General features: G+C 62.6%; 50 protein-coding genes and 1 tRNA gene (2 of these 51 cut by a window edge). 27 read left to right on the forward strand and 24 right to left on the reverse strand.

Annotated features, from left to right (window positions below):
* The 9 genes from glgC to AC1D0N_RS11140 all read left to right on the forward strand — a co-directional run.
* Nucleotides 1–22, forward strand: the 3' end of a protein-coding gene (gene glgC, locus AC1D0N_RS11100; RefSeq protein WP_477243684.1) for a glucose-1-phosphate adenylyltransferase. It extends 1,244 nt beyond the left edge of the window; 22 of the gene's 1,266 nt are visible here — the last part of the coding sequence; the start codon falls outside the window, past its left edge; its stop codon occupies nt 20–22.
* Between the two features lie 3 nt (nt 23–25).
* Entirely contained in the window at nt 26–1,471 is a 1,446-nt protein-coding gene (gene glgA / locus AC1D0N_RS11105) for a glycogen synthase GlgA (protein WP_477243686.1), read from the forward strand.
* 3 nt (nt 1,472–1,474) lie between these two features.
* Nucleotides 1,475–3,103: an alpha-D-glucose phosphate-specific phosphoglucomutase gene (locus AC1D0N_RS11110; RefSeq protein ID WP_477243688.1), complete on the forward strand. Its 1,629-nt coding sequence runs from the start codon at nt 1,475–1,477 to the stop codon at nt 3,101–3,103.
* A 367-nt stretch (nt 3,104–3,470) separates the two neighbouring features.
* Nucleotides 3,471–5,474: a glycogen debranching protein GlgX gene (gene glgX / locus AC1D0N_RS11115; protein WP_477243689.1), complete on the forward strand. Its 2,004-nt coding sequence runs from the start codon at nt 3,471–3,473 to the stop codon at nt 5,472–5,474.
* Complete coding sequence (gene bglA, locus AC1D0N_RS11120) at nt 5,474–7,102, forward strand: beta-galactosidase BglA (RefSeq protein ID WP_477243691.1); 1,629 nt, start codon at nt 5,474–5,476, stop codon at nt 7,100–7,102. Before glgX ends, bglA begins: the two co-directional genes overlap by 1 nt.
* Before the next feature lie 448 nt (nt 7,103–7,550).
* The gene (locus AC1D0N_RS11125) at nt 7,551–9,143 is read left to right on the forward strand and encodes a peptide ABC transporter substrate-binding protein (RefSeq protein ID WP_477243693.1); all 1,593 of its coding nucleotides are present in this window, start codon (nt 7,551–7,553) and stop codon (nt 9,141–9,143) included.
* Between the two features lie 163 nt (nt 9,144–9,306).
* Nucleotides 9,307–10,230, forward strand: a complete 924-nt coding sequence (locus tag AC1D0N_RS11130; protein ID WP_477243694.1) for an ABC transporter permease subunit — start codon at nt 9,307–9,309, stop codon at nt 10,228–10,230.
* Nucleotides 10,223–11,344, forward strand: coding sequence for an ABC transporter permease (locus AC1D0N_RS11135; RefSeq protein ID WP_477243696.1), 1,122 nt, complete (start codon nt 10,223–10,225; stop codon nt 11,342–11,344). Before AC1D0N_RS11130 ends, AC1D0N_RS11135 begins: the two co-directional genes overlap by 8 nt.
* A 17-nt stretch (nt 11,345–11,361) precedes the next feature.
* Nucleotides 11,362–12,981: an ABC transporter ATP-binding protein gene (locus AC1D0N_RS11140; protein WP_477243698.1), complete on the forward strand. Its 1,620-nt coding sequence runs from the start codon at nt 11,362–11,364 to the stop codon at nt 12,979–12,981.
* Nucleotides 12,982–13,019: 38 nt separating this feature from the next.
* On the opposite strand, the gene AC1D0N_RS11145 is transcribed toward AC1D0N_RS11140, so the two are convergent.
* Entirely contained in the window at nt 13,020–13,364 is a 345-nt protein-coding gene (locus tag AC1D0N_RS11145; protein WP_477243700.1) for a hypothetical protein, read from the reverse strand.
* Nucleotides 13,365–13,582: 218 nt separating this feature from the next.
* Nucleotides 13,583–13,659 (reverse strand) — tRNA-Pro (locus tag AC1D0N_RS11150).
* Nucleotides 13,660–13,860: 201 nt separating this feature from the next.
* Between AC1D0N_RS11150 and AC1D0N_RS11155 the strand changes: the two genes are divergently transcribed.
* The gene (locus tag AC1D0N_RS11155) at nt 13,861–15,381 is read left to right on the forward strand and encodes a phosphomannomutase/phosphoglucomutase (protein WP_477243702.1); all 1,521 of its coding nucleotides are present in this window, start codon (nt 13,861–13,863) and stop codon (nt 15,379–15,381) included.
* 11 nt (nt 15,382–15,392) lie between these two features.
* On the forward strand, nt 15,393–17,630 hold the full coding sequence (locus tag AC1D0N_RS11160; RefSeq protein ID WP_477243704.1) for a mannose-1-phosphate guanylyltransferase/mannose-6-phosphate isomerase: 2,238 nt from the start codon (nt 15,393–15,395) through the stop codon (nt 17,628–17,630).
* Nucleotides 17,631–17,820: 190 nt separating this feature from the next.
* On the opposite strand, the gene betB is transcribed toward AC1D0N_RS11160, so the two are convergent.
* From betB to betI, 5 genes are read right to left on the reverse strand one after another with little or no spacing between them, the layout of a single operon-like run.
* Nucleotides 17,821–19,284, reverse strand: a complete 1,464-nt coding sequence (betB, locus tag AC1D0N_RS11165; RefSeq protein ID WP_477243706.1) for a betaine-aldehyde dehydrogenase — start codon at nt 19,282–19,284, stop codon at nt 17,821–17,823.
* A gap of 52 nt (nt 19,285–19,336) precedes the next feature.
* Nucleotides 19,337–20,989 carry a choline dehydrogenase gene (betA, locus tag AC1D0N_RS11170; protein ID WP_477243707.1) on the reverse strand — a complete coding sequence of 551 codons (1,653 nt, stop codon included), beginning with the start codon at nt 20,987–20,989 and terminating at the stop codon, nt 19,337–19,339.
* On the reverse strand, nt 20,982–21,983 hold the full coding sequence (locus AC1D0N_RS11175; RefSeq protein WP_477243709.1) for a threonine/serine dehydratase: 1,002 nt from the start codon (nt 21,981–21,983) through the stop codon (nt 20,982–20,984). The genes betA and AC1D0N_RS11175 overlap by 8 nt, the downstream gene beginning before the upstream one ends.
* Nucleotides 21,980–23,509, reverse strand: coding sequence for a choline-sulfatase (gene betC / locus AC1D0N_RS11180; protein WP_477243711.1), 1,530 nt, complete (start codon nt 23,507–23,509; stop codon nt 21,980–21,982). Before betC ends, AC1D0N_RS11175 begins: the two co-directional genes overlap by 4 nt.
* A complete protein-coding gene (betI, locus tag AC1D0N_RS11185) occupies nt 23,506–24,096 on the reverse strand; it encodes a choline-binding transcriptional repressor BetI (protein WP_477243712.1) in 591 nt (196 codons plus the stop codon). The genes betC and betI overlap by 4 nt, the downstream gene beginning before the upstream one ends.
* A 209-nt stretch (nt 24,097–24,305) precedes the next feature.
* On the opposite strand from betI, the gene AC1D0N_RS11190 reads away from it, so the two are divergent.
* Together AC1D0N_RS11190 and AC1D0N_RS11195 are read left to right on the forward strand one after the other, a co-directional pair.
* On the forward strand, nt 24,306–25,472 hold the full coding sequence (locus AC1D0N_RS11190) for an acetyl-CoA acetyltransferase (protein WP_477243714.1): 1,167 nt from the start codon (nt 24,306–24,308) through the stop codon (nt 25,470–25,472).
* A 25-nt stretch (nt 25,473–25,497) separates the two neighbouring features.
* On the forward strand, nt 25,498–26,502 hold the full coding sequence (locus AC1D0N_RS11195; protein WP_477243716.1) for an asparaginase: 1,005 nt from the start codon (nt 25,498–25,500) through the stop codon (nt 26,500–26,502).
* Between the two features lie 140 nt (nt 26,503–26,642).
* Here AC1D0N_RS11195 and AC1D0N_RS11200 read toward each other — a convergent pair whose 3' ends face one another.
* Nucleotides 26,643–28,019, reverse strand: coding sequence for a TIGR03808 family TAT-translocated repetitive protein (locus AC1D0N_RS11200; protein WP_477243718.1), 1,377 nt, complete (start codon nt 28,017–28,019; stop codon nt 26,643–26,645).
* 121 nt (nt 28,020–28,140) lie between these two features.
* Here AC1D0N_RS11200 and greA point away from each other — a divergent pair, with 121 nt between their 5' ends.
* Nucleotides 28,141–28,614 (forward strand): transcription elongation factor GreA, encoded by a 474-nt coding sequence (gene greA / locus AC1D0N_RS11205; RefSeq protein ID WP_477243719.1) that lies wholly within the window; start codon nt 28,141–28,143, stop codon nt 28,612–28,614.
* A gap of 32 nt (nt 28,615–28,646) precedes the next feature.
* Here greA and scpA read toward each other — a convergent pair whose 3' ends face one another.
* Nucleotides 28,647–30,770: a methylmalonyl-CoA mutase gene (gene scpA, locus AC1D0N_RS11210; RefSeq protein ID WP_477243721.1), complete on the reverse strand. Its 2,124-nt coding sequence runs from the start codon at nt 30,768–30,770 to the stop codon at nt 28,647–28,649.
* Nucleotides 30,767–32,209 carry a methylmalonyl-CoA mutase subunit beta gene (locus tag AC1D0N_RS11215; protein WP_477243723.1) on the reverse strand — a complete coding sequence of 481 codons (1,443 nt, stop codon included), beginning with the start codon at nt 32,207–32,209 and terminating at the stop codon, nt 30,767–30,769. The genes scpA and AC1D0N_RS11215 overlap by 4 nt, the downstream gene beginning before the upstream one ends.
* 110 nt (nt 32,210–32,319) lie before the next feature.
* Between AC1D0N_RS11215 and AC1D0N_RS11220 the strand changes: the two genes are divergently transcribed.
* Nucleotides 32,320–32,583, forward strand: coding sequence for a hypothetical protein (locus AC1D0N_RS11220; protein ID WP_477243725.1), 264 nt, complete (start codon nt 32,320–32,322; stop codon nt 32,581–32,583).
* A complete protein-coding gene (locus tag AC1D0N_RS11225) occupies nt 32,478–34,025 on the forward strand; it encodes a helicase HerA-like C-terminal domain-containing protein (RefSeq protein WP_477243727.1) in 1,548 nt (515 codons plus the stop codon). Before AC1D0N_RS11220 ends, AC1D0N_RS11225 begins: the two co-directional genes overlap by 106 nt.
* Before the next feature lie 45 nt (nt 34,026–34,070).
* On the opposite strand, the gene AC1D0N_RS11230 is transcribed toward AC1D0N_RS11225, so the two are convergent.
* Nucleotides 34,071–34,892 carry a L,D-transpeptidase gene (locus AC1D0N_RS11230; RefSeq protein ID WP_477243729.1) on the reverse strand — a complete coding sequence of 274 codons (822 nt, stop codon included), beginning with the start codon at nt 34,890–34,892 and terminating at the stop codon, nt 34,071–34,073.
* A gap of 171 nt (nt 34,893–35,063) precedes the next feature.
* Nucleotides 35,064–35,726 (reverse strand): haloacid dehalogenase type II, encoded by a 663-nt coding sequence (locus tag AC1D0N_RS11235; protein ID WP_477244030.1) that lies wholly within the window; start codon nt 35,724–35,726, stop codon nt 35,064–35,066.
* Nucleotides 35,727–35,880: 154 nt separating this feature from the next.
* On the opposite strand from AC1D0N_RS11235, the gene AC1D0N_RS11240 reads away from it, so the two are divergent.
* From AC1D0N_RS11240 to AC1D0N_RS11255, 4 genes are all read left to right on the forward strand, one after another.
* Nucleotides 35,881–36,759, forward strand: a complete 879-nt coding sequence (locus AC1D0N_RS11240; protein ID WP_477243731.1) for a branched-chain amino acid aminotransferase — start codon at nt 35,881–35,883, stop codon at nt 36,757–36,759.
* Nucleotides 36,760–36,866: 107 nt separating this feature from the next.
* The gene (locus tag AC1D0N_RS11245; protein ID WP_477243733.1) at nt 36,867–37,469 is read left to right on the forward strand and encodes a superoxide dismutase; all 603 of its coding nucleotides are present in this window, start codon (nt 36,867–36,869) and stop codon (nt 37,467–37,469) included.
* Between the two features lie 181 nt (nt 37,470–37,650).
* The gene (locus AC1D0N_RS11250; RefSeq protein WP_477243735.1) at nt 37,651–38,088 is read left to right on the forward strand and encodes a c-type cytochrome; all 438 of its coding nucleotides are present in this window, start codon (nt 37,651–37,653) and stop codon (nt 38,086–38,088) included.
* A gap of 9 nt (nt 38,089–38,097) precedes the next feature.
* Entirely contained in the window at nt 38,098–39,048 is a 951-nt protein-coding gene (locus AC1D0N_RS11255) for a cytochrome c (protein WP_477243737.1), read from the forward strand.
* Here AC1D0N_RS11255 and gmd read toward each other — a convergent pair.
* The 4 genes from gmd to AC1D0N_RS11275 all read right to left on the reverse strand — a co-directional run bounded on the left by gmd (nt 39,045) and on the right by AC1D0N_RS11275 (nt 43,580).
* Entirely contained in the window at nt 39,045–40,085 is a 1,041-nt protein-coding gene (gmd, locus tag AC1D0N_RS11260) for a GDP-mannose 4,6-dehydratase (RefSeq protein WP_477243739.1), read from the reverse strand. The two genes, AC1D0N_RS11255 and gmd, sit on opposite strands and share 4 nt — an antisense overlap.
* Before the next feature lie 300 nt (nt 40,086–40,385).
* The gene (locus AC1D0N_RS11265) at nt 40,386–41,801 is read right to left on the reverse strand and encodes a glycosyltransferase family 4 protein (protein WP_477243741.1); all 1,416 of its coding nucleotides are present in this window, start codon (nt 41,799–41,801) and stop codon (nt 40,386–40,388) included.
* The gene (locus AC1D0N_RS11270) at nt 41,798–42,751 is read right to left on the reverse strand and encodes a glycosyltransferase family 2 protein (protein ID WP_477243742.1); all 954 of its coding nucleotides are present in this window, start codon (nt 42,749–42,751) and stop codon (nt 41,798–41,800) included. The genes AC1D0N_RS11265 and AC1D0N_RS11270 overlap by 4 nt, the downstream gene beginning before the upstream one ends.
* Nucleotides 42,752–42,758: 7 nt before the next feature.
* A complete protein-coding gene (locus tag AC1D0N_RS11275) occupies nt 42,759–43,580 on the reverse strand; it encodes a hypothetical protein (RefSeq protein ID WP_477243744.1) in 822 nt (273 codons plus the stop codon).
* Between the two features lie 194 nt (nt 43,581–43,774).
* Here AC1D0N_RS11275 and AC1D0N_RS11280 point away from each other — a divergent pair, with 194 nt between their 5' ends.
* Nucleotides 43,775–44,920 (forward strand): glycosyltransferase family 4 protein, encoded by a 1,146-nt coding sequence (locus AC1D0N_RS11280; RefSeq protein WP_477243746.1) that lies wholly within the window; start codon nt 43,775–43,777, stop codon nt 44,918–44,920.
* Nucleotides 44,921–45,154: 234 nt separating this feature from the next.
* Here the strand turns inward: AC1D0N_RS11280 and AC1D0N_RS11285 are convergent, their stop codons facing one another.
* Together AC1D0N_RS11285 and AC1D0N_RS11290 are read right to left on the reverse strand one after the other, a co-directional pair.
* Nucleotides 45,155–45,556, reverse strand: a complete 402-nt coding sequence (locus AC1D0N_RS11285; protein ID WP_378978788.1) for an SET domain-containing protein — start codon at nt 45,554–45,556, stop codon at nt 45,155–45,157.
* Between the two features lie 87 nt (nt 45,557–45,643).
* The gene (locus AC1D0N_RS11290; RefSeq protein ID WP_477243748.1) at nt 45,644–47,794 is read right to left on the reverse strand and encodes a S9 family peptidase; all 2,151 of its coding nucleotides are present in this window, start codon (nt 47,792–47,794) and stop codon (nt 45,644–45,646) included.
* Nucleotides 47,795–47,911: 117 nt separating this feature from the next.
* On the opposite strand from AC1D0N_RS11290, the gene AC1D0N_RS11295 reads away from it, so the two are divergent.
* Both AC1D0N_RS11295 and AC1D0N_RS11300 read left to right on the forward strand, forming a co-directional pair.
* Nucleotides 47,912–48,283: an SH3 domain-containing protein gene (locus AC1D0N_RS11295; RefSeq protein WP_477243750.1), complete on the forward strand. Its 372-nt coding sequence runs from the start codon at nt 47,912–47,914 to the stop codon at nt 48,281–48,283.
* A gap of 427 nt (nt 48,284–48,710) precedes the next feature.
* Nucleotides 48,711–49,136: a Ros/MucR family transcriptional regulator gene (locus AC1D0N_RS11300; protein ID WP_477243752.1), complete on the forward strand. Its 426-nt coding sequence runs from the start codon at nt 48,711–48,713 to the stop codon at nt 49,134–49,136.
* 143 nt (nt 49,137–49,279) lie between these two features.
* On the opposite strand, the gene AC1D0N_RS11305 is transcribed toward AC1D0N_RS11300, so the two are convergent.
* Nucleotides 49,280–49,708: a SufE family protein gene (locus AC1D0N_RS11305; RefSeq protein ID WP_477243753.1), complete on the reverse strand. Its 429-nt coding sequence runs from the start codon at nt 49,706–49,708 to the stop codon at nt 49,280–49,282.
* 114 nt (nt 49,709–49,822) lie between these two features.
* On the reverse strand, nt 49,823–50,176 hold the full coding sequence (locus AC1D0N_RS11310; protein ID WP_477243755.1) for a DUF5330 domain-containing protein: 354 nt from the start codon (nt 50,174–50,176) through the stop codon (nt 49,823–49,825).
* Between the two features lie 536 nt (nt 50,177–50,712).
* Between AC1D0N_RS11310 and AC1D0N_RS11315 the strand changes: the two genes are divergently transcribed.
* The 3 genes from AC1D0N_RS11315 to AC1D0N_RS11325 all read left to right on the forward strand — a co-directional run bounded on the left by AC1D0N_RS11315 (nt 50,713) and on the right by AC1D0N_RS11325 (nt 53,634).
* A complete protein-coding gene (locus AC1D0N_RS11315) occupies nt 50,713–52,458 on the forward strand; it encodes a PAS domain-containing sensor histidine kinase (RefSeq protein ID WP_477243757.1) in 1,746 nt (581 codons plus the stop codon).
* Nucleotides 52,433–53,215: a peptidoglycan-binding domain-containing protein gene (locus AC1D0N_RS11320; RefSeq protein ID WP_477243759.1), complete on the forward strand. Its 783-nt coding sequence runs from the start codon at nt 52,433–52,435 to the stop codon at nt 53,213–53,215. The genes AC1D0N_RS11315 and AC1D0N_RS11320 overlap by 26 nt, the downstream gene beginning before the upstream one ends.
* 71 nt (nt 53,216–53,286) lie before the next feature.
* Entirely contained in the window at nt 53,287–53,634 is a 348-nt protein-coding gene (locus AC1D0N_RS11325; RefSeq protein WP_477243760.1) for a DUF1491 family protein, read from the forward strand.
* Here AC1D0N_RS11325 and AC1D0N_RS11330 read toward each other — a convergent pair.
* Nucleotides 53,621–54,637, reverse strand: a complete 1,017-nt coding sequence (locus AC1D0N_RS11330; RefSeq protein WP_477243762.1) for a hypothetical protein — start codon at nt 54,635–54,637, stop codon at nt 53,621–53,623. The genes AC1D0N_RS11325 and AC1D0N_RS11330 overlap by 14 nt on opposite strands.
* A gap of 189 nt (nt 54,638–54,826) precedes the next feature.
* Between AC1D0N_RS11330 and AC1D0N_RS11335 the strand changes: the two genes are divergently transcribed.
* Nucleotides 54,827–55,033, forward strand: a complete 207-nt coding sequence (locus AC1D0N_RS11335; protein ID WP_477243764.1) for a hypothetical protein — start codon at nt 54,827–54,829, stop codon at nt 55,031–55,033.
* An 18-nt stretch (nt 55,034–55,051) separates the two neighbouring features.
* Here AC1D0N_RS11335 and AC1D0N_RS11340 read toward each other — a convergent pair whose 3' ends face one another.
* From AC1D0N_RS11340 to AC1D0N_RS11350, 3 genes are all read right to left on the reverse strand, one after another.
* Entirely contained in the window at nt 55,052–55,600 is a 549-nt protein-coding gene (locus AC1D0N_RS11340) for a DUF1254 domain-containing protein (RefSeq protein ID WP_477243766.1), read from the reverse strand.
* A complete protein-coding gene (locus tag AC1D0N_RS11345; protein WP_477243768.1) occupies nt 55,593–56,177 on the reverse strand; it encodes a DUF1214 domain-containing protein in 585 nt (194 codons plus the stop codon). The genes AC1D0N_RS11340 and AC1D0N_RS11345 overlap by 8 nt, the downstream gene beginning before the upstream one ends.
* A gap of 85 nt (nt 56,178–56,262) precedes the next feature.
* On the reverse strand, nt 56,263–57,671 hold the 3' portion of the coding sequence (locus AC1D0N_RS11350; RefSeq protein WP_477243770.1) for a transglycosylase domain-containing protein. It continues 751 nt past the right edge of the window; 1,409 of the gene's 2,160 nt are visible here — the last part of the coding sequence; its start codon lies beyond the right edge, outside the window; it ends in the stop codon at nt 56,263–56,265.

A 57,671-nucleotide genomic window follows, 5' to 3' on the forward strand; every position in this document is an offset into this window, starting at 1 on the left:
GATCGACAAATTGGGGCTCTAGCGCATGCAGGTTCTGTCGGTCACGCCCGAGATCTTTCCGCTGATCAAGACTGGCGGGCTGGCCGACGTAACCGGCGCCTTGCCCATCGCGCTGGCGGCCAAGGGCGTGACCATGCGAACGCTCATCCCGGGCTTCCCCGTGGTGATGGACGCTTTCAAGAAAAAGAAGGCCGTGCACCAGTATCCGCTGCTGCAGGGTGGCAAGGCTTCGGTGCATGCCGTCCAGGTTGCCGGGCTCGACCTGTTCGTGCTCGACGCGCCGCATCTGTTCGACCGTCCCGGCGGTCCCTATGGCAATGCGGCCGGCGCCGACTGGCCCGACAATTGGCGGCGTTTCGCGGCCTTGAGCCAGGTCGGCGGCGACATCGCCGGCGGTGCCATTTCGGGCTATCAGCCCGACCTCGTGCACGCCCATGACTGGCAGTCGGCAATGACGCTCGCCTATATGCGCTACGGCAAGGCGGTCGGCATCCCGTCGATGATCACCGTCCACAACCTCGCCTTCCAGGGCCAGTTCGGCGCCGGCATCTTTGGCGAGCTTGGCCTGCCGGCGGTCGCGATGGCGCTCGACGGCGTCGAATATTATGGCGGCGTCGGCTTCCTGAAAGCCGGTCTGCAGGCCGCCTGGGCGATCACCACCGTCAGCCCGACCTATGCGCAGGAGATCCGCGCGCCGGAATTCGGCATGGGTCTCGATGGCCTGATCAACATGCGCTCCACCGATCTCTACGGCATCGTCAACGGCATCGACACCGACATCTGGAACCCGGAGACCGACAAGCAGCTTGTGTCCACCTACACGGCCAAGACCTTGAAGGCGCGCGCACCCAACAGGGCCGCTGTCGAGGATCGCTTCAGCCTCGACCGCGACGACAGCCCGATCGTTTGCGTCATCAGCCGGCTGACCTGGCAAAAGGGCATGGACATACTGGCAGCTGTCGTCGACGGCATCGTCGCCCGCGGCGCGCGGTTGGCGATCCTGGGCTCCGGCGACGCCGGACTCGAAGGTGCGCTGCTTGCCGCCGCCGCCCGCCATCGCGGCCGCATCGGCGTCGTCGTCGGCTATGACGAGGTTTTGTCCCACACCATGCAGGGCGGCTGTGATGCCATCATCATCCCGTCGCGTTTCGAGCCGTGCGGACTGACCCAGCTCTACGGGTTACGCTACGGCTGCGTGCCGGTCGTCGCCCGCACCGGCGGTCTTGCCGACACGGTCATCGACGCCAATGAAGCCGCCGTCTCCGCCGGCGTTGCAACCGGCTTCCAGTTTGCGCCCGCCAATGCCGGCGCCTTCCTGCACGCCATCCGCCGGTTGGTGGAGGCGCACGCCAACCCGGCGGTCTGGACGTCGATCCAGCGGCAAGGCATGAAGGCCGATGTGTCGTGGGATCGAAGCGCTGAAAAATACGTTGAACTCTATCGCTTGCTGCTTTCGAAAAGGGCTGCCTGAGGCATGATAAGAACCGTCGCCACCAAACCTTATCTCGACCAGAAGCCCGGCACCTCCGGGCTGCGCAAGAAGGTGCCGGTGTTCCAGCAGGAGCACTATGCCGGGAATTTCATCCAGTCGATCTTCGATGCGCTGGAAGGCTTTGAGGGCAAGACCCTTGTGATCGGCGGCGACGGCCGCTTCTACAACCGCGAAGTCATCCAGAAGGCCATCGCCATGGCGGCGGCCAACGGCTTCGGCAAGGTGATGGTCGGGCAGGGCGGCATCTTGTCGACGCCGGCGGCCTCGCACGTCATCCGCAAATACAAGACCTTCGGCGGCATCATCCTGTCGGCCAGCCACAATCCGGGCGGCCCCCACGAGGATTTCGGCATCAAGTACAATGCCGGCAATGGCGGCCCGGCGCCGGAAAAGCTGACCGACGCGATCTTCGAAAAGACCAAGACGATTTCCAGCTTCAAGACCACCGACATCGAGACGATCGACCTCGACAAGATCGGCACGGTCAAGGCGGGCGGCATGACCGTCGAGGTGATCGATCCGGTCACCGACTATGCCGAGCTGATGGAAAGCCTGTTCGATTTCGACGCCATCCGTGCCAATTTCAAATACGGTTTCCGCATGCGCTTCGACGCCATGCATGCGGTCACCGGGCCCTATGCCAAGGAGATCCTCGAACGGCGGCTTGGCGCGCCCAACGGCACTTGCCGCAACTTCAAGCCATTGGAGGATTTCGGCGGCCACCACCCCGACCCGAACCTGGTCCACGCCAAGCACCTCTATGACGAGATGATGGGGCCGGACGCGCCGGATTTCGGTGCCGCCTCCGACGGCGACGGCGACCGCAATCTGATCATCGGCAAGGGCATTTTCGTCACCCCATCGGATTCGGTGGCCATGCTTGCCGCCAACGCCCATCTGGCGCCCGGCTACAAAGCCGGCTTGAAGGGCATCGCCCGCTCGATGCCGACCAGCGGTGCCGCCGACCGCGTCGCCGAAAAGCTCGGCATCGGCATCTACGAGACGCCGACCGGCTGGAAATTCTTCGGTAATCTGCTCGACGCCGACATGGCGACGATCTGCGGCGAGGAAAGCGCTGGCACCGGTTCCAACCATGTCCGCGAAAAGGATGGCCTGTGGGCCGTGCTGTTGTGGCTGAACATCCTGGCGGTGCGCGGCGAAAGCGCCAAGCAGATCGTCACCGAGCACTGGGCGAGCTATGGCCGCAACTACTATTCGCGCCACGACTACGAAGAGGTCGAGAGCGACCGCGCCAATGCACTGGTCGACGAACTGCGCGCCAAGCTCGCTTCGCTGCCGGGCACCAGCGTGCGCGGCATGAAGATCGCCAGCGCCGACGATTTCGCCTATCACGATCCGGTCGATGGCTCGATCAGCAAGAACCAGGGCATCAGGGTGCTGTTCGAAGGCGGCTCACGCGTCGTCTTCCGCCTTTCCGGCACCGGCACCTCCGGCGCCACGCTGCGCGTCTATATCGAGCGCTACGAGCCGGACACGTCGAAGCACGATCTCGACACGCAGGTCGCCCTTGCCGATCTGATTTCGGCGGCCGACGATATTGCCGGCATCAAGAGCCACACCGGCCGCAACAAGCCGAGCGTGATTACTTGAGGTTGGCGGTGCGCGCCTTTCCTTCTCCCCTTGTGGGAGAAGGTGGATCGGCGCGTAGTGCCGAGACGGATGACGGGTGTTGGACGGATCGCATACCTTGGAGTTTGTCCGAAACGCCCATCGCTTCGTCATCCACGGGCGAAGCAAGGAGCGCAGCGACGCGGCGCAGACCCGAGGATCCATGCCGTAACATCAAGGCGTTGCCCCAGTGCAGAATTCTGCTCCGCCGCGCTCTTCGTTTAAGGTCACGGCATGGATCCCAGGGTCTCCGCGACGGAGCTTCGCTCCTGCTTCGCCCTAGGATGACGAAGTCGGGAAAGCCTAGGCCAATCTCCAACGTTTTCAAAACCCGACAAGCCTCGCACCCGTGACCCAACTCGGCGCCACCATCACCCCGGAAGGCATTCGCTTTGCCGCCTGGTCATCGTCGGCGCGGCGTCTCTGGGTCTCGATCTTCGACGGTGCGGGAAGCCGCGAGATTGACCGGGTTGAACTTCAGCCGGAAGGCGAGGGCGTCTACGCGCTTTTCGTTGCCGGCCTTGCCGCGGGCACCAGATACGGGTTCCGCGCCGATGGCGACTATGCGCCGGGGCGCGGGCTGTGGTTCGATCCCGACAAGCTGCTGGTCGATCCCTATGCCGTCGAGATCGACAGGCCTTACGCCTATGACTGGCGGCTGACCCAGCGCCGTGGCGAGGGGGCCGACACCGCCCCGTTGCTGCCGAAGGCGATTGCCAGCGCTTTGCCGATGCCGCAGCCAGCCTTGCCGCCGCTGTTCCAACCGGGCGGCCTCGTCTACGAAGTGCCGGTACGCGCCTTCACCATGCTGCATCCTGATATCCCGGAGCAGCAGCGCGGCACGATTGCAGCGCTTGCCCACCCTGCCATCATCGAGCATCTGAAAAGGCTCGGCGTCAGTGCGGTGGAGCTGATGCCGGTGACGGCATCGATCGACGAGCGGCACCTGCCGCCGCTCGGCTTGAGCAACGCCTGGGGTTACAATCCCGTCACCTTCATGGCGCTCGATCCGCGCCTTGCGCCCGGCGGCCTGGCCGAATTGCGCGAGACGGTCGCCGCGCTGCGCGTCGCCGGCATCGGCACCATCCTCGATCTCGTCTTCAACCACACTGGTGAAAGCGACAGGCTTGGCCCGACGCTGTCGCTGCGCGGGCTCGACAACCGCGCCTACTATCGGCACGAGGCCGGCAACAGGCTGGTCAACGACACCGGCACCGGCAACACGGTTGCTTGCGATCATCCGGTCGCCCGGGAAATGGTCCTCGACACGCTTCGTCACTTTGTCAGTTATGCCGGCGTCGATGGGTTCCGCTTCGATCTCGCGCCCATTTTGGGCCGTGTCGAGGGGACCTTCGACGCCGACGCGCCGCTGCTGCAAGCCATGCACAACGACCCCGTCCTGGCCGATCGCATCCTCATCGCCGAGCCCTGGGACATCGGGCCGGACGGCTATCGGCTCGGCAATTTTCGTCCGCCTTTCCTCGAATGGAACGACAAATACCGCGACGACATCCGCCGCTTCTGGCGCGGCGATCGCGGCATGGTCGGCGCACTCGCGACAAGGCTGGCTGGCTCGTCGGACGTGTTCTCCAGGGATGGCCAGCAGACCAGCCGCTCGGTCAATTTCATCGCCGCCCATGACGGCATGACGCTGGCCGACCTGGTCGCCTATGAGCGCAAGCACAATCAGGCCAATGGCGAGCAGAACCGCGACGGCCACAACGACAATTTGTCGTGGAACAACGGCGTCGAAGGGGAGAGTGGCGACGCGGCTGTCGCAACAGCCCGGTTCGATGACCAGCGCGCCCTGCTGGCCACGCTGTTTGCCTCGCGCGGCACGATCATGCTGACGGCTGGCGACGAATTCGGCCGCACGCAGAAGGGCAACAACAACGCCTACGCGCAGGACAACGAGATCACCTGGCTCGACTGGGCTGGCCGCGATCAGGCGCTGGAACGCCATGCCTTTGCGCTTGCCGCGATGCGTCGTGCCGCCCCGGCGCTCTCGGACACGCGCTTTCTCAGCGGCCAGCCGGCTACGGGGACGGACATACCGGACGTTGCCTGGCTGATTGAAACCGGTGCGCCGCTCGATGAGGCAGGCTGGCACGACCCGGAGCGGCATCGTCTTGTCATGGTGCTTGGCGGCGCCAGCGACGGCGATGGCCGCCTTGCCGTCATCTTCAACGGTGATCGCCGGGCCTGTGTTTTCACCCTGCCGCCGCGCGACGGATTTTTGTGGACTGCGGCGCCAACCGACGCTGCCGACATCGCACGGCCGGTGCCGGGGCGAACGGTGATGTTCAGGATCGAACGCAAGGCCGGGCAGGCTGGCGCGAAGGAGAGACTTTAGTGACCGACAACAATGCGCAGTGGTGGCGCGGCTGCGTCATCTACCAGATCTACCCGCGCTCCTATCAGGACACGACAGGCGACGGCGGCGGCGATCTCAGCGGCATCACCTCGAGGCTGGCTCACGTCGCCTCGCTTGGCGTCGACGCGATCTGGCTGTCGCCCTTCTTCAAGTCGCCGATGGCCGACATGGGCTACGACGTCTCCGATTATTGTGATGTCGATCCGATGTTCGGCACAATTGACGATTTCGATGCGCTGGTCGCCGAGGCGCATCGGCTCGGCCTGAAAATCATCATCGACCAGGTGCTGTCGCATTCCTCGGACAAGCACGAATGGTTCGTCGAAAGCCGCGCCAGCCGCGATAACCCCAAGGCGGACTGGTATGTCTGGGCCGACACAAGGCCTGACGGCAACGCCCCCAACAACTGGCTGTCGGTGTTCGGCGGCCCGGCCTGGGAGTGGGATTCGACGCGCCGGCAGTTTTACATGCACAATTTCCTCGCCTCGCAGCCGGACCTCAATTTCCACAATCCCGAGGTTCAGGACGCGCTTCTGGAAACGGTGCGGTTCTGGCTGGAGCGGGGTGTCGACGGCTTTCGGCTGGATACGGTCAACTATTACGTCCATGACCGCTGGCTGCGCAGCAATCCGCCGCTGGCGGCGAGCGTTGCCGGCACCAACACCGAAACCAACACCTACCTCTATCAGGAACATCTGTTCGACAAGACGCAGCCGGAAAACCTCGGCTTCCTCAGGCGCTTCCGGGCGCTGCTCGACGAGTATGAGGGCCGTGCCGCCGTCGGCGAAATCGGCGACGAAGGCCGTTCGCTGCAGACGCTGGCCGCCTACACCTCCGGCGGCGACACGCTGCAAATGTGCTACACATTCGACCTGCTCGGTCAGCAATTCTCGGCGGCTCATGTGCGCGGATGCGTCGAGGCATTCGAGGCGGCTGTTGCTGATGGCTGGGTCTGCTGGGCGTTTTCCAATCATGATGTCGTTCGCCATGTCAGCCGCTGGACGCGGCCTGGTGGCGACCCGGACACCGTAGCGAAGTTCTCCATTGCGCTTTTGTCCTGCCTGCGCGGATCGATCTGCCTCTATCAGGGCGAGGAACTAGGGCTGGAGGAAGCGGAACTCGCCTTCGAGGATTTGCGTGATCCGTTCGGCATTCGCTTCTGGCCGGGAATCAAGGGCAGGGACGGTTGCCGCACGCCGATGGTCTGGGAGGCGGGCGCCGAAAATGCCGGCTTCTCCTCGGGCAAGCCGTGGCTCCCAGTGCCGGAAGCCCATCGCGCCCGTGCTGTCGATGTGGAGAATGGCGAGGAGGCGTCCGTGCTCGCCGCCTATCGGGCGACGCTTGGGCTGCGCAAAGCACATCCGGCACTGGTGGACGGCTCGATCAGCTTTCTCGATGCAGAGGGCGATGTCCTTGCCTTCATCCGCGAAGGCGGCGGCGAACGACTGCTCTGCGTCTTCAATTTTGCCGACGAGCCGGCCAACTGGCCATTGCCATCTGATCTGGCCGCCATAGATAGCATTGATCTTGGCGGTGCCGGTGCGGTGTTGCAGGAAGGCGGGCTCGCGCTGCTGCCGCTGGGCTGCTTCCTCGGACGGGCCAGCTAGCCAGTTCCGCGGCGATTTGGTGAACGTCGCTGCTTGCCTCGATCCGTATCGTAATGCAACCATGCCGGGCAGAAGAGTATCGAAAGACGGCACCTGCAGGGTAATCGATCGCCGGTGTCGCCGAGGCTGTTGGCCTGCAAACGTCAACTCGAAGCAGGGCTTTTGGCATTCGTGGGCGTGGTGCGGCGAATGCCAAAACAAGTGGATCAACCGGAAGATGCAGGCAGTTGAAAGATTGCGTTTAACTTTAGCCTTTGCTGTTTTAGCGCGCAGCTACTCACTTAACGTCAAGCAGGGGGCGGTTGAAATAAGATTTCCGTCTGTCTAGTCTCCTGCCACCAGCTGCCGGAAAGGGAACCGGCGGTGCGCTCAAAGGGGCCAGATATCGGTTTCGGGGCGTCAACACTCGAAAGGCGTGGCTGATGGCCGTGCCACAGGGAGAAACTTCATGCTGAAAAACATGCTGAAGGCGACAGTGTTCGCCACAACCATCACCTTGGCTGCCGGGACGTTCTATACGCCGGCCTTCGCCGAGACCGTCTACAACCGTGGCACCGCCGCTGAATCGGAGTCGGTCGACCCGCACAAGACCTCGACAGTTTACGAAGCCAATGTCTTGCGCGATCTGTTCCAGGGCCTGGTCATGCAGGACGAGAAGGCGAACCTCATTCCGGGCGCTGCCGAGAGCTGGACGGTTTCCGATGACGGCACCGTCTACACCTTCAAGCTGCGCAAGGACGGCGCCTGGTCGGACGGCAGCCCGGTGACCGCAGAAGACTTCGTCTACGCTTTCCATCGCCTGGAAGACCCGGCCACGGCCGCCGAATACGCCTCGATGCTTTATCCCGTGAAGGGAGCCGAGGACTTCAACACCAAGAAGGGCAAGCCAGAGGATATGGGCGTCAAGGCGATCGACGCGACCACCCTTGAGGTGACGCTGAAGGCGCCGACGCCTTACTTCCTCGAAATGCTGACCCACCAGGCGACCTATCCGGTCAACAAGGCCTCCATGGACAAGCTCGGCGCCGACTGGATCAAGCCGGGCAATCTGGTCTCCAACGGCGCCTATACGCTGGCCGAGTGGGTCCCCAACGACCACATGAAGCTGGTCAAGAATCCGAAATTCTGGGACGCGGCGACAGTCAAGTTCGACGTCGTCAACTACATCCCGACCGAGGACCGCTCGTCGGCGATGAAGCGTTTTGAGGCCGGCGAACTCGACAGCTATGACGATTTGCCGACCGAACAGCTGGCCGACTTGAAGACCAAGTTCGGCGATCAGATTCACGTCGGACCGTATCTCGGCACATACTATTATGCGATCAAGACCGACAAGGCGCCGTGGGACAATCCTGAACTGCGCACCGCCATTTCCATGGCCATCGACCGCGACTTCATCGCCGAGAAGGTCTGGCAGAACTCGATGCTGCCCGGCTATTCGATGGTGCCTCCAGGCATCGAGGGCTACACGCCGGCCATGGCCAAATACGCCGACATGTCGCAGATCGACCGCGAGGACGCTGCCAAGAAGATCCTCGAGAAACTCGGTTATACGCCCGAGAAGCCGTTGAAGATGGAGATCCGCTATAACACTTCGGAGAACCACAAGAACACGGCCGTCGCCATCCAGGAACAGTTGAAGCCGCTTGGCGTCGAAGTCACGCTGCTCAACACCGACACCAAGACCCACTACTCCTTCCTCGAGCAGAAGGGCGACTATGACGTGGCGCGTGCCGCCTGGATCGCCGACTACAAGGATCCGGAAACCTTCCTCGGCATCTCGCGCAAGGCGAGCGGCAACAACTATTCGGACTACAACAGCCCGGCATACGAGGCGGCCATGGACAAGGCAGCTGCCGCAGGCGGCAAGCCCGAAGAGCGCATGAAGGAACTCTCTGAGGCCGAGCGCATCCTCATCGACGACGTCGGCCAGATCCCGCTTCTCTACTACAGCTACCACGACATCGTTTCTTCGAAGCTGCATGGCTTCGTCGACAATGTGATGGACGTGCATCCGTCCCGCTTCGTCAGCAAGGACTGAGTTCCTTGGCCGAGCCGCCGCCCCCTTCGGGCGGCGGCTCCGGTTTGCCGTCGCTTCGGCCCGAACTTCGGAATCGACTTTCGGAAAGCACGAAGCGAAGATTTGAAGCGCTGGAGCTTGCTCGTCCAACTGGACGCGTCGCTCCACGTCAAGCGGGGCACCGATGCTGCGTTATGTATTCAGGCGGCTTCTGACCGCCATTCCGACGCTATTCGTCATTGTGACCATGGCGTTCTTCCTGATTCGCGTCGCGCCGGGCGGCCCCTTCAACCAGGAGCGGGGCCTGAGCCCCGAGATCAGGGCCAATCTTGAGGCGCAGTTCGGTCTCAGCGATCCGCTCTGGCTGCAATATGTCCACTATCTCGGCAATCTGCTGCGCGGCAATTTCGGCCCCAGCTACAACATGCCTGACTTCACCGTCGGCGAACTGTTTGCCAAAGGCCTGCCGATATCGATCCAGCTTGGCGCCTCGGCGCTGATCCTGGCGCTGCTGCTGGGCAGCGTGCTCGGCACCATCGCCGCGCTCAACCAGAACAAGCTGGGTGATTATGCGGTGATTGCGCTGGCGACCGCCGGCAGCACCATCCCGACCTTCGTCATCGCACCGGTGATCCAGCTCGTGTTCGGATTGACCTGGAAGCTGTTGCCGATCGGCGGCTGGGGCGACGGCGCCTTCCTCAACAAGATCGGCCCGATCCTGACGCTCGCTCTGCCGCAGATCGCCATCGTTGCCCGCCTGATGCGCGGCTCGATGATCGAATCGCTGCGCTCAAACCACATCCGCACCGCGCGCGCGCTCGGCCTGTCCGACTGGTCGGTGGTCGTTAAACATGCGCTGCGCGGCGCCGTCCTGCCGATCGTCTCCTTCACCGGCCCGGCGGCGGCGGCATTGCTGACCGGCTCGATCATCGTCGAGACGATTTTCTCCGTTCCCGGCGTCGGCCGCTATTTCGTCGATGCCGCGCTCAACCGCGACTACACGCTGGTGATGGGCACGGTGGTGGTCATTGCGCTGTTCACCATCCTCTTCAACCTGATCGTCGACGTCATGTATGCCGTCGTCGATCCGAGGGTGCGCTATGACTGAGATCGCAGCCACCGCTCCGGCCGTTATCGGGCGCTCTTTGTGGGGCGACGCCTGGGCGCGCCTCAAGGCCAATCGCGCCGCCATGTTCAGCCTCTACTATCTTGCGGTAATTGCGGTCGTCTGCGTGTTCGGCCCCCTGTTCGTGCCGCACCAATACACAACGATCTATGCCGACTATGTGCGCATGCCGCCGAGCTTCTCGGCCTATCCGAAAGCCGACATGATCGAGACCGCGCTCAATGAGGCGATCAAGCGCATGCGTGTCGACATCAAGGAGTGGAAGCAGGAGGGCAATCGCGTCTTCGTCACCGTCACCTCGTCCAAGCCGCTCGACGACCGCAACATCCGCTATCTCGATCGTTCCGACGCCTTTGACGACACCAAGATCGAAACCAAGTCGCCCGACGGTCTCGAAGTGACGATGAGCGCGGCGATCAAGCAGCAATACTTCCTGTTCGGCACCGACAACACCGGCCGGGACATGCTTTCGCGCACGCTGATGGCCGGGCGCATCTCGCTGGCCATCGGCCTGCTTGCCGGCGTCGTCGCCGTGGTCATCGGCGTCCTCTATGGCGCCGCGGCCGGATTTTCCGGCGGCAAGATCGACGAGGTGATGATGCGCATCGTCGACGTGCTCTATTCCTTACCGTTCATCTTCTTCGTCATCATGCTGGTGGTGTTTTTCGGCCGCAACTTCGTGCTGATGTTTTTGGCGGTGGGGGCGGTGCTGTGGCTCGATATGGCGCGCATCGTGCGCGGACAGGCGCTGTCGATCCGCCGCCAGGAATATGTCCAGGCGGCCGAGGCCATGGGCGTCGGCCAGCGCGGCATCCTGATCCGCCACGTCATTCCCAATCTGCTCGGCCCGGTGGTGATCTACATGACGCTGCTGGTGCCGCAGGTGATTATCCTGGAAAGCTTCCTGTCCTTCCTCGGCCTCGGCGTGCAGGAACCGATGACCAGCTGGGGCGTGCTGATATCGGTCGGCGCCAAGAACATCGGCACCGCCAACTGGCTGCTGTTGTTTCCGGCCTTCTTTCTCGTCTCGACTTTGTTTGCGCTGAACTTCGTCGGCGACGGCCTGCGCGATGCGCTCGACCCGAGAGATCGATAAAGATGGGGATCGCAGAGATGAAAACTCCCGAAACGATCCTCAGCGTCAAGGATCTGCGCGTCCGCTTCCGCACGCTTGATGGCGCGGTCGAAGCGGTCAAGGGCATCAACATCCACGTCAAAGCCGGCGAAACCGTTGCCGTGGTTGGCGAATCCGGCTCCGGCAAGAGCCAGACGATGATGGCGGCGATGAGCCTGCTGGCCTCGAATGGCGAGGCATCAGGCAGCGTCGACTATCGCGGCCGCAACCTTCTGACACTGAGCAAATCCGACCTCAACCAGGTGCGCGGCCGCAAGATCAGCATGATCTTCCAGGAGCCTATGACCTCGCTCGATCCTCTCTATTCGATCGGCAACCAGCTGATCGAACCAATCCGCCGGCATCGCGGTCTTGGTGCCGCCGAGGCGAGGGAAGAGGCGCTCAAGCTGTTGCGGCTGGTGCACATCCCCGATCCCGAGCGGCGGATGAAATCCTATCCGCACGAAATGTCGGGCGGCCAGCGCCAGCGCGTCATGATCGCTATGGCGCTCGCCAACGATCCCGATATCCTGATCGCCGACGAACCGACGACGGCGCTCGACGTCACCATCCAGGCGCAGATTCTGATGCTGCTCGCCGAACTGCAGCGCAAGCTCGGCATGGCAATCGTCTTCATCACCCACGATCTCGGCATCGTCCGCCGCTTTGCCGACCGCGTCTACGTCATGCGCTACGGCGAGGTGGTCGAGGAGGGCGAGGCGCAGGCACTATTCGCCAACCCGCAGCATGCCTACACCAAGATGCTGATTGCCGCCGAGCCGACCGGCACCAAGGCGCCACCGCCGGCCAACGCGCCTGTCCTGCTCGAAGGCCGGAATGTCGAGGTCACCTTCAGGATCGGCGGCGGTTTTCTCGCCGGAGAGCCGCTGATGCTGCGGGCGGTCGACCATATTTCGATCCGGCTGCAACGCAACCAGACCATCGGCATCGTCGGCGAATCCGGTTCGGGAAAATCGACGCTCGGTCGCGCTCTGCTCAGGCTTCTGCCTAGTGACGGCGTCATCCGTTTCGGCGACCGCGATATTTCCGGCGCCGACCGCCAGGCGATGCGGCCGCTGCGGCGCGAATTGCAGCTGGTCTTCCAGGATCCGTTCGGCTCGCTGTCGCCACGCATGACCATCGGTCAGGTCATCACCGAAGGGCTTCTGGTGCACGAGCCGAGCCTGTCCGGCAAGCAGCGCGATCTGCGCGCGGTCGAGGCGCTGCTCGAGGTCGGGCTCGATCCCAATTCGCGCAACCGCTATCCGCACGAATTCTCTGGCGGCCAGCGCCAGCGCATCGCCATTGCGCGCGCGATGATCCTCAAGCCCAAGGTGGTGGTGCTCGACGAGCCGACCTCGGCGCTCGACCGCTCCGTGCAGAAGCAGATCGTCGAACTGCTGCGCAAGCTGCAGGCCGACCACGAACTGTCCTACCTCTTCATCAGCCACGACCTAGCCGTCGTCCGCGCCATGGCCGACTACATCATCGTCATGAAGCAAGGCAAGATCGTCGAGGAGGGGCCGACCGAGGCGATCTTCAGCAATCCGCAGGATATCTACACGCAGACGCTGATGGCGGCAGCGATCGACGTTACGCGGTTTAGGTTGAGTGCCTGAGGCAAACGGCGACAGCCAGGCGTTCTGGCTGTGTCAGCTCATTCCGACGATGCCTGGCATTTGCGGGCTCTGACGGCCGAAATGGCCTCTTGCTGCTGCTTCAGCCGTTCGATCCTGGCCGTTTCGCGATCGGCGACGGCGGTCTTGACGCGTGTGCCGCCCCAGAGCCAGCCTGGCACGCTGGTGTTCGCGACCTTGCCGCGACTGATGGCCGTTTGTGAGATGTTGCGGGCGATGCTTCCCACTTCGTTGTTGAGCTCGACGCAGGTCATCGTGTCGTATTTCGCCGGATTGACCGCTCCGCCTATAGACGAGCAGCCGCCGACAGCCAGCAGGAGGAGCAAAAGAGGGAGCGGCAACCGTGCCGTCGGAATCAACTGCATGTCGGCAACCTCACTCCAGCACCGCTATTTCGATGCTGATCATAGTGTCGAGGTAGAGCAGGCTATCGTTTCGTCAAAAGCGACCCGCGCTGTCAAGTGCGAGCTGGAATGCGGCAGCAGCAGATGCTGCGCGGCTGACCTTGGCCTGCCAGTATCAACCAAAACATTTTCCAGGAGATCGCGGTTTTTCGGGAGAACAGCTAAGTCGCTGTTTTTTCTGGTCGGAGTGGCAGGATTTGAACCTGCGACCCCATCGTCCCGAACGATGTGCGCTACCAGGCTGCGCTACACTCCGTGACCAGACCGCGGGCTTATAGCCGCCGTACTTCGTTCCTGCAAGCGCCAATGGCAGCGCTTCTGTCGCATTTCGTCCGCTTTCGTCGGGCATTGCCGCAAAGGCCGGATTTCCTCCCCGGGATAAACCCGGCTTAAAGCCTTGTGTGCTAAGCCGCTGCCTCGATAGATCGTATTTCCGCCGCTCTGGAGCTCTGCAGTCTTGCCCCTGAAAATCGTTGGCGACGCCCGGCACAACACCTTCGAATTTGAAACCTCGGCGCTGATCAAGGCGTCCGGGTTTCGCGAATATGACGCCCGCTGGTGGTTCGGCCATCCGGGTTCGGAACTGCCGCCTCAGCTCAATCTGATCGGCGTCCAGGCGCTTGGGATGGGGCTCGGCACGCTGATTCGGCGCCTCGGTGCCGGGCCCGACATCGTCACCGGACATGATTTCCGCTCCTATTCGCTTGGTATCAAGCTGGCGCTGGTGTCCGGGCTGATGGCCGCCGGCGCGCGGGTCAGGGATATTGGCCTGGCGCTGTCGCCGATGGCCTATTTCGCCCAGTTCGCGCTCGATGCCCAGTCGGTCGCCATGGTCACCGCCTCCCACAACGAGAACGGCTGGACCGGCGTCAAGATGGGCGCGGCACGTCCGCTGACCTTCGGTCCGGAAGAGATGGGCGCGCTGAAAAAGATCGTGCTTGCCGGCGACTTCGACCTTGTCGGCGGCGGCTCCTATGATTTCGTGTCCGGGTTCCGCGAGAACTATCTCGACGACCTGACTGCGGGCAAGCGCATCTCGAGACCGCTGAAGGTGGTCGTCGCCTGTGGCAATGGCACCGCCGGCGCTTTTGCGCCGGAAGCGCTGGCGCGGATCGGCTGCGAGGTCATTCCACTCGATGTCGAACTCGATCACACCTTCCCGCGCTACAATCCCAATCCCGAAGACATGCGGATGCTGCATACCATTCGCGACAAGGTGCTGGAATCCGGGGCCGATGTCGGCCTCGGCTTCGACGGCGACGGCGACCGCTGTGGCGTCGTCGACAATGAAGGCGATGAGATCTTCGCCGACAAGGTCGGCGTCATGCTGGCGCGGGATATTTCGCGGCTCCACCCGGGCTCGACCTTCGTCGTCGACGTCAAGTCGACCGGATTGTTCAACACCGACAGCGTGCTGCGGGAAAATGGCGCCGTCACCGACTACTGGAAGACCGGCCACTCCTACATCAAGCGCCGTGTGGCCGAACTCGGTGCCATCGCCGGCTTCGAGAAATCCGGCCACTTCTTCTTCAATCCACCGGTCGGGCGCGGCTATGACGATGGCATCGTCACGGCGATCGCCATCTGCCAGATGCTGGATCGCAGCCCCGGCAGATCGATGGCCGATCTCTACCACGACCTGCCACTGACCTTCGGCACGCCGACCATGTCGCCGCACTGCCCGGACGAACTGAAATATGGCGTGGTCGAGCGGGTGGTCTCCGACTTTCAGGCCATGAAGAAGGACGGCGCCGTCTTCGCCGGCCAGAAGATCGCCGACCTCATCACCGTCAATGGCGTGCGTGTCGTGGCCGAGGACGGCACCTGGGGGCTGGTGCGAGCCTCATCGAACGAGCCGTCGCTTGTCGTGGTGGTGGAGAGCCCGGTATCGTCCGAGCGCCGCTGGCAGATGTTCGAAGCCGTCAATGCCGTGCTGCGCCGCAGCCCGGAAGTCGGCGCCTACAACCAGACCTTTTGAATGGGCACTTCATGACCGAGCGTATCGTCAGTTTTGTCATGAGTGGCGGCGTCGGCTCGCGGCTCTGGCCACTGTCGCGCGAAGACAACCCGAAGCAATTCCATGACCTGTCGGGTGACGGCTCGATGCTGGTCAAGACGTTGCGCCGGCTGACGGACAGGCCCAGCGGCGAAACGCCGATCTTCCTGATCGCCTCGGAGCGGCATGCCGAGCGCGTTCATGCCGACCTCGCCGGTATCGACCTGTCCGGAGGCGGCCCGCTGTTCGAGCCGACCGGTCGCAACACTGCCGCAGCGGTGGCGCTGGCGACGCTGCGCACATTGTCCGACTTTGGCGACAGCCTGGTGCTGGTGGTGCCGTCCGACCATGAGATATCAACGGCGCGGCAGTTTTGGCAGAGCGTCGAAGCCGGAAGCGCGGCGGCGCGCGCGGGCCGGCTGGTGGTGTTCGGCATCAAGCCGACCCAGCCGGAAACCGGTTACGGCTATATCGAGGTCGCTAGCGAGAGGGATGGCGTCTTCGACGTGTCGCGTTTCGTCGAAAAGCCCGATCGTGCAACGGCGCAGGATTATCTCAAGGCTGGAAATTTCTACTGGAACACCGGCATCTTCCTTTTTCGCGCCAGCGCCATGCGCGACGCTTTCGCCGCCTTTCAGCCGGATATCTGGAACACGACCGAGGCGGCCTACAAGGCTGCGACATCGGACCTGTCCGGCCTCTACATGCCGCTGGAACTCTATGCCGCCATCCCGTCGAACTCGATCGACTATGCGATCATGGAGCACGCCAAGGGCATCGCGATGGTGCCGGCCGGCTTCCGCTGGAACGATCTTGGCTCCTGGCAGTCGCTGCTCGATGTCGGTCCCTCCGACAGCGCGGGCAATGTCATCGTCGGCGACGTCGTCGCCATCGATTGCGAAAACTCCTACATCCGCAGCGACGGCCGGCTGTTGTCGGCCATCGGCATGAAAGACGTCGCCATCGTCTCGACCGCAGACGCCACCTTCGTCGCCCCGGTCAGCCACAGCCAGCACGTCAAGAAGATCGTCGAGCAACTGGAAAAATCCGGCCGGCTGGAGACCCGATTCACGCCGGCGCATGACCGCGTCATCGAAAGCGGCGCCTGGCGCCGCCGCGTCCATCACTGGCTGTTTCAGGAGACCTTGCCACTCTGGTCGACGGTCGGCGTCGATGAGCGCCATGGCGGTTTCCACGAGGCACTAGGTTTTGACGCCACGCCGCTGATGAAGCCCAAGCGCATGCGGACCCAGGCCCGCCAGATCTATGCCTTCGCCGTCGCCAAGGAACGCGGCTGGGACGGTCCCGCCGACCGGCTGATCGGCCACGGCATCGACTTCATCGCCAGCAAGGGCCGCACCGGCAGGGGCGGCTGGGTGCGCACGCTCCATGTCGATGGCAGCGTCGCCGACGCCACGGAGGATGCCTACGATCATTCCTGCGTGCTGCTGGCGCTGGCGCACGCCCATATCTCGGGCAATCCGGATGCGCTGCGGCTTGGCGAGGAAACCTTCGCCTTCCTCGACACGCATCTCGAGGACAGCCGCATGACCGGTTTCCTCGAGACATCGGACGGCGAGGGCGAACGGCGTTCCAACCCGCACATGCACCTGCTCGAAGCTTTTCTGGCCTGGCACCAGGCGACTGGCGAGCGCACCTATCTGCGTCGCGCCGCCCGCATCATCGATCTGTTCCGCAGCCATTTCTTCGACACGGAAAGCTGGACGCTCGGCGAATACTTCGACGCCGAATGGAAACCGGCGGCTGGCGAAAAAGGCTCATGGACGGAGCCCGGCCACCATTTCGAATGGGCCTCGCTGCTGGTCGATTTCGCCGCGCGCAGCGGCCAGAGCGAGCTGGCCGGCTTTGCCCGAAAACTCTACGCCTCGGCCATCGCCAACGGTCTCAACCGCGCCACCGGTCTTTCCTATGGCGCCGTCTCGCGGCAGGGCCTTCCGCTCGACCTGATATCGCGCAGCTGGCCGCAGGCCGAGGCAGTGAAGGCAGCGATTGCGCTGGACGGCGCGGGGGGACCGGACCTCAAGCCCGAGATCGAGGCCCGTGTCGGCCGGCTGTTCCGTTGGCACATCGACCCGGCGCCGCTCGGCCTGTGGATCGACCGCATCGACGAACGCGGCCGCTCGCTGGCGTCAGACGTACCCGCCAGCATCTTCTATCATCTGGTCTGCGCGCTGACGCAGTATCTGGATGGGACGGCCAGCAAGGGGTGAGACGCTGAAGCTGCCAATCTCCCCCCTTGCGGGGGAGATGGCCGGCAGGCCAGAGGGGGTCGGTTCGACTGGACGCGACCTTCTTGCGGCCGATGAGGGGTGGCACTTCACGCGCGGCGACCCCCTCTGTCGCCTTCGGCGACATCTCCCCCTCAAGGGGGGAGATTACGCGCTCGCCCGATTTCGCCAATCAATACGGACTGGCCACATCCCCAGTCTCGACGTAGATCGATTTCAGCTGCGAATAGAGCGCCAGTGCTGCCAGTGAATTTTCCCGCCCGATGCCCGACTGCTTGAAGCCGCCGAACGGGATTTCGACCGGCGTCAGATTGTAAGCGTTGATCCAGCAGGTGCCGGCCTGCAGCTCGGCGATGACGCGGTGGGCGCGCGGCAGGTCGCGCGTGAACACGCCGGCGGCGAGGCCGAATTCGGTGTCGTTGGCGCGATCGATCACCTCGTCCTCGCCGTCGAATTTCAGCACGCTCATCACCGGTCCGAAAATCTCCTCGCGGGCAATGCGCATGCTGTCGGTGACGCCGGTGAACACCGTAGGCTCAACGAAGAAGCCGCCACCAAAACCCTGCAGCGACGGCAAATTGCCACCGCAGGCGAGCGACGCGCCGTCCTGCTTGCCGATCTCGATATAGGAGACGACCTTCTCATGCTGCGCCTTCGAGACCAGCGGCCCCATCTGCGTCTCGGGATCGAGCGGATCGCCGATGCGGATTTTTTTGGTGCGCTCGACCAGCCGTTCGACGAAGCGGTCGTGGATGCCGCTCTGCACGAAGACCCGTGTGCCGTTGGAGCAGATCTGGCCACTCGAATAGAAATTGCCAAGCATGGCGCCGCCGATGGCGTTTTCGAGATCGGCGTCGTCAAAGACGATCAGCGGCGACTTGCCGCCGAGTTCCATCGTGGCGTGCTTCATTTTTGAGCCGGCGAGCGCCAGTACCTTGCGGCCCGTCGGCACCGAACCGGTGACCGAGACCTTGGCCACGACATCATGGCCGACCAGCCCGGCGCCGACATCGCCAAAACCTTGCACGACGTTGAACAGCCCGTCGGGCAGGCCGGCTTCGGTGTAGATTTCGGCCAGAGCCAAAGCCGATAGCGGCGTGTTCTCCGACGGCTTGAAAACCATGGCGTTGCCCATGGCCAGCGCCGGCGCCGATTTCCAGCCGGCGATCTGGATCGGGTAGTTCCAGGCGCCGATGCCGACGCAGACGCCGAGCGCCTCGCGCCTAGTGTAGGCGAAGGGTCCGCCGAGATCGATCGCTTCGCCATTATAGGCAGCGACTGCGCTGCCGAAATATTCGAGGCAGTCTGCCGCTGACGGCGCATCCGCGACCAGCGTTTCCTGGATCGCCTTGCCGGTGTCGAGCGTCTCGATGCGGGCGAGGTCGGCATTGCGGGCGCGCAAAATGTCGGCGGCGCGGCGCAGGATGCGTCCGCGTTCGACCGGCTTCAACCGCGCCCAGGCCGGCTGTGCTGCGCGCGCCGCTTCGATGGCGAGTTCCAGCACGTTCGGCGTCGCCGAACGCAACATGGCGATGGTCTCGCCGGTAGCCGGATAGATGACCGGCAGTGGTGCGCCGCCTTCGTCCTCGATGTAGCGTCCATTGACATAGTGCGATGCCGTGGGCTGGGCGCGCATGATTTTCTCCAAACTGTATTCGCTATTGCGGAGCACTCCGCCCGACAATGCCCTATCGATCCGCCACCTGCCAGCGCGGATTGATCCAGGGTTCCTGGTTGGACGGCGCCAGTGGCGTGCGGCCCAGAATGTGGTCGGCGGCCTTCTCGCCGGTCATGATCGACGGCGCGTTGAGGTTGCCATTAGTGACGCGCGGGAAGATCGAGGAGTCGGCGACCCGCAGCCCATCGATGCCGATGACCCGGCATTCCGGATCGACCACGCTCATCATATCGTCGGCACGACCCATCTTGCAGGTGCCGCAAGGATGATAGGCACTCTCGGCATGATCCCGGATAAAGGCGTCGAGATCGTCGTCCGACTGGACGTGCGAGCCCGGCGAGATTTCCTTGCCGCGATAGGCGTCGAATGCCTTCTGCCCGAAGATCTCGCGGGTCAGCCTTATGCAATGGCGGAACTCGGTCCAGTCGTCCGGATGCGACATGTAGTTGAAGCGGATCACCGGCTTCGATTTCGGGTCGGGCGAGCGCAGCGTCACCGAGCCGCGCGACCTCGACCGCATCGGCCCGACATGCGCCTGGAAGCCGTGCGACTGCGCCGCCGCCTTGCCGTCATAGCGCACCGCCGCCGGGATGAAATGATACTGAATGTCGGGATAGTCGACGCCGGCCTGCGAGCGCACGAAGGCGGCCGCCTCGAAATGGTTGGTGGCGCCGAGCCCGGTTTTGAAGAACAGCCATTGCGCGCCGATCAATGCTTTCGAGAATGGGTTGAGCACCGAATTCAGGGTGATCGGCTGTGTCGATTCCTGCTGGATGTAGAGCTCCATATGATCCTGCAGATTGCGACCGACGCCGGGCCGGTCGGCCACCACGGCAATGCCGTTTTCGCGCAAATGCTCGGCCGGGCCGATGCCGGACAGCATCAGGATCTTTGGCGAATTGATCGACGATGCGGCAACGATCACTTCACGTCGTGCCTTAACGACCTGAATCTGTTTGTGAGCTTCGATCTCGACGCCGATGGCGCGTTGATTCTCGATGATCACCCGCAGCGCGAAGCCTTTGACCACACTGACATTCTTGCGTTTCAAAGCCGGCTTCAGATAGGCGCTCGCCGCCGACCAGCGACGGCCGCCGCGGATGGTCTGCTCCATCGATCCGAAGCCTTCCTGCTTGGAGCCGTTGTAGTCGTCGGTCAGTTCGAAACCGGCCTGGCGGCCTGCCTCGACGAAGGCGCCATAGAGCGGATTTCTTCTGGGGCCGCGCTGGACATGCAGGGGGCCGCCGTGGCCGCGCCAGCCATCCTCGCCGCCGTCCGAGTCTTCCATGCGCTTGAAATAGGGAAGCACGTCCGCGAAGCCCCAGCCGGTCGCCCCTTGTTCGGCCCAGTGGTCGAAGTCACGTGCATGGCCGCGCACATAGACCATGCCGTTGATCGACGACGAGCCGCCGATGACCTTGCCGCGCGGCGTTGCCAGCACGCGGCCGCCGAGATGCGGCTCCGGCTCGCTGGCAAAGCCCCAGTCGTAAAGGCTCATGTTGAGCGGGATCGACAGCGCCGACGGCATCTGGATCAGCGGCCCGATATCGGTGCCGCCAAATTCGATGACGATGACCGAATGCTTGCCGTCCTCCGACAGCCGGTAGGCCATGGCAGAGCCGGCCGAGCCGGAGCCGATGATGACGAAATCTGCTTCAAGCATGGTTCATATGCGCCATAAAATCGGCGAGCGAGACATTGCCGCCGGTAGCCACAACCAGGACGGTTTTACCCGCCACATCCACCTTGCCGCCGAGCAGTGCTGCCAGCGACGCGGCGCCCGAAGGTTCGAGCACCAGCTTCATCCGCTCAAAGGCGATCTTCATAGCGCGGCGTACCGATTGGTCGTCGACAGTGATGCCACGAACGCCGGCAGCCTTCACCGCCGCGAACGGCGCGTCGCCGGGCCGTCGCGACATCAGCCCGTCGCAGATCGACTTCGGGGCGATCGGCATGGTCTCGATGGCGCCATGCTCCAGCGATGCGCCCATGCCGTTGAAACCCTCCGGCTCGACGCCGATGATCTCGGTCTTCGGCGACAGATAATGGAAGGCGAGCGAGACGCCGCCGATCAGTCCGCCACCGCCGACCGAGCAGAACAGCAGATCGGCCTTGGCGTCCTTGGCGGCTAGCTGGTCGAGCGCCTCCAGCCCAGCGCCCGCCTGGCCGGCGACGATCTCCGGATCGTCAAACGGATGGAGCAGTATGAGGCCCTCGGTCTCGGCGATCTCGCGTGCCTTGGCGGCGGCAACTTCCTCACGCGCCCGATCGCCATGATCGGTCAGCACGACGCGCGCGCCATAGCCGGCCGTGGCGTCGCGCTTGGCGGCCGGCGCATCGATCGGCATGACGATGGTGACGGGAATGCCGAGCGCCTGGCCGGCGGCGGCCAGCCCTTGCGCGAAATTGCCGGAGGAGTAGGCGACGACACCCTTTTTGGCCTCGTCAACCGACAGCTTCTTCAGCCGCCAATAGGCGCCGCGCACCTTGAACGAGCCGGCCCATTGCAGCGATTCCGGCTTGATGAAGACGCGCGCCGCACCGGTCTCGTGGGCAAGGGCTGCCGATTCCAGCAGCGGCGTGATCTGCGTCGCCCTGGAGGTGACGGCATAGGCCTGCCTAAGGTGGTCGAGGGTGGGGACAAGATTTGTCATCATTCGCCTCGCGGATACCGTTTGCTCTCTTCGAGATTGTCGAGGTTCATGTGATTGCGCATGTAGCGCTCCGAGGCCTTTTGCAGCGGCTGGAAATCCCAAGGGTAATAGGCGCCGTTGCGCAGCGCCGGATACACGACCCAGCGGCGCGCCTGGCTTTCGCGCACGGCAGCGTCGAAAGCCGCCATGTCCCAGCGCGCCCGGACCTTGTCCATGAACGCCGCCACCAGAGCTGCGTTTGCCGGATCGCCGGCGAGGTTGTCGCGCTCGAGCGGATCGGCTTCGAGGTCCAACAACTGCGGCGGGTCGAGCTCGCAATGAACGAATTTGTATTTACCGTCGCGGATCGCCACCAGCGGCGCTGAGGAGCCTTCCGCGGCATACTCGATCAACACCGGCGCCATGCGCTGTCCGCCCTTGGCAAGCGGCAGAAGCGACTGGCCGTCGGTCCACGGTGCGATCGCGCCGATGTCGATGCCGGCGAGGTCGCAAAGCGTCGGCGTCACGTCGAGATTGGAGACCGGCGCCTCGATCAGGCCCGACGCGACACCCTTGCCGGCGATCATCAGCGGCACTCGCGCCGAGCCCTCGAAAAAACTCATCTTGAACCACAGGCCGCGCTCGCCGAGCATGTCGCCATGGTCCGAGCAGAACAGGATGATGGTGTCATCGAGCATGCGCGTGCGGCCGAGAACGTCCAGAAGCTCGCCGAGCTTGTCGTCGACATAGGTAATGTTGGCGAAATAGCCGCGCCGCGAACGACGCACCTGCTCAGGGGTAATCTCGAAGGACGCATAGTCGCTGGCGCGGTACAGCCGCTGCGAATGCGTGTCCTGATCGTCATAGGCGATGAATCCCGTTTCCGGGTCCAGCGCCTGGCAATGCTCATAGAGATCCCAATATTGCTTGCGCGCCACGTAGGGATCGTGCGGATGCGACAGGGAAACGGTGAGGCACCAGGGCCGATGCTTCGCATCGTCCTGTTCGCGCGAAAGCTGATAGAGTTTCTGCGTGGCCAGGAACACGACCTCGTCGTCATATTCCATCTGGTTGGTGGTCTCGGCGACACCGGCGCCGGTCACCGAGCCGAGATTGTGATACCACCAGTCGATCCGCTCGTCGGGCTTGCGATAGTCCGGCGTCCAGCCGAAATCGGCGGGATAGATGTCGGTGGTCAGCCGTTCCTCAAAACCGTGCAACTGGTCCGGCCCGACGAAATGCATCTTGCCCGACAGGCAGGTGTAGTAGCCGGCGGCGCGCAGATGATGGGCGAAGGTGGGGATCGACGAGACGAATTCGGCTGCGTTGTCGTAGACCCCGGTGCGCGATGGCAACTGCCCGCTCATGAACGAAGCGCGGCCCGGCGCACAGAGCGGCGACGCCGTGTAGTTGTTCTTGAAGCGCGCCGAACGCGCGGCCAGCGCCTTCAGATGCGGCGCATGCAGGAAGTCCGCCGGCCCGTCGGGGAACAGCGTGCCGTTGAGCTGATCGACCATGACGATCAGGAAGTTGGGTCGCCTGGCTGTCACTGCTGCTGCCGCCCGCTGAGTTTGATTTCCAAATAGTCCTCGATCAAGGCGATCGCGGTCGCGGCATCGGGTACGCCGTCCTTCAGCGCACGCCTGATGTAGAGCCCGTCGATCATTGCCGCTGTCGCTTCGGCAACGCGGTCGGCCTCGCTGCGCGGCAGGATGCCGGTCAGCCCGCTCAGCAAATTGGAGTGCAGGCGCCGCGCATAGACCTTGAGCAGCCGGCGCAATGCCACTGATTTCTGCGCCTCGACATAGAAGGCGAGCCAGGCGGCGATGGTTCGCGGATGGAACTGGACGTCGGAGAAGTTGACCGCGACCACCGCCGAGACGCGCTCACGCGGCGTCGTGGCCGAACCCAGGGCGCGCAACGTGTCGGCGGTCAGCTCGGCCAGGATGTAGCGCATTGTCGCCAGCAGGAGTTCATCCTTGGCGCCGAAATAGTGGTGGGCCAGCGCCGATGACACGCCGGCACGCCCGGCGATTTCCGACATGGTCACGTCCAACGAGCCGCGCTCGCCGATCGCCGAGATCGTCGCGTCGATAAGCGCCCGGCGGCGCAGTGGCTCCATTCCGACTTTCGGCATTGTTGTTCCCGGCTCTTGCCGCCATGATTATTTTTTATTGACGGATCAATCAACAAAAATCCAACGCGATTTCGAGGCGAAGATCAGGTGGCCCAACGACAGGCGTTTCTGGCTCTTCACGCGGCGAGGAAAACGGTTCACGATTGAACAATATTCGAAGCGCAGGCGCCGCAGGACGTGCTAGGCTGGCGTCGAGGATGGAGGTTGAGATGACAGCATGCATCGTCGGCTGGGCGCATTCGCGCTTCGGCAAGCTCGAAGGCGAGACGCTGGAGAGCCTGATCGTCAAGGTGGCAACGGACGCGCTCGACCATGCCGGCATCGGCCCGGACGAGGTCGACGAGATCGTGCTCGGCCACTTCAACGCCGGCTTTTCCGCCCAGGATTTCACCGCAAGCCTGGTTCTCCAGGCCGACGACCGGCTGCGCTTCAAGCCGGCGACGCGGGTGGAGAACGCCTGTGCCACCGGCTCGGCGGCGGTCAGGCAAGGCATCCGCGCCATCGATGCCAATGCCGCTCGCATCGTGCTGGTGGTCGGCGCCGAGCAGATGACGACGACGCCCGGCCCCGAGATCGGCAAGAACCTGCTCAAGGCCTCCTATCTGCCCGAGGACGGCGACACGCCGGCTGGCTTTGCCGGCGTCTTCGGCAAGATCGCGCAAGCCTATTTCCAGCGCTACGGCGACCAGTCGGATGCGCTTGCCATGATCGCCGCCAAGAACCACAAGAACGGCGTCGACAATCCCTATGCGCAGATGCGCAAGGATTTCGGCTATGAGTTCTGCCGCCAGGAAAGCGAAAAAAACCCCTTCGTTGCCGGTCCCTTGAAGCGCACCGACTGCTCGCTGGTCTCGGACGGCGCCGCGGCCTTGATCCTTGCCGACACCGCAACCGCGCTGAAGATGCGTCGTGCCGTTGCCTTCCGCGCCAACCAGCATGTGCAGGATTTCCTGCCAATGTCGAAGCGCGACATCCTGACCTTCGAAGGCTGCGAGCAGGCGTGGAACCAGGCGCTGAAGCAGGCCGGCGTCACGCTCGACGATTTGTCCTTCGTCGAGACGCATGATTGTTTCACCATCGCCGAGCTGATCGAATATGAGGCGATGGGTCTGGCCAAACCGGGCGAGGGGGCGAAGCTGGCCATGAGCGGTGAGACCGCGAAGGACGGCCGGCTGCCGGTCAATCCCTCCGGCGGGCTGAAGGCCAAGGGCCACCCGATCGGCGCCACCGGTGTCTCCATGCATGTGCTGACCGCCATGCAGCTTGTCGGCGAGGCCGGCGGCATCCAGGTGCCGGGCGCAAAACTCGGCGGCATCTTCAACATGGGCGGTGCCGCGGTCGCCAACTACGTTTCCATTCTCGACCGGATCAGATAAACCGCCCGCATTTACGGGAGGTGACATGACAAATCCGGTTCTGGTCGAGGTCTTGCGCGGCGCGATCGTCGAGAGCGGCCATCGCGGCGCCGTCGCGGTCTTCGATGCCGACGGCAAGCCGTTCCTGGAGATCGGCGACACGACGCGCCCGGTGTTCCCGCGCTCGGCGGTCAAGGCGATCCAGGCGCTGCCGTTGGTCGAAAGTGGCACCGCCGATGCCTATGGCTTCGGCGACCGCGAGCTGGCGCTGGCCTGCGCCTCGCATTCCGGCGAGCCGGCGCATGTCGAACTGGCGCGTGCGATGCTGGCCAAGGCCGGCCTCGATGAGACCGCCCTGGAGTGTGGCGCGCACTGGCCATCGAGCCACGACGCGGAGATTGCGTTGGCCCGCACCGGCCGCGTGCCGAACCCGCTGCACAACAACTGCTCCGGCAAGCATTCGGGTTTCCTCTGCACCTGCGTCCACGCCGGCATTGCCCATCGCGGCTACGTCAAGGCGGGCCATGCGCAGCAGGAGATGGTGCGCGATGCCATGCAAGCGGTGACCGGCGCGAGCCATGGTGCCGAGGATTGGGCGATCGACGGCTGTTCGATCCCGACCTACGCCGTGCCGCTGCGCAGTTTTGCCTTCGGCTTTGCCCGCATGGCGACGGGCAGGGGCTTCGCGCCCGAGCGCGCCAAAGCGGCGAAGCGGCTGCTGTCGGCCTGCATGGCCGAGCCGTTCCTCGTCGCCGGCACCGGCAAGGCGGATGTCGCGCTGATGCAGGCCGCGCCCGGCCGTATCTTCGTCAAGACCGGCGCCGAAGGCGTCTATTGCGCAGCACTTCCCGAGCTCGGCCTCGGCATCGCGCTCAAATGCGATGACGGCGCCGGCCGCGCCGCCGAGGTCATGATCGCCGCCGTGCTGGCCAAGCTGCTACGGACCGACGCGGCTCTCGCCGCGACATTGACCGAACAGGCAAATCCAGCCATCGCAAGCCGGATCGGCGCCAAGGTCGGCGCGCTACGGCCGACGGCTGCGCTCAGCTGACGAATACACGCCTCTCGGTGAAAATTCGGGTCAGGCCGAGCCGAAAATGGTGGGTTCCGAGAACCGGAACGGAGCGTACTTTGGTACGTGAGTACCGGAGCGGAGGGAGCCACCATTTGCAGGCCGGCCTCACCCGAATTCTAGCTGACGTGGTTGCGCTCGACAGTGAGATGCGCGTATCCCGCATTGCCTAGCGAGGCGAGATCGCCGGTCACCGGCTCGGCCCAGCGCTGGCCGATGATGGCGCCGTTTTTCGCGCCGTCGATGACATTGTCGGAAATGACTGCCGTCCCGGCGCCTTCGACGACGGTGACGGCGATGCCGATTCCCACCTTGCGGATGATGTTCCCGGTCGCCACCACATTGCGCATATACGCGCCCCAGCCGATCTGCATGCCGTAGAGCGGTGCGTTCTCGATGACATTGCCTGAGACAGTGGTGTCGGCCTCGACGCTGATGCCGACGCCGAAGCCGGGCGCGTCGGCAGGGTAGGGGCCTGACGTCGAGAGGTTGCGCACGATGTTGTTCGAGCACACGCTCATGCGGCCGCCTTCGTTGAAATTGACGATCGAGATGCCGTTGGCAGCGCCGTCGACGATGTTGTTGCTGAGGATCGCGCCTTCGAAGGCAAATTCGGAATAGAGCGCCGTTTCGCCCGACCGCGAGCAGGTGTTGCCGGTGACCTGCAAATTGCTGGAACTGTTGGCGCGGATCGCCGAGAACGCGCAGTCGGAGACGATGTTGCCCGAGATCGAGACGTTGCCGGCGCGGAAGGCATTGATGCCATTGCCGTTCTGGCCGGTTCCGCCGCTGCGGGCGCCAATGCGCTGGACGCGGTTGCCGCTGACGATGGTGCCGTCTTCAGCCACTTGCCAGCGATGCACGAGGATGCCGCCATTGTCGCAATCGGATACGGTGTTGCCTGTGATTTCCAGTCCGCCGGCCTCGACGGAGTAGATGCCGGCGTCGGCAGCACCCGAAATCTCCGAACGCTCGACGCGGCCCGACGCGTGCTTGAGCGCCAGTCCGTGCTTGCCGCTGCCGGTGATCCGGCAATTGTCGACGACGAGGTGGGCGATGTGGCGCAAATCGAGCAGGCCTTGCACGTAGTCGGCCATCCAGCGGTTGGCGCCATCGAACACCAGCCCGGTGAGTTCGATGTGTTCAGCCTGTTCGGTCATCAGCAAATGGCCGTCGCCGCCATAGACGATGCGCGAGGCGCCGGGCACGCCGGAGAGCCTGACGCGGGCGGGCAAGGTGAGGTTGGACACGACATAGGCGCCCGGCGGCAGGAACACCGGCATGTCGCGCTCGCTGGCATCCCGCAACAGCTTGGCGAAGGCCTTGCTCTGATCGTCAAGCGTGCCGGGCTGCACGCCGAGATCGGTCGCGTTGATGGAACCGCGCATCGAGGCCTTCTCGATGCCGGGCAGGCTGGCAGCGGCTGCCTTGCCGAGCGAGAGGCCGATCACGGCAAAGCCGGCGGTCTGCGTCAGCAGCGTTCGTCTGTTCAACATCGGCACAGAATCCTGGCGTCCGGTCGTGATATCGCAGGATTCGTGCCAGGCGCCGCGGGCCCTGAGGTCGGCTTGCCGGCAATGGCTTGTGCAGTCGCAGCGACGCGCCTAAATTCGATGCATGAGCAGAGCTTTCACCCGCGAGGAAGACAGCGAAAACGCCATTGCCGGTATCGGCGAGCGGCCGGTCAGCCAGCACCGCAATCTGGTGACGGAACACGGCCTGGCGCAGATCGAGCAGGAACTGGCTAGTCTGCGCGACGAACTGGCCAAGGCAGAGAAGAAAGCCGAGCGCGAGCGCATCGCGCTGGTGTCGCGCGACCTGCGCTACTGGACCGCACGGCGTGAGAGCGCCGAGCTGTCCGTGCCGGAGCCCGGCAGCGATCTGGTGCGCTTTGGCATGGGTGTCACGCTGCAAGGCGATGACGACAGGAAGGTGCATTGGAGGATCGTCGGCGAGGACGAGGCAGACCCTGCCAAGGGCAGCATTTCCCATGTCTCGCCCATGGCCTTGGCCTTGTACGGCAAGAAGGTCGGCGACGTGGCGAGCGTCAACGGCAAGGAATGGGAAATCGTGAAGCTCTCGGATAGCTAGAGCTTTCACCTCTGGTGCGCCGATTGGCGCCTCTAACCGCCAGCCAGCAGCCGGTCCATCAGCCGGTCCGCCGCTTCCGGGATGACCGTGCCCGGCGGGAAGATTTCCGCCGCACCCGCCTGCAGCACCGCGTCGTAATCCTGTGGCGGGATGACGCCGCCGGCGACGATCAGCATGTCTTCGCGGCCGAGCTTCTTCAGCGCGTCGCGCAGTTCGGGAATGAGCGTCAGGTGCCCCGCTGCCAGCGATGAAGCCCCGATGATATGCACGTCATGTTGGACCGCGAGCTTTGCGATCTCTTCCGGCGTCTGGAACATTGCGCCGACGGTGACGTCGAAGCCGAGATCGGCAAAGGCGGTGGCGATGACCTTCTGGCCGCGATCATGGCCATCCTGTCCCATCTTGGCGACGAGGATGCGCGGCTTGCCGCCGTTTTTCTTCTCGAAGGCCTCGATCTTTTCCTGCAGCCGGTCGACCACCGGGTTGTCGCCGAGCGCGTTGCGGTAGACGCCGGAAATCGTCTGCACCGAGGCGACATGGCGGCCAAAAACCTTTTCCAGCGCCAGCGAGATTTCGCCGACGGTGGCGTTGGCGCGCGCGGCGCGGATGGCGAACTCCAGCAGATTGTCGCCGCTCTCCGCGGCGCGGGTCAGGGCATCAAGTGCGCTCTCGGCAGCGGCGACATCGCGTGTGCCCTTCAGCCGTTGCAGCTTCGACAATTGCCGCGCCCTGACTTCGGCATTGTCGATCTTCAGCACATCGACGTCTATATCGGTCTCGGGACGATGCGCGTTGACGCCGACCAGCATCTGCTCGCCGGAATCGATGCGCGCCTGCGTACGCGCGGCCGCCTCTTCGATGCGCAGCTTCGGTATGCCCTTTTCGATCGCAGCGGCCATGCCGCCGAGGCTCTCGACCTCCTCGATATGGGCAAGCGCGCGCGCCGCCAGATCATGCGTCAGCCGTTCGAGATAGGCCGAGCCGCCCCACGGGTCGACAATGCGCGTGGTGCCGGATTCCTTTTGCAGGATGAGCTGGGTGTTGCGGGCGATGCGGGCCGAATGGTCGGTCGGCAGCGCCATCGCCTCGTCGAAGGAATTGGTATGCAGCGACTGCGTATGGCCTTGCGTCGCGGCCATCGCCTCGATCATGGTGCGGATGATGTTGTTGTACGGGTCCTGCGCCGTCAGCGACCAGCCCGAAGTCTGACAATGGGTGCGCAGCGACAGCGAGCGCTCGTCCTTCGGCGCGAAATTCTTCTTCATCAGGCTCGACCACAAAAGGCGCGCTGCCCTCAGCTTGGCGACTTCCATGAAGAAGTTCATGCCGATCGCCCAGAAGAAGGACAGCCGCGGTGCGAAGCGATCGATGTCGAGGCCGGCGGCGACGCCGGCGCGAGCATATTCGATGCCGTCGGCTATCGTGTAGGCGAGCTCGAGGTCGGCCGTCGCGCCTGCTTCCTGCATGTGATAGCCGGAGATCGAAATCGAATTGAACTTCGGCATGTGCTTCGACGTGTAGGAGAAGATGTCGGAGACGATCCGCATCGAAGGCTTCGGCGGATAGATGTAGGTGTTGCGCACCATGAACTCTTTCAGAATGTCGTTCTGAATGGTTCCGGCCAGATCCTTCTGCGCAACGCCTTGTTCTTCCGCCGCCACGATGTAGAGCGCCATGATCGGCAGCACCGCGCCGTTCATGGTCATCGACACCGTCATCTCGTCGAGCGGGATGCCGTCGAACAGCTGGCGCATATCGAGGATGGAATCGATGGCGACGCCTGCCATGCCGACATCGCCGGCCACGCGCGGATGGTCGCTGTCATAGCCGCGATGCGTGGCGAGATCGAAAGCGACCGACAGGCCTTTCTGACCGGCGGCAAGATTGCGCCGGTAGAAGGCGTTGGATTCTTCGGCTGTCGAGAAGCCGGCATATTGCCGGATCGTCCAGGGTTGCTGGACATACATGGTCGGATAGGGGCCACGCACGAAGGGCGGCATACCAGGATAGGTGTCGAGGTTCGGCAACCCCTTGAGGTCGCTTTGATTGTACAGATGCTTGGCAATCAGGCCTTCCGGCGTCAGCCGCTGGCCCTTGATTTCGACAGGCGCGCGGCGTGGCGGCACCCAGCCTATCTGGCTGAAATCCGGGATCAAGATGCTGCTCCGATCGACTGGTCGATACGAACAGGAAACAGCGGCTCGCACACCGCCACACCTTCGGTGAAGGCTGGCCGCCGCTCGGCTGCCAATGTCTCGACCGGACGTTCGCTTGTCTGCGGATAAAGCGTCGTGCCGATGATCGCCCTTTCGCCGGCCAGATAGGCGGCGTTGCGGCCGGCGGCAGCCGCCTTGACCCGTTTCTGGATATGCCCTTGCTGCAGGCTGGACAGCACGCCGCCTTCCGCCTCGATCTTCTGGAACTCGTCCCAGGCGGCTTCGCAGAGGCCCAAAGTCAGCGCTTCGACGGCGCCCGAGCCATAGGCGGGGTCGGCGACATGGTCGATATGGCTTTCATTGGCCATGATCAGTTGCGCGTTGCGCGCGACGCGGCGGGCAAAGCCGGCCGGCAAGCCATGCGCGATCGTGTGCGGCAGGATGGAGATCGAATCCGCGCCGCCAGCGGCTGCTGCGAAACAGGCGATCGCGGTGCGCAGGATGTTCGTCTCCGGATCCGCCATCGTCATCATGCGGAACGACGTTTCGGCGTGGACATTGGCGGTCGAGGCGGGGATCGAGCAAGTCTCCTGGATCCGCGCCCACAGCCGGCGCAGCGCCCGGACCTTGGCCATCGACAGGAACTTATCCTGGTCGACGCTCAGCGCAAAGCCGATATGCGGAGCCGCATAGACAAGCGGCTGGCGCGCCTGCTCGAACATTCTGAGATAGGAGACCGCCGAGGCCAGCATGGTGCCGAGCTCCTGCGCCTCGGTGGCGCCGGCATTGTGGAACACCCGCCCGTCCGCCTCCAGAAGCACACCGGGCACACCCATCGAGAAGAAATGCGCCAGCGATTGCGGCATCGATGCCTGCAAGGCCTCGATCGACATGCGCAGCCGGCCGGTGCCAGCAAAGATCGCCGCCGGATCGATGCCGAAGGAGAGGTTGAGCTTGGCTGGGTCGGAGCGGCGTTTACCGAGGAACGCCACCAGCCAGTCGGCCACGGCGCGGCTCCACGGATGCGCGTCGATGCGCACCTGGATGCGGTTGAGCGGCACGCCGTCCAGAACCGTTTCCAGCGCCTTCGCCGTCCGCGGCAGGCCATAGCCGAACGCATTCGGCGCCCCTTCGAAGACCAGCGACAATCCCGTGGCGCCCTGTGCGACGTCGTCCATCGCCTGGGCTTTGGCACGCCCGACATCCGGATCGTCGATGCGCTGGCTGACGATCCACGGCGATCTCGGATTGACGCGGACCAGCGGTTCAGCCGTCAGCGAACGATCATAGAGCGGCTCGATGCGGATGCCATCGTCGGTATGGGAGACCAGCTTTTCCTCGAAGGAACCGCCGGCGAGCGCCTTCTCCGCCAATGCCAGCCATCGCTGCCGGTCAGCGTTCGGAAGGTCGTCATCCCTGGTCAAGGCACCGGCGCCCATCCACATTCCTCATTTTGTCGGCCGCATCAGCCTGAAACGTCAGTCTACGGTCCCCGGTTCGATATCACAATGCAACATGCTGACCGCGAACCAGCAACCGATTGCCAAACATGCGCAAAATCCGCAAGCGGCAAAAAGCCATTTCGACGATGGCCATTGTCGCTGCGCAATGGCCTGACTATACCTGCGGCGAGGCCGCTTTGCCCTCAAAAGATCGGGCCTTCAAAGGATCGGGCATCGATGCCATCAGCTTTGCGGAGACCGACATATGGCTGACGACACCAGCATTTTCCTTGGCGCCAGCCGCAAGCCCGATGACAGCTATCAGCGCGCCGAACAGCTTTTGCTGCAATATGGCAATCGTCATGGCCTGATCACCGGCGCCACCGGCACCGGCAAGACCGTATCCCTGCAGATTCTGGCGGAGGGCTTCTCCAATGCCGGCGTGCCGGTGTTCTGCGCCGACATCAAGGGCGACCTGTCCGGCATCGCCATGATGGGCACAGCCCAGGATTTCCTGGTCAAGCGCGCCGCGCAGGTCGAGCTCGATCCCTATGATTTCCAGGAATTCCCGGTCATCTTCTGGGACCTGTTCGGCGAGCAGGGCCATCCGATCCGCGCCACCGTTTCGGAGATGGGGCCGCTGCTTTTATCTCGGCTGATGAACCTGTCCGAGGCGCAGGAAGGCATCATGAACATCGCCTTCCGCATCGCCGATGAGGACGGGCTGCTGCTGCTCGACATGAAGGACCTGCAGGCGCTGCTCGCCAACATCGCCGACCGCGCCGAGGAGATAAGCTCCCGTTACGGCAATGTCACCAAGCCGTCGGTCGGCGCCATCCAGCGCACGCTGCTTGTGCTGGAACAGCAGGGCGCCACGCACTTCTTTGGCGAGCCGGCCCTGCGGATCGCCGACATCATGCGCACCACGCGTGACGGCCGCGGCGCCATCAGCGTGCTTGCCGCCGACAGACTGATGATGAACCCCAGGCTCTACGCAACCTTCCTGCTCTGGCTGATGTCGGAGCTGTTTGAGGAATTGCCCGAGGTCGGCGACCCCGACAAGCCGAAGCTGGTGTTCTTTTTCGACGAGGCGCATCTGCTTTTCGACGAAGCGCCGAAGGTGCTGATCGACCGCGTCGAGCATGTGGTTCGCTTGGTCCGCTCGAAGGGGGTCGGCGTCTATTTCGTCACCCAGAACCCCCTGGATATTCCCGAAAAGGTTTTGGCCCAGCTCGGCAATCGCGTCCAGCACGCGCTGCGCGCCTATACGCCGCGTGAGCAGCAGGCGGTGAAGACCGCCGCCGACACCTTCCGGCCCAATCCCGACTTCGACTGCGCCACCGCCATCACTCTGCTCGGCACCGGCGAGGCGCTGGTCTCGACGCTGGAAACCAAGGGTGTGCCGTCCATGGTGCAGCGAACGCTGATCCGCCCGCCATCATCGCGGCTTGGCCCGATCACTTCAGACGAGCGCCGCAAGCTGATCGCCGAGAGCCCGGTCGCGGGACAATACGAAGAGACCATCGATCGCGAATCGGCCTTCGAGATGCTGCAGAAGAAAGCCAAGGATGCCCAGGACGCCGAAGAACAGGCGCAGCAGGCAGACAGCGGCCGCTCGCGCTGGACCATCCCCGGCTTTGGCAATGACGATCCGGCGCCGCAGCCCACCGGCCGGCGGGCGCCGGCGCCGCGGCCGTCCAATCGCCAGACGGTGGCCGAAGCCGCGATCAAATCGGTGGTGCGTTCGGTCGGCTCGTCTGTCGGCCGCGCCATCGTGCGCGGCATATTGGGGAGCCTGTCCAGAGGACGCTGAGAAAGCCGGAGCGGCGAAAGCCCGCCGCTCCTTCGCTTCGGCAGATCAGAAGATCGAGTTGGTGATCGCCTTGACCGGGCCGAGCAGGATGGATCCTTCCGGCACGCCGGCATCGATCGGAATGGCTCTGCGGTTTGCCGTCGCAACCATGTCCTGACCGACATTGGCGGTGACGATCACCGGCGACTTCGAGGGCACGCGGTCGAACAGATCGATGATGTCCTGATTCATCAGGCGCACGCAGCCCGACGAGACGGATTTGCCGATTGAGTTCCATTCGGGCGAGCCGTGCAGGCGGTAGAGTGTGTCGACATCGCCCTGGAACAAATAGAGCGCACGTGCGCCGAGCGGGTTCTTCAGCCCGCCGGGCATGCCACCATTCTTGGCGCTGTACTGCTCCAGTTCAGGCTGCCGGGCAACCATCTCGTCCGGCGGCGTCCATTTCGGCCATTTCTGCTTCCATTGGACAACGGCGTCTCCTGACCATTCGAAGCCGGCGCGGCCGAGGCCGACGCCATAGCGGATGGCCTGGCCACCTTCGCGCACCAGATAGAGGAAATGGTTCGTCGTATCGACGATGATGGTGCCGGGCCTCTGGCCGGTCGGGTCGGGAACGATCTGGCGCAAGAACTGCGGGTCCATCTTGTTGATCGGGATGGCCGGCAGGTCGAAGCCGCTGTCTGAAATCGGGCCGTACATTGTCGCATAGTCACCGAGGGGCGGCTCTTCATAGGCCGGCGGCGGCGGTTCGACCGGCGGCGCCACCGTGGCGCAAGCGGAAACCGCAATCGAGGCGGCGCCAAGCGCTGCGGCATTGAGAAAGCCGCGACGGCTCACACGATAGGATTCGATTTCGGTTGTGAACATGGTTGCCTTTATGAAGTCTCAAGTCGAAACAAAGCGTCAATACGCTAGCCGGTACGGCGCTAACCCTACCAATGCCCGGCGCGATAGGCGGTTCCGATTCTGGCCTGAGGGTGGGCAAACAAAGGCAAAGCTGTGGCGGCTCTGCCACTGTTGCTGGGCGGCAACAGGTGTTCAGCCGCCGGTCAAGAGCCCTTCGAGCGACGGCAGGATCAGGGCCGGCGGAAAATCGCGGTATTCCTCGGGCTGGTTTGAGCGGTTGATCCAGACCGTCCGGAAGCCGAATTTGGTGGCGCCGGCAATGTCCCAGCGGTTGGACGACTGGAACGACACCGCACTCGGATAGAGGCGCCAGCCCGTCGTCACCATCTCGTAGACAGCAGGGTCGGTCTTGAAGCGCCTGACCGCGTCGACCGAGTAGATGTCGTCCAGAACCTGGTCGAGTGCCGCGGATTTGACCGCCGCTTCCAGCATTTCAGGCGAGCCGTTGGACAGGATCGCCAGCCTGGCGCCCGAAGCCTTGAGCGCCTTGAGCACGGCCGGTACTTCCGGGTAGCAGTCGAGCCGCCAATAGGCCTCGAGCAGCTTGGCCCGCAGCCCCTTGTCCGCCGAGGGAACCTTGCGCAAGGCGAAGTCGAGCGCCTGTTCGGTGAGCTGCCAGAAATCGGCATAGGCGCCCATCAGCGTCCGCACCCAGGAATACTCCAGCTGCTTGGCGCGCCAGATCTCTGACAGCAACTGGCCGTCCGGTCCGATCTGGTCGGCGTGACGGCGCACGGCGGCGTGCACGTCGAACAACGTGCCATAGGCGTCGAAAACATAGGCTGCATGGTGCATGGCAACAGTCTTGAGGCGCGGCAAGGCAAGGTGCAAGCGCTGATTGTAGCTAAGCTCTGCTGGCCTCAACAAAATCTGGCTCATGCCGGTTGACGGCGCCGGCCAAAGCATCTTCCAATGACCTGATGAGACAGGATCGGAACGGAACCAAGCAATGACACTGGCGGCAGCGGCGCAATCCGTGACATGGACCTTCGTCGATGGCGACTGGTATGAAGGGAACGTCGCGATCTTGGGGCCGCGCAGTCATGCCATGTGGCTCGGCACCAGCGTCTTCGACGGCGCCCGCTGGTTCGAAGGTGTGGCACCCGACCTCGAGCTCCACGCCGCGCGGGTGAATTCCTCGGCCATCGCCCTTGGCCTCAAGCCGACAATGAGCCCCGACAAGATCGTCGGGCTGACTTGGGACGGGCTGAAGAAATTCGACGGCAAGACGGCGGTCTATATCAGGCCGATGTATTGGGCCGAGCATGGCGGCTATATGGGCGTGCCGGCCGACCCGGCCTCGACCCGTTTCTGCCTGTGCCTCTACGAATCGCCGATGATCTCGCCGACCGGCTTTTCGGTCACGGTGTCGCCGTTCCGGCGGCCGACCATCGAAACCATGCCGACCAATGCCAAGGCCGGCTGCCTCTATCCCAACAATGGGCGGGCCATCCTCGAAGCCAAGATGCGCGGCTTCGACAATGCGCTGGTGCTCGACATGCTGGGCAATGTCGCCGAGACCGGAAGCTCCAACATTTTCCTGGTCAAGGACAGCCATGTGCTGACGCCGGCGCCGAACGGCACCTTCCTGTCCGGCATCACCCGCTCCAGGACGATGACGCTGCTTGGCGACTACGGCTTCAAGACCACCGAAAGGACGCTGTCGGTGCGCGATTTCCTCGAAGCGGACGAAATCTTCTCGACCGGAAATCATTCGAAAGTCGTGCCGATCACCCGCATCGAGGATCGCAACCTGCAGCCCGGGCCGGTGGCCAAGAAGGCGCGCGAACTTTATTGGGATTGGGCGCATTCGACTTCCGCCGGCTGAGCCGCTAAAAAGGGAACCGGCGCTTCATCCCGGAGTTGTTCCAGACCAATCCAGACCTATGTTTATCCGGTATCGACACCGGATTTTTTCCACGAGGAGTATGACCGATGGCTTTTGAATTGCCCGCCTTGCCTTACGACTACGAGGCCCTGCAGCCTTACATGTCGAAGGAGACGCTGGAGTATCACCACGACAAGCACCACAAGGCCTATGTCGACAACGGCAACAAGCTGGCCGCCGAAGCGGGCCTCGGCGATCTCTCGGTCGAGGACGTGGTGAAACAGTCGTTTGGCAAGAATGCCGGCCTCTTCAACAATGCCGCCCAGCACTACAACCACATCCATTTCTGGAAGTGGATGAAGAAGGGCGGCGGCGGCACCAAACTGCCGGGCGCCCTGCAAAAGGCCGTCGACAGCGACCTTGGCGGCTACGACAAGTTCAAGGCCGACTTCATTGCCGCCGGCACCACCCAGTTCGGCTCGGGCTGGGCCTGGGTTTCCGTCAAGGACGGCAAGCTGGCCATCTCGAAGACGCCGAACGGCGAGAACCCGCTCGTCCATGGCGCGTCGCCCATCCTCGGCGTCGATGTCTGGGAACACTCCTATTACATCGACTACCGCAACGCCCGGCCGAAATATCTCGAAGCCTTCGTCGACAGTCTCATCAACTGGGACCATGTCCTCGAGCTCTACGAGAAGGCCAAGGCCTGATCGATTTGCTGAAAAGCCCCGGCGCAACCGGGGCTTTTCTTTTTTCGGGTCCACGGCTGACATTCCAGAAAACCGATAATTTCAGAAATCACGCAGCCTCGAGGTCAAATCCGGGAATATTCAGCCCATCGTCGCCGTTACCGTTCTGTCCCAAACCCTGTTCATCATTGGAGCCAAATGAATGAGAAAGCTTGTCCTCGCCATCTCTATGCTCGCTCTCGCCGGTTCGGCGGCCTTTGCCGATCCGGTCCTCGACCGGCAGGCTCTGATGAAGGAACGTGGAAAGATCGTCGGCGGACTGTCGAAAGTGGTCAAAGGTGAGGATCCGTTCGACGCCGCTGCCGTGCTCACCGCATTGCAGGCGCTGCAGGCCAATGCCGAGAAGGTCGATGTCGACGCGCTCTTCCCCGCCGGCAGCGACGCTGGCGACACCACGGCATCGCCGAAGATCTGGGAAGACATGACTGGCTTCAAGGCAACCAACGACAAATACATCGCCGACGTCAAAGCGGCGGTCGCTGCGGCGCCTGCGGATGTCGACGCGCTCAAGGCGCAGATCGGCACCCTCGGTAGCGATTGCGGCACCTGCCATCAAACCTACAGGGTCAAAAAAGGCTGATCGCAGCCGATGCCCTGGCTGAAAAAATTCGTCGGCGCCGCCCTTGTTCTGGGTGGTGTCGGCGCGGTTGCCGGCTGGGTGCTGTCGGCGCCGGTCAGGCTGGACGCCGAGACCGTGGCAAAGCTCGGCCCCGGCAATGCCGCCAGGGGCAAGCGCATTTTCAACGCCGGCGGCTGCACATCCTGCCATTCGAAGCCGGGCTCGAAGGGTGACGCCCGCCTTCAACTGGTTGGCGGCCTCGAACTGAAGACGCCGTTCGGCACCTTCGTGCCGCCCAACATCTCGCAGGATGCCAAGGACGGCATCGGTGCATGGTCGGTCGAAGACCTGGCCAACGCCATGCTGAAGGGCGTGTCGCCGACCGGCGAGCATTTTTACCCGGCCTTTCCCTACGCCTCCTATGCGCGCATGAAACCATCAGACATTGCCGATCTCTATGCCTTCCTGAAGACGCTTCCGGCGGTCGCTGGCAAGGCACCGGACCACGCCTTGAGCTTTCCCTTCAACATCCGTCGCGGTCTCGGGCTTTGGAAACGCCTCTATCTGAGTGACCAGCCGGTCGTTCCCTTGCCCGACGGCACGCCGGATCCGGTGATGGCCGGCCGCTATCTAGTCGAGGGGCCTGGCCATTGCGGCGAATGCCATACGCCGCGCGCCTTCACCGGCGGCAGCAAGAAAAGCCAGTGGCTGGCGGGCGCCGCGGCCGCCGAGGGCAGCGGCATCGTGCCGAACATCACATCGGGCGAGGGCGGTATTGGCGACTGGTCGGAGGCCGACATCGCCAACTATCTCGAAACCGGCTTCACGCCTGATTTCGATTCCGTCGGTGGCGCCATGGTCGATGTGCAGAAGAACATGGCCGAGCTGACGCCGGAAGATCGTGCGGCGATATCAGCCTATCTGAAGGCGATACCACCGCACCCCAACGGCTATCCGCCGGGCAAAAAGCCGGCGAGCTAGATGCCTGAAATCTCGTTTGAAGATACACGCCGGAGATCGGCCTCTACCATCTCGGCGACCAGATCCTCCAATCGAACAGATGGCCTCCAGTCAAGCACGTCTTTCGCCAGAGAGGGATCCCCGACAAGCAGGTCAACTTCGGATGGTCTATAAAAAGTCGGATCGATAGCCACAACGATGTTTCCGCTTGCTCTGTCGATTGCCAACTCGTCGTGCCCGGTTCCTTTCCAATCCAAGGCGATTCCGCTGGCGTCAGCGGCCATTTCGATGAACTCACGAACGGTGTGCGTTCTGCCCGTCGCGACAACAAAATCCATTGCAGGCGTCGACTGCAGCATTCTCCACATAGCGTCGACATAGTCTTTGGCGTGACCCCAATCCCGCTTTGCCTCAAGGTTGCCAACCCTCAAAGGACCTTCCCCTCTCACGGCATATTTTGCCATGCCCAGACTCACTTTTCGAGGCAGGAATTCTTTCCCCCTTAAGGGCGATTCATGGTTGAACAGGATGCCGCTGCAGCAATGTAGTCCAAACGCCTCTCTATAGTTTACGACGGCCCAATGCGCGAAAAGCTTGGCGATCCCATAAGGGCTGCGCGGATAAAAGGGGGTCTTTTCGGTCTGCGGAACCTGTTGCGATTTGCCGAACATTTCGGAACTTGAAGCCTGATAAAATTTCGCCGTGGGAAGGACGGTCCTGACGCTTTCCAGCAGTCTCAAAGCGCCAATTCCGGTAACCTGGGCTGTGTAAATGGGCTGCGTGAACGAATCCCCCACAAAGCTTTGAGCCGCGAGATTGTATATTTCATCCGGTTTGACCTTCTCCAGAATCGTTCGGACGTTAGATTCCTCGGTCAGTTCCATCGACTCGAATTCGATGTCACCAAGAACCTGCAATTCCTGCAAGCGCCACGTTCCAATCCCCGACGTGCGACGCATGGAGCCGACTACACGGTATCCCTTGTCAAGCAGTAGCCTGGCTAAATACGCTCCGTCCTGACCGGTGATGCCCGTTATCAATGCGGTCCTTTTTGCCACGGCCTTTTCCCTTGCGAGTTGTATTATGGAGGCTTTTGACGTGCGCTATGTCGATGTTTTGATGCGAAGGCAAAGGAAGATTTGAGCCGAGCACGCGTTTTCTACGATTTTCGTCCTGGACTTATCTCCGCTATCCAAGAGCACTGGCTCCTTCCTTCGCTCTCCATGGCCCGGATTTTTTCATGTGGTCCGGCTTGAATTCCTGGCTCTGGGTCATAACCCTTATCGAGCAGGGAGTTTGGCGAGATAGCATCCGTCCTAATCGGTGACAAAGGCGCGCTTAGCATTTGCAGCCGTGTGTCAGTGCGGTCGTGAGGTCGAAGACAAAGCTGCTTCAAAGAATAACCGAGCCGACTGCGACCAGGTCACGGACTGAAAGACTGCTTTGGTGTGTGCGGCGAGTCTTCGAGGTTCGGCGTCGCCGGTGAGCCAGGCGCGCAGCCGCCGAGTCCAGGCCTGCTCATCGTTTGGATCAAGGCAGATGGCAAAGTCGCCGACAATTTCCGGTATGGGACCTGTATTCGACGCGATCAGTGCCTTGCCATGCTGAAGCGCCTCGACAGGTGGCAGTCCAAAACCCTCGTAGAGCGGTGGATAGAGGCAAAAAGCAGCGGCTTCATAAAGAGAGTTCAGTGTCGCGTCATCGACGCCCTCCAGATGGATGACAGTCGACGACAGCATGGCGTCGCCTTCGAGTTCGGAGAACAACTCGTCCATCATCCAGCCCTTGCGGCCGACAAAAACCAGCTTGAACCCGGAGCGTCCAATAGTTCCGTCCTCGATCAGCTGGCGCCAGACTCGGATCAAGAGGCGATGGTTCTTGCGCGGTTCCAGCGTGGACACGAACAACGCGAACCTCTCGGGATGCAGCATTGCTGGGAGTGGCGAAGGCTGCGTGATCGGTATGAAAGGGTTTGACCCCAACGGGACGATCCGGCAATCAGGCATTTCGAGACCGTTTGCCAGACAATGCTGCTCCACATCTTTCATGGTGTTTCGGGATGTGAAAACACAGCGATCGGCACGAGCGAACGCCAGGTCGAAATAGCGGCGGAAAGCCACGACATCATGTGGAGCGAACCATTCCGGAAATCGGATCGGAATGATGTCATGACACAGGACAACATGTCGCGAGCCCGTTCGATCTCTTTGATCCAGAATCGGCCCAATCGCCGTATGCGTCCAGTCGTTCTGGATAGCCACAGTGACGTCGTTCTTGCCGAATTGCAGGGCTTGGCCGGCCAACTGGTCGAGACTGGGGACGTTGACCCTCTGACCCCGGTCGTCGAAAAAGACTCGACGCAATTTTGGGCTGAGAATCCGCTCCTGCAGTCGCGCCCATCTGCTTGCGACGATTGGCGAGACCGCAGCAATGCGGCGCTCTTCAAGCGCGAGCGCGAGCGTTCGCCTGAATTTCGTCAACCAAAAGAAAGGCATCCGCAGGGACTGTGGAATCGTGTCGACGAAACGAACTTTCGTTTCCCCAGGGATTTTCGACATCCCGAGGTAGAGCTTCGTGCGCCCCTCAATCACGGATTCGACAAGGTGATGCGAGATTGGGCGCAAGCAGAGCTGCGATGGGTCAAAGACGGAAAATACCGTTCCTGGGATGTTTTGATACGCATACAGAGCATATTGCTGCTGGCAGCGCGTGATGCCGACCGCGGGTCCGTGCCATTGCAGCAGGGTCGACAGATCGATGACAAGACGGCTCACTGGCGGGCCAACAGTTTCACGCGCAAGGCAAGGAGCGAAGCCACCGACAGTTGGCCCGAGAGCATCGCGATAATCTCTTTCCTGAGCTTCTTGCCCAACATTCGTCGTCCCTGACACGCGCGAAGAATCAAGGCTATCTCCTTCCAATCACTTTCGCCGAATGCGACGCCTGAGTTGACTCGCGCGGTCAGATAGCTGGTGAAGGGATCATTGGTGGCAGCAACTCCAGTCTCCGGCCCAACGGCAAGGGGACTGAAGAATCGAAGTCTCGCCAATGCCGCCCCCGCCCTCTGGTCCAACCGGTGGAGCCTGGACGTCTGGTTGCGATGCCTGCGCAAACGCATTAATCGATCAGGCAGGGAACCGATCGGACCTTCACGGGAAAGCCGCAGCCATAGATCGTAGTCCTCAGCATAGGGAAAGCCGCCCCGATATCCGCCCACTTTCCTTAAGGCCGCATTTCTTATCATTGCGGTTGGGTGCAGAATTGGATTTTGCGTGCGCAGCTGGTGTCTTATGCGGTCAGGATCGATCTGCATGTCGATGGGCGCGCCCAACTTGCCATCGCTGTCTATCGTCCATGCCGAGCTTCCGAGAACAACCAAATCCTGTTTTCGCATCATCGCTTTGCGCTGCAAATCGATGCGACTGGCCTCGGCGACGTCATCGGCATCCATCCTGGCGACAAGTGGCGCGATCGTGTGTGCCAGCCCCGTATTGAGTGTGTCGACGATCCCTTGCCCTGATGTTTTCAGGAGCGTGACGCGCTCATCTTGAGCGGCATGGACGGCCACGATCTCTGCGGTATTGTCAGTCGAACCGTCATCGACGACGATTATCTCAAGATCGCTGAATGTCTGATCGCGGATGCTGCCAATCGCAGCGTCCAGGAAAATGCCGCCATTGCGGACGGGTAAGACGACGGCGACTTCGGCGCTGAACCTGCTCACCACATCATCACTTTACAGGCTCCCAACGCGGGTCGCTCATTCTTTCGCACGGAAGGTGAAAATTAGCCGGCAGATGCGGCGCCAGCAACTCCAGCACCGCTTTTCGTTTGCGATAATTTAGCACCGGATCTATCGACCAGGTCCATCCGACTTCATGGATCCAATCACCTCGCCGTTCGATCCCTGCTTGGTGATCGTCGACCCCGGGCAGGATGGAAATCCATTCCACGGGACGTGCTGGCAACGTGTCGCGTGGCAAGTGCTTATACAGCACATCCCAGTTTGCGCCCCCAGTGTCGAGCCCGACGAACCAATCGAGCCCAAAGTCCAGCGGCTGCTCACTCACGCTGGCGAAACGGTAGAAACAAAATCCGGCCCAAAGAAACCAACGGTCTGCTGCCACGCGGACATCGCCGTAATACGGATACTTGTCTAGGGGTGCAAACGGATTGGTGGGGGCGATGGCGTAGAGGTCGTCATCAACAAAGCCGAAGGCGCTCGGCTCTCCCGGCTTCAGGACGTTGTGCCAGATCCAGTTGAGGGCTGTGCCATGGGACCGGCTGCCGTTACGGCCTGTCCAGGGATTGGGAGGCAAGCAAACATAGTTCGCATGGTAAGCGTTCGCGACCTCGGCGTTAACGACGCGCGTCTTTTCAAGCCTGGAATTGTCGAACACGATCACCTGATCCAGAACGACGTATTTCCTGAGAAGAGCCAAGTGAAGCGCCAGGCAGTCAGGATCCTCAAAGGCGACCGTCGCTATGACGTTCTTGCCGCGGATACACCTTACGATATCGGCGAATTCAGTCGACTGGACAGGCATCTTCACATACTTGTCATCGACAAGACGGTAGCGGAGCGTCTTATACCGTTGGGTGAGAGGCCTAAGATGCAAGAAATCGTTCAGACCATAGTCAGAGAGTTTTCTGGGCATCGCGCGACCACACACAGCGCTTTCTCAGGCGCCGACATCGACGCTGCAAAACCATATGGCTTTGGCAAATAAACGGTTTGGTGCCGCCCGTGAAGATTGCGCTGGGAATTTTTTCGCTTGATCCGCGCGGTGGGCTCGAGGATTCGGCACTGCGCCTTGCGGGTGAATTGTCTCGACGAGGTCATGAACCCGTCTTCTTCGTCGCGCGAGCAAAAAATCCGATACCTTTTCCAACCGTTTGCCTTTCGATGAATGACAACGCCTTCACAAATCATGAGAGAATGAGGCGGTTTGGTCAGAACTTCGTGGAGGCCTCCAAGCGTGGGTTCGACAAAACGGTAGCGTTCCAGATGATGGCTGCAGTTGATGTTTTGTTCCTGGCGGACCCGATACTCAACAGGCCCAATCTGCCACTCTGGAAACGGCTTACTCCGCGTTATCAGACTTTGCTTCGTATTGAAGCCAACGCATTCGGACCCCGATCAAAGACTGTCGTTCTGTGCCTGTCTTCGCGGCAACTGGATGCCGCAAAGAGCGCATACCCTGCAGTGAAAGATCGAATTCTTGTTCTGCCACCAACCGTTTCGCGGGACCGGGTTTATCCAGATGCCCGCGCTTCCCATCTGCGCGCGGCATCGCGCAGCGAGCTTGGGCTGCCGCCCGACGCAAAGGTGTGGCTCTGGCTGGCCCTACAGCCGCATACAAAAGGTCTGGACCGCGTGATCGAGGCACTGGCCAAGTCCCACGACGCGCATTTGGTGGTCGCTGGTCTCGAAGTCTCCAGTCCCAAGCTTAGGCCCTACAGGGCTACGGTCACCAGGCTCGGTTTGGAACACAGGGTCCATTTCGTTGGATATGCGTCCGATGCCCGTCTCAAGGCTGTTTTGAGCGCATCCGATGTGCTTGCTCACCCGGCGCGCGCAGATGTCACGGGTGGGGTAATCCTCGAAGCCATAGTCAACGGCTTGCCGGTCGTTGCCACCAACGTCTGCGGATTTTCAGACCACATCTCCAAGAGCGGCGCAGGGGTCGTTCTCCAAGAGCCTTTTGATCTCGACGAGTTTGTCCGGGCGCTGGCGCGGCTCTGTGGGATCGAGGCAGCTGATTATTGCCGACGTGGGGTCGAATACGCTGACCAAAACCTTTTCTCAGGTCTTGCCCGGGCGTGCGACATAATCGAATCAACCCATCCGAATCAGGTCACTGAAAGTCTTGGCCGCACTGAATGTGTTTGAGATCAGCGTTTATCGGCCGGCCGGCGCCTGGCTCAGGGAGTGCAGGGCTGCGTCGATAATGCGGTGACCTATTGAAGCTCTGCGGTGGTGTGTCAGGGCATGATCGCGAGCAGCCGCGGACATTGTGGCAAAGACAGCCACTTCGGCTTTCTGTCTCGGTTGACTGGCTTCTAGACTGGAGTACGCCAAGTACACCCGAACCCTGCGGTACGAATGTTGCCTTGATACTCGTGTCTAGTTTTCCGGCGACAGATGGCGGTCGCCGAGAAAGTCGAAGCCCGTCTCAAAGAAATGATTGTAGTCGCAGGTCAGTTCCTCGCCGGGCGCGATGTCGCGCAAGGCGTATGTTTCCTCAGGTGAGGAGACGTCGCAATTCGGCTCATCGGCATGGTTCATGAAGCGCGCATCGTCGGCTTCGAAGACGATGTAGTTCGGGTCGCGCCGGTCGGGGTAGGAATAGCGGTCGAGATAACTCTTCACCGATCCGCTTTCGCTCTCGTAAGTTTCCACGTCGATGATCCGATCGAATCGTGGGTCCAGCTTCCAGATCAGCGTGCCGCGCGGAATGTGGGCCCTGGCAAACACACCGATGCCCTGGATGGACGATTTGTCGAGATAGACGTCAACGAGCAACATGGCGAAACCTTGCGAGATTTGATGACGTGGCTGTAAAAAAAGCCGCGCACTGGGTAGCGCGCGGCGGTAGCAATTGCGAGTGGAAAATCAGCTCAAAACTTCGTGTGCGACAAGATCGGCCTTCCCCGTCACCTCGGGTTCGGGCTTGCCCGTAACCTTGAGCGCGAAGGCATAGGTGAAGGCGATCTCCTCGAGCCTCGAAAACCGGCCCGATGCGCCGGCGTGCCCTGAGTCCATGTTGATCTTGAACAGCACCGGATTGTCGCCGCTCTTGCGCTCGCGCAGCCGCGCCACCCATTTGGCCGGCTCCCAGTAGGTGACGCGCGGATCGGTGAGGCCGGCCTGCGCCAGGATCGGCGGGTAATCGAGTGCTGCGACATTGTCATAGGGCGAGTAGGCTGAAATCGTCCGGTAGTCCTCCTCCGAAGCGATCGGATTGCCCCATTCGGGCCATTCCGGCGGCGTTAGCGGCAATGTGGCGTCGAGCATGGTGGTCAGCACGTCGACGAAGGGAACCTCGGCAACGATGCCGCCAAAACACTCCGGCGCCATGTTGGCGACCGCGCCCATCAGCATGCCGCCGGCCGAGCCGCCTTGCGCGACGATGCGGTCATGGGTGGTGTAGCGCTCGGCGACGAGATGACGGGCAACCGCGATGAAATCGGTGAACGTGTTCATCTTGTGCGCCCGTTTGCCGTCGTCGTACCAGCCATAGCCCTTGTCCTTGCCGCCACGCACATGGGCAATCGCATAGACGAAGCCACGGTCGACCAGCGACAGGCAGTTGGTGTTGAACGCCGCCGGCACGGTGATGCCGTAGGAGCCATAGCCGTAGAGCAGGCAAGGCGCCGATCCGTCGAGCGGCGTCTGCCGGTGATGGATCAGCGAGATCGGCACCAGTTCGCCGTCAGTGGCGGGCGCCATCAGCCTGCGCGTGACATAGTGGTTCGCATCGTGGCCGGACGGGACTTCCTGGGTCTTGAGCAGCACGCGTTCGCGGCTGCGCATGTTGTAGTCGAAGACCTGCGCCGGCGTCGTCATCGACGAATAGGAAAAGCGCATGATCTCGGTGTCGTATTCGTAGGACCCCGACAGGCCAAGCGAAAAGGCTTCCTCGTCGAGCGAGATGAGGTGCTCCTCGCCGCTCTTGCGGTCGTGCACGACTATGCGCGGCAGGCCTTCCTTGCGCTCGAGCCTGACCATGTGACCCTTGAAGCCGATCACCGAAAGGATCAGCCGGCCAGCTTCGTGCGGCACCAGTTCCTGCCAGTTGGCGCGCACCGGGTCGCTGGCCGGCGCCGTCATGATCTTGAAGTCCTTGGCGCCGTCGGCATTGGTGAGGATGAAGAAGATGTCGCCGCCTTCTTCAAGGTCGTATTGCAGGCCGGTCTCGCGCGCTGCGACCAGCCTGGGTTCGGCGAACGGCTCGCTGGCGCGCATCAGCCGATATTCGGAAGTCTCGTGATCGTTGATGCCGATCATGATCCATTCGTTCGAACGCGTGCCGCCGACACTCATGAAGAAGCCGGGATCGGTTTCCTCATAGATCAGCCGATCGTTTCCAGGCTGGTCGCCAAGGCCATGGAACAGCACCTTGGACGGACGATGATTGGGATCGAGGCGTGTGTAGAAAAAACCGTCATTGCCGTCATTCCAGACGCCGCCGCCGCCAGTGTCGGTGATGATGTCGGCCAGCTCTTCGCCACTGGCGAGGTCGCGCACTCTGAGCGTGAAGAATTCGGAGCCCTTGTCGTCGAACGCCCACAACAGTCTGCCGTGATCGGTCGAATGGTCGACCTCGCCGAGGCGGAAATAGGGTTTGCCCTCGGCCTCGGCGTCACCGTCGAGCAGGATCTGCTCCTCGCCGCCGTCGCGCGGCATGCGGAAATAGCGCGGCTGCTCGCCGCCAAGCTTGAAGGAGGAGCCATAGGCGTAGGGCCCATCCTTCATCGGTACGGTGGAGTCATCTTCCTTGATGCGTCCCTTCATCTCGGTGAAAAGCTGCTTCTGCAACGGCACGGTGTCGGCCATCAGCGTCGCCTGGTAGGCGTTCTCGGCTTCGAGCTGGGCACGGATCTGGCCATCGAGCAGGGAAGGATCCCGGAACATCTCTTGCCAGTTGTCGGCCCTCAGCCAGGCGTAGTCGTCGCTCCGCGTGATCGCATGATGTGTGTCGAAGACCGGCCGTTTCTCCGGCTGTGGTGGGCTGGCGGTCGGGAATGCTGGAGATTTGGTCATTATGTCTCGCTGTGGCAGAAATCTTGAATGGCGAATGAACACGCCGATCAGCGCGGGTTCAAGAGCCAGGCTCTATTGGCGTCGTCAGGCTCCAGGCAGAGGGGCCGGGAGGAGAGAATGATGAAGTTCTATATCCGCACCGCTGCGGCTTTGGCCGTCGCTTCGACAGTTTTGGCCTTCGCTGACCAGTCTCATGCAACTGCGTTCGCAGCTTGGCAAGTGACCGGCGTGCCGTTTGGCGACACGCTCAACGTGCGCAAATACCCGTCGGGCACATCCCAGAAGCAGGCCGCCTATCCCAACGGGACGGTTCTGCAGATGACCGGCAAGTGCACAGGCGGGACAAACCTGCTCGATATCGCCAATCAACCGCACTGGAAGCAGGAACAGACAATCCGCTATCGCTGGTGCGAAGTCTGGCACGATCCGGCGCAGAACGGCAATTTCACCACCGGCTGGGTGTATGGAAAATACATCACCCCTTACTGATGAGGCTCGTCTTGGCGGCACCGGCATATCCGATCATGAACATTCAGTAATGGTTTTCAACCTGTGATTTCATTAGAGCCTGATAACCGGCTGACCCATGGCGCGACCAAGCATAGCCGAAGCATTCGAACCATTTTACCTCACGCCGCCGATGTAATGGTGGACGTGACGCGGCGTCAGCCGTTGCTGGCCTGACCAGAAAAATATCGCAAAGTTACACAGTGCACCGAAGATTGAAGCTGAATGCGGAATGTTTGACTAATATCGTTGAATATAGCGCAACAAGCGAATTGACTTACTTGGTTGACTGGCTCATTAAGATGCCCCGACGCGAATCGTGGAGGTTCTTCCTGCCTGAAATTCGCGCGATGCCCGTTTTCAGAAAAAGGGCGCAGACAGAAACAACCTCGTTGGGGTCTTGAACACTATGGATATCGCCGAAACGCCTTCCCGAAATAGCGATGCGCTGATCGAACTGACCGCCGATGTGGTGGCCGCCTATGTCAGCAACAATCCCGTGCCTGTCGGCGAACTGCCGAACCTTATTGCCGATGTGCATGCCGCTCTCGGGCGCGTGGGCGGGGTCGCCGAAGCGCCTCCTGCCGACAAGCAGAAGCCTGCGGTGAACCCGAAACGCTCTGTTCATGACGACTACATCGTCTGTCTTGAAGACGGCAAGAAGTTCAAGTCGCTCAAGCGTCACTTGATGACCCACTATGGTCTGACGCCCGACGAATACCGTGAAAAATGGAACCTGGACGCAAGCTATCCCATGGTTGCGCCCAATTATGCAGCTGCCCGTTCGCAGCTTGCCAAGAAGATGGGTCTTGGCCGCAAGCGCAAGGGGCGCTGATACCGGCTTCGTTTCCTACATTTCGACCATCGACGGCGCCTGTGGGCGCCGTTTTTGCTTTTGGCGGATGCGCGCGGCTGATGCCCGGCTCTCCATGCCGACGCGCAATCGCGCGCCGGATCATCCTTCGCCTCAGGGTCTGATCAGGCGGTCTGTTTCAGCGCCACTTCGGCGTCGCGCTTGATGCGCTTGACCATCGAGCGCAGGCCATTGGCGCGCTGCGGCGAAAGGTGTTCGTCAAGGCCAAGCCCCTTCAACGTGGCTTCCGCATCGGTTTTCAGGATCTCGCTGGCCGGTTGTTCCGAAAACAGCGCCAGCATGATGGCGACCAACCCCCGAACGATATGGGCATCCGAATCGCCGGTGAAGGTGATGACCGGGTCGGCACCCACTCCATGTTCGGTGGTCAGCCAGACCTGGCTGACGCAGCCGGGCACCTTGTTGGCCGGGTTGCGTTCCGCGTCGGGAAACGGCGGCAGGGCCTCGCCCAGCTCGATCACATAGCGATAGCGGTCTTCCCACTCGTCGAGCAGGGAAAAGTCGTCACGGATCGTCTGGATCGTTGTCGTCATCACGCCGGATATAGTGATCCAGCGCCGCCGCGTCACGGAAAAAGAAGAAAGCACCGCAGGCGCCGAGAGGTCTGCGGGCCTGCGGTGTAGCCATAGACACGGCTGGAAGTTGTCTCAGTTGTTCGCTGGAATGTTGACTGTTGCCGGCAGGACGATCTGCTCGGCCACGCTGCCGGTGGAAACGGATGTGTCGGGCTCAGTCGCTGTCTTCTCGTCCAGCATGGCGGCCGCGATCTTGGCGGTCTCCTTGGCCCGGGCGGTGATCGTGTGCATTGCCGACTTGCCGGTCTCGCAGACATCGGGCTTGCGTTCGCAGATGCCGGCGATGTCGCCGACAGCTTCACGCGCCGCAAACAGGGCCTGGAGCGGGCCGACACTCTCGCGGCCTGCCTCGTCGGGACCGACGGTCAGCGGCAGCGCCAGAAGCACCAGCGAAAACCAGAAAGCCATTCTTATCAGAAAGCCCATATGTCTGCCCTCTCGTCCGTAGCCGGATCATGCGTCCATGCGGCATGACCTCTTTTATAGACACGACACTGCCACAGACGCGCAAAGGACGACTTGCAGGGACAGTGAGAATTTTCCGCAAATTTTAGGCAAATTCGAAACCATGCGTTTTGCAATAGATTTGCCGCAAATGCCGCTGGTTTTCTTCAGCACTCAGTAACCATCTATCTAACTGTTTTCTCTATGTATTTCTGAAAATGGCGAAACGTCGGCGCTGACTGTCATCGGCTTCAGGGCGCTCCGCGCGGATAACGCTCCGTTTACTATGGCGGCAATTGCCTGGAATTTCATGGCACCGCACCACAATATTTGCCGCAGGGCGGGCGTTGGTCGGTTCAGCCTTATCCATTCCTTAAACGCTGGATGCGAGTTTCAAATCAACAAAAGCCACCTGCGAAGCAGGGCAGTTCACGACCGGGTGCGAGTGCGTTGCATTGAGTTCGATTTCGGCCAGATACGTTGGATTGCCTGGCGCGCTGGCTGCCAGCTGTGAACGTATGGTTCACCCTGATATCATCGGGCGGGATGACCGCCTGCGCCAGCGCCGCTTCATCGGCGTCATGCTGGCTGCGCCGTTCTTCACCGCCGGTGCCGCGGTCACATTGGTCACTTCGGGCATGGGCGCGGCCGTCACGGTCGCAACGATCTTCGCCGCTTTCGGCTTTTGCTGGTTCGCCGCCTTGCTGGTGGCGGCCTCGGGCAAGATGGCACTCGCCAGCCAGGTTGCGCTTGGCGTGGGAGGTCTTGCACTTGCCGCAGTCATTGCCGCGGCGGGCGGCCTGGCCTCGCCGGTCGCCCTGCTTGCCGTGGCGCTGCAATTCGAAGCCTGGTGGATCGGTGCCTCGCGGCGCGCAGTGCTGTGGGGAGGCGTCTCGGCGCTGGTCGCCGTGCTGCTGCAGCCCTTTGCCGGCTCCGTACTGCCGTTCGGTGCCACGGAAATCGCCGCGTGGCACTGGCTGCTGCCGCTGGCCTGGGCGCTGACGCTGGTCCCCCGGCTTGCCGCCTTCGGCGATGCCGCGCAGGCACAGCCCGCGCTGGCCGCAAGCGACCGGCTCGAGGATACAATCGACGCCGTCGTCTTGCGTATCACCAGGCAAGGCGAGGTTGTCGATGCGTCGGCAAAGGCGCGCACCATCCTGAAGCTGCCACCGGAGCTGCTGTTCGGCACCGGCCTGTTCGATCGCATCCATCTGTCCGATCGCGTCGCCTATCTCAGCGCGCTCGCCGATATGCGCGATGGCGCGCCGGCGCGCCGGCTCGATCTTCGCGTCCGGCTGCCGCAGAACGGCGACGGCCCGACGGCTGACAATTATCGGCCGTTTTTTCTCGAACTGGTGCGGGGCGAACTGCAGCAGGACATCTTCACGCTGGTGCTGCGCGAGGACGGAGAAATTGCCCGGCTGCGCGAGGATCTCGCCGTTGCCAATGAAGCGGCCGCGTCGGCCGAGGTGGCGAAGGGACGGTTCCTGGCGATCGTCAGCCATGAACTGCGCACGCCGCTCAACGCCATCATCGGCTTTTCCGACATGCTGCTGCATGAGATGTTCGGCGGCTTCAAGGATCCGCGCCAGAAGGAATATGTCGGCCTTGTCCGGGATTCCGGCCAGCATCTGCTTGCCGTCGTCACCTCGATCCTCGACGTGTCCAGGATCGAAGCCGGCGCCTACGCGACCGAGCCGGAGCCGTTCCGCTTCATCGACGCCGTGGAAATGTGCCAGTCGATGATGCAGCTGCAGGCCGAGGCAAAGAACATCGACCTGCAGGCGCAGATTGCGCCGGACGCCGGCGAGATCAACGCCGACCGCCGCGCCGTGCAGCAGATCCTCATCAACCTCGTCTCCAATGCGATCAAGTTCACCCCCGATGGCGGCGCTGTCGTGGTCGGCGCCAAGCGCATCGGCTCGCGGCTGCATTTCTGGGTCAAGGATACCGGCATCGGCATCGCCGAAGAGGACTTTGCCAATCTCGGCAAGCCGTTCATGCAGATCCAGAACGACTATACGCGCCGCTTCGAGGGAACCGGGCTTGGCCTGTCGCTGGTCAAGGGGCTGGTGGCGCTGCACGAGGGCACGATGTCGATCGAGAGCATGCCGGGCGAGGGCACCACGGTTGCGATCAGCTTTCCGGTGAACGGACCGAAAGATCGCTCGACCGACAAGACCGGCGTGTTGCCGATGCCCAAAGCCTGGACGAAGGGGGAAGCGAAAGGGGACAGGAATGGCTCGCTCCGCAAAACAGCTTAAGGCGGTCAAGCACCGCAGCAACGCCTTCGAGGACGGGGCGCTGGCTGTCGGCAGCATAATCTCGCGCAATCCGGTCCTGGTCGGCGGCTCCACCGCATTCCTGGTGACGCTGTTCTACGTCTCGGCCAACGCCTTGTGGTACCAGCCCTTTCCGCATGCCGGCGCATTCTTCGCCACCAGGAGCATGGAGAGCTTTTCGCGGGCGGGCAGCGACGAACCCGAGACCACCATCAACATTGTGCGGCCAGGCCCAGTCAAAAGCGACCCGGTCGTCGAACAGGTCCAGGGCATATTGAAGGACCTCGATTTCTATTCCGGCACTGTCGACGGCCTTTCCGGCCCCAACACGCGCAAGGCCATCCAGGCCTATCAGCAGAAGGTCGGGCTGCCTGAAACCGGTGAGATCGACGCCGTTCTGCTCGACCAGCTCGGCGCCAAGCAGACGACAGCGGGCATCCCGCATCCGGTCCCGCGCCCGGTGGATATGGCCGCTGCTCCTGCCGCCGCGCCAGCGACTGCACCGGTTGCCATCCCGGTCTCGGCGCCCGCATCCGCTCAGGCGCCTGACGCCCGCATCGTCAAGATCCAGGCCGGGCTGAAGGCCTTCGGCAATGACGACATGCAGCTCGATGGCGTCGTCGGCGCCCGCACCAAGGCCGCGATCAAGGAATTCCAGTCGCTGTTCGGCCTGCCGCAGACCGGCGAGCCCGACGAGGTCGTCTACGTCAAGATGCGCGAGATCGGTCTGACCAACTGACGGTCGAAACGAGGCTCGCCGATCGGCGAAAATCCGGCTAAGACCCGTCGCATGTCGTCCGGAGCCCTGTCATGCGCGTGACCACCGACCTATGGGTGTCGGCTTTGCTGCGCCGGGTTTTCGGCGCCGGCGGTTTTGCCGCTGTCGTCAAGCGCGGCGCCACCGAGGCGGGTGCCGTCTTTGTGCTGGCGCGCGGCAGGCTGGGTGAAATTACCCTGTTCGGCCCGGCGCCGCAGACGAGCTACGATTCGGCCAAGCCCGACGACCGGTTTTTCAGCCTGCTCGGCACTGGCGATGACGCCGCCCTGTTCGATGCCAGGTTGGAGCGGGAAAAAAAATTCGATCCCGACATCTGGGTGGTCGAGATCGAGGCCGGCGCGGTTCCGGTCGAGGAGCTTCTCTCCGTCAAGACGCCTTGAGGCTGCCGGCAGCGTCGTCGCTGTTCGATGCCTTGCGTGCATCGGCATTCACGGCGGTGTTGGCGGTGGCGCGAACCGCCCTCGACAGCGTCTCTGCTTTCCAGTTGCGGACCTTGTCCACTGCCGCCTCGCGATGCAGCAGATGGTAGCGATCAAGGAAGGTCCGAATGGCCTGCGGGTGCGGAAACGCATTGGGATAGACGGCAACCGTGATCAGGAATGCCCTGTCTTCGCTGAGGTCGAGCGCTCGTAAGGCGGCAAGCAGCGAGGCATAGGTAGAGCTTTCCGTCAGCGATCGCGCCGTCGAAAAATCGATTTCGAGCGCGTCGGCAAGCGCGGTCTGGAAGAAGGCCGCGTTACCGGTCAGCGCCGTCTCGCGCAGCCTGGCATAGGTGCTGGAGCCGACGAACGCATTTGCGGCAACCCCTTCACTCACGGCATCAGTGCGCATCATCGAGCGCAGCCGCTGCCGGGCGTTTTCGGCGGCAACGCCTGAGGTCTCCTGCCGGTCGGACGCAACGGTCGTGGCTTCGGCGCTTTCGGTCGCCGGTTTCACGACCGCTTCCGGCGGCCGCACCCGCACCAGTGTCGGCTTTTCAAGCACCTTGATCAGCTGGGCAATGGTCGGGTTGAGGTCCTTGCGGCGCGCTATGGCGCGCGCATGCGGCAGGCCGTGACGTCCGATCAGCGCGATAAGGTCGATGTCACTGAGCGCGCGCGAGCGGATGAGCAAAGGGGCGGCAATGTCGACTGGTTCCTCGCAAAGCCGCCGCACCAACGCGGCCGGCGCATATTCGCATTCGGAAAGGGCGGCGGCGACGTAGCGGCGCGATTCGACCGACACATTGTCGAACAGCGGCAGCGTCAGATCCTCGAGCTGGGCGATCTCGCGGCGCGAAGGACGGGTCAGGCAACAGAACGCCGAGACCACCGCGCGGAACAGCCTTTCGGCCTTTCCCGATTCAGCCCGTATAGCGATTTGCCTGAAATCCGAAGCTGACACGAAGGATACGCCCGACACTCGACACAATCTGGACCACGCTCGACCGGGACTGTGTCGGTTTCGCGTACGTCTAGAACAAAGATCAAGTTAGCGCTGATCCGTTAGCGCTCCGTTAACCCTCTGCCTGCCTTAATCACATTTGGAGGCGTTGCGTTGTGCTCCGGGGCAACCGAGAGGAATACGCGAACCATGGGCATGGTCCTGTCTTTCGTGCCGCGAACGGCGGCAACCAGCAGAGCAAGTCAAACCACCGGCACACCGGCGGCAGTCATCATTTTCCCCGGCGTCCGCTACGAACAGCGGTCGCTGGCGGGCGAGGCACGGCCAGGCGGCGCCGGTCCGGACAAGCCGGGGTCACCGGGCTCGCCGGGATCGATGCCGGTACCGCATCACTGAGCCGACTTCGGGGTAGGCTTAGTAGTCCTGCAGTTCGCAGGAACTCTGCTCGAGAAACCGCGATACGACAGGCTTCCAGCTGTCGTCGGGCACGAACGAGCGGATGACGAATATGCCTTCGTCGATCGGGGCTTCGACGAAGATCGCGCCGTGCAGATCCTCGGGCAGTTCCTTGCGCACCTCGATCATCTGCGCCGGCGTCAGCACGACGGTGTCGAGCACGCCGCCGGTCGCGGTGTGGTCGTTGAAAGAATAGAAATTGTGACCGTTGCGGTCATAGACGGACACCGACCAGAACGGCACATTGCCCGGCGCCTTGACCCGCACCATCCCCTCGGCGAGATCGAAGCGGCAGGCCGCCGCATAGAATAGCGGATCGACGGACTTGACCACCGGCGCGCCGCCGGCCTCGGCATCGAGCCTGGTCATCTTGTAGAGGTCCGAGGCCATGGCCAGTCGCGACCAGGCGTCGCGTTCGGAAAACTCCGGCACTAACAGCAGCACCACGATGTGCACGATGCCGGCGCCGACCAGGCCAAGCAGGACGGCGTGCAGCAACCTACGCATTGCAGTCGACCTTCTCGATCTTCGGCAGCGTCACATCCGAAAGCCCGGTGCTTGAGGCGATCGGCGTGTCGTAGAAGGTCAGCACGAAATACATCCGGCCAAAGCCGTCGGTCAAAAGCCAGTTGCCGGGGGTGGGGCGGTTGCCGACGGAAATGATCACCGAATTGTCGGGCTGGCGCAGCACCTGGTAGGATTGCAACGCCGCCAACCTCGGCTTGCCGGTCTCGACCACGCCAAGCGACTGATCGGCGGCATAGAGGGTCCAGAAGCGGGCGGTGGGAAATCCACCTTCGATCCTGTAGGCGCATTCCCGCTTCAACTGGTCGCCGCCGGCATCGCGCTCAGCGATGAAGGACAGCCCCTCGGCCTGTCCGAGCGCCAGCACGCCCTCGCGCGCCACACGCGCCTTCGAATAGGGGTCCGCGCCTTGCGTGCCGATATCGGGGAATGCGGTCCATTGGCCGATCCTGATGGCGCCGACGCCGTCCTGCACCTTGAGCGCATACCAGACGCTGCCGCCGCCACCACCGATGGCTATGGCAAGCGCGAGGAGCGTCAGGAAGGCGTTCTTGAGCATGAAAGGCCGGGGACAAGCAGGATTGCCGCTCGGGGATATCGCGGCGCAGGGGCATGTGGCAAGCGGGCGTCGCGCAATTGCCTGGTCAAAGCGCCGACAGGGTCTCCGGTGCCGCAGGCGCTTCGAGCACCGGCGCCGACTGGAACAGCTTGGTCATGTCGCGCAGCGTCTGTGTGGTCCGGCTGGACAGCACCGCCGGGCGCTCGGCGGCGGCGTCGGCTGCCGCCTGATCGGCATTTTTCTTCTCTGCTTCCTCGGCCTTGGCTGCGATTTCCGCGTCGATGAAGGGGTGTTCGAGGCCGGGGATCGGCTTGAGGTCGATGTTCTGGTGGGCGTAGACCATCAGCCGCTGCCACACCATCGCCGGCAGCGAGCCGCCGGTCATCTTGTTGGTCGGAGTGAAGTCGTCATTGCCGAGCCAGACGGCGGCCGTGTAGTTGCCGGTGAAGCCGACAAACCAGGCATCGCGGTAGGACTGCGTGGTGCCGGTCTTGCCGGCGACGACGATGTTGGGAAGCTGGGCCCGCCGGGCCGTGCCGATCACCGGCACCGCGGCAAGCATGGTGTTCATGTAGATGAGCGCCTGTTCCGACAGCACCCGATGCGGCGGCGGCGCATCCTTGGCGAAGTCGTAGACCACCTCGCCGGTTCGGGTGACCAGCTGCGTGATGCCGTGGCGCGAACCGACGAAGCCGTCCTGCGCGAACACGCTGTAGCCTGTCGCCTGGTCCATCACAGTCATGCCCGACGTGCCGAGCACCATCGTCTTGTGCGATTCGAGCGGCGATTCGACGCCGAATGATTCGGCCATCGCCTTGATCGGCGCGATGCCGAGATGGTCCTTGGCCAGCCGCACCGGCACGGTGTTGATCGATTTGGCGATCGCCGTGATCAGCGTCACGTTGCCGGCCGATCCGCCGCTGTAATTGTGCGGCGACCAGCCGCCCCAGGTGATCGGCCCGCCGGAAACAACCGAGTCCGGGGTGAAGCCATGTTCCATGGCCGTGGCATAGACATAGGGTTTGAACGAGGAGCCGGTCTGGCGCAGCGCCTTTGTGGCGCGGTTGAACTGGCTGGCGCCGTAGTCGCGGCCGCCGACGATGGCCCTGACCGCGCCATTGGTTTCGATGACGACCACCGCGCCCTCGGTGACGTTGTACTCCTTGCCGAACTGGCGCAGGTGGAATTCCATCGATTCCTCGGCCGCCTTCTGGATGTTGGCGTCGAAGGTGGTGTGGGCGACCAGCGAATGCTGGCCGGTCTTGGCGGCGATTTTCTTGACCTCGTCAAAGGCCCAGTCGAGGTAATAGTCCGGGCTCTTCTGTTCGCCGCGGTCGACGATTTCGGCCGGATGCAGCCGCGCCTGCAGCACCTGGCCTTCGGTCATGAAGCCGGAATCGACGAGGTTCGACAGCACCACATTGGCCCGGGCGCGGGCCGCCGGCAGGTTGATGTGCGGCGCGTATTTGGTCGGCGCCTTGAACAGGCCGGCCA

The sequence above is a fragment of the Mesorhizobium sp. P2_E10 genome, from assembly GCF_056404235.1.

Coding starts and splice junctions, on each gene's coding strand:
- AC1D0N_RS11290 (WP_477243748.1), bottom strand. CDS start 47,794: ATGACCAAATCTCCAGCATTCCCGACCGCCAGCCCACCACAGCCGGAG.
- betB (WP_477243706.1), bottom strand. CDS start 19,284: ATGCGCGCCCAGCCCACGGCATCGCACTATGTCAATGGACGCTACATC.
- AC1D0N_RS11195 (WP_477243716.1), top strand. CDS start 25,498: ATGACAAATCCGGTTCTGGTCGAGGTCTTGCGCGGCGCGATCGTCGAG.
- AC1D0N_RS11345 (WP_477243768.1), bottom strand. CDS start 56,177: ATGCTCAAGAACGCCTTCCTGACGCTCCTCGCGCTTGCCATAGCCATC.
- AC1D0N_RS11300 (WP_477243752.1), top strand. CDS start 48,711: ATGGATATCGCCGAAACGCCTTCCCGAAATAGCGATGCGCTGATCGAA.
- AC1D0N_RS11190 (WP_477243714.1), top strand. CDS start 24,306: ATGACAGCATGCATCGTCGGCTGGGCGCATTCGCGCTTCGGCAAGCTC.
- AC1D0N_RS11295 (WP_477243750.1), top strand. CDS start 47,912: ATGATGAAGTTCTATATCCGCACCGCTGCGGCTTTGGCCGTCGCTTCG.
- AC1D0N_RS11335 (WP_477243764.1), top strand. CDS start 54,827: ATGGGCATGGTCCTGTCTTTCGTGCCGCGAACGGCGGCAACCAGCAGA.
- AC1D0N_RS11130 (WP_477243694.1), top strand. CDS start 9,307: ATGCTGCGTTATGTATTCAGGCGGCTTCTGACCGCCATTCCGACGCTA.
- AC1D0N_RS11340 (WP_477243766.1), bottom strand. CDS start 55,600: ATGCGTAGGTTGCTGCACGCCGTCCTGCTTGGCCTGGTCGGCGCCGGC.
- glgA (WP_477243686.1), top strand. CDS start 26: ATGCAGGTTCTGTCGGTCACGCCCGAGATCTTTCCGCTGATCAAGACT.
- AC1D0N_RS11315 (WP_477243757.1), top strand. CDS start 50,713: ATGGTTCACCCTGATATCATCGGGCGGGATGACCGCCTGCGCCAGCGC.
- AC1D0N_RS11235 (WP_477244030.1), bottom strand. CDS start 35,726: ATGCACCATGCAGCCTATGTTTTCGACGCCTATGGCACGTTGTTCGAC.
- AC1D0N_RS11220 (WP_477243725.1), top strand. CDS start 32,320: ATGCGCAAAATCCGCAAGCGGCAAAAAGCCATTTCGACGATGGCCATT.
- AC1D0N_RS11125 (WP_477243693.1), top strand. CDS start 7,551: ATGCTGAAAAACATGCTGAAGGCGACAGTGTTCGCCACAACCATCACC.
- AC1D0N_RS11310 (WP_477243755.1), bottom strand. CDS start 50,176: ATGGGCTTTCTGATAAGAATGGCTTTCTGGTTTTCGCTGGTGCTTCTG.
- betA (WP_477243707.1), bottom strand. CDS start 20,989: ATGCTTGAAGCAGATTTCGTCATCATCGGCTCCGGCTCGGCCGGCTCT.
- AC1D0N_RS11305 (WP_477243753.1), bottom strand. CDS start 49,708: ATGACGACAACGATCCAGACGATCCGTGACGACTTTTCCCTGCTCGAC.
- AC1D0N_RS11320 (WP_477243759.1), top strand. CDS start 52,433: ATGGCTCGCTCCGCAAAACAGCTTAAGGCGGTCAAGCACCGCAGCAAC.
- AC1D0N_RS11160 (WP_477243704.1), top strand. CDS start 15,393: ATGACCGAGCGTATCGTCAGTTTTGTCATGAGTGGCGGCGTCGGCTCG.
- AC1D0N_RS11110 (WP_477243688.1), top strand. CDS start 1,475: ATGATAAGAACCGTCGCCACCAAACCTTATCTCGACCAGAAGCCCGGC.
- AC1D0N_RS11245 (WP_477243733.1), top strand. CDS start 36,867: ATGGCTTTTGAATTGCCCGCCTTGCCTTACGACTACGAGGCCCTGCAG.
- betI (WP_477243712.1), bottom strand. CDS start 24,096: ATGCCGAAAGTCGGAATGGAGCCACTGCGCCGCCGGGCGCTTATCGAC.
- AC1D0N_RS11215 (WP_477243723.1), bottom strand. CDS start 32,209: ATGGGCGCCGGTGCCTTGACCAGGGATGACGACCTTCCGAACGCTGAC.
- AC1D0N_RS11230 (WP_477243729.1), bottom strand. CDS start 34,892: ATGTTCACAACCGAAATCGAATCCTATCGTGTGAGCCGTCGCGGCTTT.
- AC1D0N_RS11135 (WP_477243696.1), top strand. CDS start 10,223: ATGACTGAGATCGCAGCCACCGCTCCGGCCGTTATCGGGCGCTCTTTG.
- AC1D0N_RS11145 (WP_477243700.1), bottom strand. CDS start 13,364: ATGCAGTTGATTCCGACGGCACGGTTGCCGCTCCCTCTTTTGCTCCTC.
- AC1D0N_RS11250 (WP_477243735.1), top strand. CDS start 37,651: ATGAGAAAGCTTGTCCTCGCCATCTCTATGCTCGCTCTCGCCGGTTCG.
- AC1D0N_RS11175 (WP_477243709.1), bottom strand. CDS start 21,983: ATGATGACAAATCTTGTCCCCACCCTCGACCACCTTAGGCAGGCCTAT.
- AC1D0N_RS11200 (WP_477243718.1), bottom strand. CDS start 28,019: ATGTTGAACAGACGAACGCTGCTGACGCAGACCGCCGGCTTTGCCGTG.
- AC1D0N_RS11240 (WP_477243731.1), top strand. CDS start 35,881: ATGACACTGGCGGCAGCGGCGCAATCCGTGACATGGACCTTCGTCGAT.
- AC1D0N_RS11255 (WP_477243737.1), top strand. CDS start 38,098: ATGCCCTGGCTGAAAAAATTCGTCGGCGCCGCCCTTGTTCTGGGTGGT.
- greA (WP_477243719.1), top strand. CDS start 28,141: ATGAGCAGAGCTTTCACCCGCGAGGAAGACAGCGAAAACGCCATTGCC.
- AC1D0N_RS11285 (WP_378978788.1), bottom strand. CDS start 45,556: ATGTTGCTCGTTGACGTCTATCTCGACAAATCGTCCATCCAGGGCATC.
- AC1D0N_RS11325 (WP_477243760.1), top strand. CDS start 53,287: ATGCGCGTGACCACCGACCTATGGGTGTCGGCTTTGCTGCGCCGGGTT.
- AC1D0N_RS11225 (WP_477243727.1), top strand. CDS start 32,478: ATGGCTGACGACACCAGCATTTTCCTTGGCGCCAGCCGCAAGCCCGAT.
- AC1D0N_RS11140 (WP_477243698.1), top strand. CDS start 11,362: ATGAAAACTCCCGAAACGATCCTCAGCGTCAAGGATCTGCGCGTCCGC.